Origin of the sequence: Klenkia terrae (assembly GCF_037083865.1) — a bacterium.
In the GTDB taxonomy this organism is placed as follows: domain Bacteria; phylum Actinomycetota; class Actinomycetes; order Mycobacteriales; family Geodermatophilaceae; genus Klenkia; species Klenkia terrae.
The window spans coordinates 112,390-170,060 of the sequence record NZ_JBAPLV010000004.1 but is presented as its reverse complement, the minus strand read 5'-3'; the positions used below and the strand labels follow the sequence as shown (position 1 = coordinate 170,060).

Below are 57,671 nucleotides of genomic sequence, written 5' to 3'. Positions count from 1 at the left end.
AGTCCGAGCTGGAGGTGGCCTCCCTGGCCGACACCACACTGGTGCTGGTCGCCCCCGGCATGGGCGACGGCATCCAGGCGGCCAAGGCCGGCATCCTCGAGGTGGCCGACGTGTTCGTGGTCAACAAGGCCGACCGGGACGGCGCCGACCGGACCGTCCGCGAGCTGACGGCGATGCTCAGCATGGCCGTGGACCCCGGCTGGCAGCCGCCGGTGGTGCGCACCGTCGCCTCCCGCGGCGAGGGCGTGGACGACGTGCTGGCCCGGGTGCAGGAGCACCGGGAGTGGCTGGCCGCCTCGGGCGAGGGGGACCGGCGCCGCCGGGTCCGCGCGGCGCGGGAGATCGAGGCCATCGCGGTCGGCGAGCTGCGCCGCCGGATGGGCGACGTGGGCGGTGCGGCCGCGATCGACGCGCTGGCCGACCGGGTGGTGGCGGGGGAGTGCGACCCGTGGACGGCGGCCGACGAGCTCGTCGGGCGGCTGTGACCCCCATCGGGGGAGACTGGGGCCCATGAGCTCGAAGCCGGATGCCGTCGTCGTCGGAGCCGGACCGAACGGGCTCGCCGCCGCGCTGCGCCTGTCGGCCGCCGGGCTGCAGGTGCAGGTCGTCGAGCGGGCGGACCGGGCCGGCGGCGGGATGCGGACCGAGGAGGTCACCCTCCCCGGGTTCGCCCACGACATCTGCTCCGCGGTGCACCCGATGGGCGTGGCCTCGCCGTTCTTCCGCGAGTTCGACTGGGCCTCGCGCGGGGTGCGCATGCTGCACCCGGAGGTGGCCTACGCCCACCCGCTGGACGGCGGGGACGCCGCGGTGGCCTACCGCTCGCTGGACCGCACCGCGGCGGGGCTCGGTGCCGACGGCGCGGCGTACCACCGGCTGTTCGCCCAGCTGGTCGAGCACGGGGACGACGTCATCGACTTCTTCCTGTCCTCGGCCTTCCGCCGGCTGCCGACCAGCAGCATCCCGGCGATCACCCGGTTCGCGCTCAACGCGCTGCCCAACGTGCGGTGGCTGGCGCACAAGGCCTTCGAGGGTGAGCACGCCCGCGCGCTGATCGGCGGGGCGGCCGCGCACGGCATGCTCGACCTGACCCGCCCGCTCACCGCGGGGCTGGGCCTGGTGCTGTCGATGCTGGCCCACCACCGGGGCTGGCCGCTGCCCGAGGGCGGCACCCAGCGGATGGCCGACGCGATGGTCACCGCGATCGAGCAGCAGGGCGGCACGGTCGAGCTGGGCCACGAGGTCACCGACCTGCGCGAGTTCGACGGCGTCCCGGCGGTGCTGCTGGACACCACGCCCGAGGCGTTCGTGTCCATGGCCGGGGACCGGTTGCCCGGCGGCTACGGGCGCTGGGTGCGGCGCTACCACCACGGCCCCGGCGTCTTCAAGATCGACTGGGCGCTGTCGGACCCGGTGCCCTGGACCAACCCCGACGTCCGCCGGGCCGGGACGGTGCACATCGCCGGCACGCTGGCCGAGACCATCGCCGGCGAGGCCGCGCCGGCTGCCGGGCGGCTGACCGACAAGCCCTACGTGCTCGCCGTCCAGCCCACCGTGGTCGACCCGACCCGGGCGCCCGAGGGCAAGCACGTGTTCTGGGCCTATGTGCACGTGCCGCACGCCTCGACGGTCGACATGACGACCGAGATCGAGGCGCAGGTGGAGCGGTTCGCCCCCGGCTTCCGGGACACGATCCTGGCCCGGGCGACCAAGACCGCACCGCAGATGCAGGACTGGAACCCGAACAACCTCGGCGGGGACATCTCCAACGGCGAGGCGTCGTTGCGGCAGATGCTGCTGCGCCCGGTCCCCCGGTGGAACACCTACTCCACGCCGCTGGACAACGTCTTCCTGGCCTCGGCGGCCACCCCGCCGGGCCCCGCCGTCCACGGCATGTGCGGGGACAACGCGGCCCAGACGGCGCTGCGCAAGGTCTTCGGCGTCCGCGACCTCCCGCCCCTGCGCCCCGCCCCGCCCACCTGACCCTCGGGCTCCCCAGCATCGATCAGGGGGGTGCGCGGAACTCCGTCCTCCCTCACCAGCGCTGGTGGGGGAGGACGGAGTTCGATCAGGTCCCCTGGTCGACGCTGCGGAGGGCGAGGTCCCTAGGCGACGCGGGAGGCGCCGGCGTAGCCGGGCATGTCGACGCTGCTCACGATGACGCCGGTGCTCGAGTTGAGCGCGTTCACGATCTGGCCGTTGCCGATGTAGATGCCCACGTGGCTCACCGGGGAGTAGTAGAAGACCAGGTCACCCGGGAGCAGGGCGGCGCGGTCGACCGGGGTGCCGACGGTGGCCTGGTCAGCGCTGCGGCGGGGCAGCTCGACACCGGCGGCGGCGAAGGACTGCGTGGTCAGGCCGGAGCAGTCGTAGGCGTCCGGGCCGTTGCCGCCGTAGGCGTAGCCCTTGCCGACCTGGGCCATCGCGTGGTCGACGGCGACCTGGGTGGCCGGCGTGGGCGCGACGACGCCCGACGCGGGCGCGGCGGGGGCGGTGACGGCGGCCGGGGCGGCGGACGCCGTCCCCACCGCGCCGGGGGCGAACCCGACGGCGAGGGTCGCGGCGACACCGGTGAGGAACACCTGGCCGGTGCGGCGCAGGCGGGCGGAGCGGGTGGTGGTGAGGGCCATGGAGGAGCAGGCCGTCCTCTCGTGGATCGCCCGCCGGGGGCAGGACCCGGCCGACGCCGCGCGCGGCGGTGGTCGGCCCGGGGGGTCGTGGGGCAGCTGCGCTCCGGCGCATCCTGGATCCCGCGTGCCGCGTGCGGCCGACGGGGAACTGCCCGCTGCGGACCTCGGTGGTGTCCCGGCGGATCCCGGTGGGTCGCTCGACCCGACCGGGGACAGCCACCGTAGGCAGCGTCCCCGGGGGTCCGGCAACCGGTCGTGAGGATGCTCACCCTGCGCAGGACGGCTCACCAGGAGGTCGGCGCCCGGCGGTGGGATCATGGGGGCCATGCAGCCGAACCGCCCCGCTCGACCCGGTCCCACCGACCCCCGCGCCGCCGCGCAGCAGGCCCAGCTGGCCGCCTCGCTGGCCGGCGCGGTCGACCTGGCCGCGGTCAAGGCCCGGTCCGACGCCGCGGCCCGCGCCGCCGCCGCCCCGCCGCCGGCACCGGGTGCACCGGCCGGGGCGCCCGGCGGCACCGTGGTCGACGTCGACGAGGCCACCTTCCAGACCGAGGTCATCGACCGGTCCTTCCAGGTGCCCGTCGTCCTGGACCTGTGGGCCGAGTGGTGCGGGCCCTGCAAGCAGCTGTCCCCGGTGCTGGAGAAGCTCGCCGCCGAGGGCGGCGGAGCGTGGGTGCTGGCCAAGGTCGACGTCGACGCCAACCCCAACCTCGCCCAGGGTCTGCGGGTGCAGGGCATCCCGGCGGTGAAGGCCGTCTGGCAGGGCCAGCTGGTCGCCGAGTTCAGCGGCGCCATCCCGGAGGAGCAGGCCCGGCAGTTCGTCACCGAGCTCGTCGGCGCCACCACCGGTGGCGGGCTGCCCGGGGGTGAGCCGGCCGAGGCCGAGGAGCCCGAGGACCCGCGGCTGGACGCCGCCGAGGCCGCGCTGGACGCCGGTGACCTGGCCGGCGCCGAGGCCGCCTACCAGCAGATCCTGGACGTCGAGCCGGCCCACCCGGTCGCCTCGGTGGCCATCAAGCAGGTGCAGCTGTTCCGCCGCGCCGAGGCCGCCGGACCCAACGCCCTGGTCGAGGCCGACGCCGCGCCCGACGACGTCGCCGCCCAGACCCGGGCGGCGGACTTCCTGCTCGGCACCGGCGACATCGACGGCGCCTTCGGCCGGCTGCTCGACGTCGTCCGCCGCACCGCCGGCGAGGACCGGGACGCCGCCCGCATCCACCTGGTCGAGCTGTTCGGCGTGGTCGGCGACGAGGACCCCCGGGTCGGCGCCGCCCGCCGTCAGCTGTCGGCCGCCCTCTTCTGACACCCGCCGATCCCGGGGACCGCGGTCCCCGGGATCAGCGGATCAGGCCTGCAGGCCGCAGGCGGTGAGGCCGTACAGGAAGCCCTGCCGGAAGACGTCGACCAGCTGGAAGCCGGAGATGCCGAGGTCCGGGAACACCGTCGGGTCCTTGCCGTAGGCCAGCAGGAACTGCACGGCCTCGTCGAAGTCGCCGGGTGACAGCGTGATGCCCACCGGCTGACCGTCCACCTCCGTCGCAACCTCTCCGTACAGCGCAGCGCCGGAGAAGGCCCCGGCCTGGCAGGTGGCCGAGCGGATGGCGTCCTCGTCGTCGGTGGACAGGCCGAGTTGGTCCCGGGCCGCGATGCCGTAGGGGATGGCCACCGCGGTCACCACGGCGTAGTCGCCGATCTCCTCGTAGGCCGGTGCCGCCAGGTCGGTCTGGTCGTAGTAGACGATGTCCTCGTCCGGGCAGAAGCCGGCGTTGGTGTCGGTGTTCATCCCCGCGCACGAGGGCGCCGTGCCGTCGAAGGGCTCGATGGTCGGGGCGACGAAGTCCGTGCCGAGGTCGTCGGGGAACGAGTCGTCGTAGTAGATCGGCAGGGACTGGTCGATGAGGCCGGGGACCTCGTCGAGCGGCAGGTTCCCGTTGTTCTCGTACTCCTGCTCGTCGGTGAACTCGGCCTGGGTGAACACCCGGTCGGACTCGTAGTTGTCCCGGCAGGCCGCGGCCCCGCCGTCGAAGCCGTCCTGGATGGCCGAGACCCGGTCGAAGTACGAGCCGTGCGCCTGGCTGTCCTCGGTGCCGGTGCCCGGGGGGTCGCGCACGATGAAGTACCCGGCCAGCAGGCCGTCGAGTTCGGGGGCCCGGATGGTCTCGTGCATCGCGTTGCCGTCGGCCACCCACTTGGTCCAGGCGCCGGCGAAGCAATCGGCCTGGGTCTCCACGTTGATCGACGTGTCGCCCGCGGGGTAGCCGACCCGGCCCTGCACGGCGTGGCCGAACTCGTGGGCCATGATCAGCGCGGGCAGGAAGCGGCCGTACTGGTCGGCGAGCTCCTGCAGGAAGGCGCGGTCGTAGCTGATCGAGTCCTCGTTGGAGGCGCCGACGTCGGGCGGGCAGTAGAACGCGTTCTGCTCCACCTCCTCGGGCGCGGAGCTGCAGCCGATCTCCCCGCCGGGGTAGAGCGACTCGTCGACGTCACCGGGGTCGACGGAGAAGTAGCCACCGGTCAGCGCCGGGAAGTCCTCGCCGTAGACGTCCGGGAACTGCTGCGCCCAGAAGTCGTTGAGGTCGGCCAGCGCGTTGCGCGCGGTGACGTCGGCCTCGGTCTCGGCCGCCCCGGTGATCGGGAAGTCGGCGGGTGCGACATCGGTGATCGGCGGCTCGGCCGAGGAGGCCTGGCCGGACACCAGCGTGGTGCCGCAGCCGGCCAGCGTCAGCGCCAGGGACAGGATGCCGGCGGTGAGCGCCACCGAGCGGGTCGTGGAGGACATGGACTCCCGTTCTCCTCGGTCCGGCGGTCTCCGAACGGAGTGCACATCATGGCCGACGCTGCGCCCGCGCGCGACGACACCGCGTCCCGCCACCCCGACGGGGGCACGTCCGGTCGGACGTGCCCCCGGGGAGGGGTCAGCCCTCGTGCAGGAACCAGGTGGTCGCCAGCGGCGGTGCGCTGACCGTGGCCGAGAACGGCTGGCCGTGCCAGGGCTCGGGGACGGCGTCCACCCCGCCCAGGTTGCCCACGCCGGAACCGCCGTAGGCCTCGGCGTCGGTGTTGAGCACCTCGCGCCAGCGACCGCCCCGCGGCAGCCCGATCCGGTAGCCCGTGTGCGGGGTGCCGGCGAAGTTGGCCACGCAGGCCAGCGCCTGCCCGCCCTTGCCGTAGCGCAGGAAGCTCAGCACGTTGCCCGCGGAGTCGTTGGCGTCGATCCACTGGAACCCGGCCGGGTCGACGTCCTGGCTCCACAGCGCCTCGTTCTCCTTGTACCGACCGTTGAGGTCGGCCACCAGGGAGAGCACGCCACGGTGCGCCGGGTCGTCCAGGTGCCACCAGTCCAGCGAGCGGGAGTCGGCCCACTCGCCGTCCTGGGCGAACTCCTGGCCCATGAACAGCAGCTGCTTGCCGGGGTGGGCCCACATGTAGGCCAGGTAGGCGCGCACGTTGGCCAGCTGCTGCCACCGGTCACCGGGCATCTTGCGCAGCAGCGAGCCCTTGCCGTAGACGACCTCGTCGTGGCTGATCGGCAGCACGTAGTTCTCGCTGTAGGCGTAGACCAGGGAGAACGTCAGCTGGTTGTGGTGGTAGACGCGGTGCACCGGCTGCTTCTCGACGTAGCCGAGCGAGTCGTGCATCCAGCCCATGTTCCACTTGAAGCCGAAGCCCAGGCCGCCCAGGTAGGTGGGCCGGGTGACGCCGGGCCACGCGGTCGACTCCTCGGCGATGGTCATCACGCCGGGGACCTCGCGGTAGACCGTCGCGTTCATCTCCTGCAGGAAGGCCACGGCCTCCAGGTTCTCCCGGCCGCCGTGGACGTTGGGCGTCCACTCGCCCTCCTTGCGGGAGTAGTCCAGGTAGAGCATCGAGGCCACCGCGTCGACGCGCAGGCCGTCGACGTGGAACTCCTTGCACCAGAACAGCGCGTTGGCGACCAGGAAGTTGCGGACCTCGGAGCGGCCGAAGTCGAAGACGAACGTGCCCCAGTCCATCTGCTCGCCGCGCTGGGGGTCGCCGTGCTCGTAGAGCGCGGTGCCGTCGAAGCGGCCCAGCGACCAGGCGTCCTTGGGGAAGTGCGCCGGCACCCAGTCGATGAGGACGCCGAGGCCGGCCTGGTGGGCCTTGTCCACCAGGTAGCGGAAGTCGTCGGGCACGCCGAACCGCGCCGAGGGCGCGAAGTAGCCGCTGACCTGGTAGCCCCACGACCCGCCGAAGGGGTGCTCGGCGACCGGCATGAACTCCAGGTGGGTGAACCCGGCGTAGACGGCGTACTCGACCAGCTCGTCGGCCAGCTGCCGGTAGGACAGGCCCTGCTTCCAGGACCCGACGTGCACCTCGTAGGCGCTGACCGGGCGCTCGTGCCAGTTGCCCTGCGCACGGTCGGCCAGCCAGTCGTCGTCGCCCCACTCGTAGGTGGACGTCGTGATCACGCTGGCGTTCAGCGGGGGCACCTCGGTGGCGAAGGCCATCGGGTCGCTCTTCTCCCGCCACTCCCCGTCGGCGCCGAGCACGTGGAAGCGGTAGCGCTGGCCCACCTCGGCGCCGGGCACGAACAGCTCCCAGACCCCCGAGGAGCCCAGCGAGCGCATCGGCAGCGCGCGGGCCTGCCACCAGTCGAAGTCACCGGTCACCTTCACGCCGCGGGCGTTGGGCGCCCAGACGGCGAAGGAGACGCCGGAGACGGTGCCGCCGGGGGTGTCGTAGCTGCGCACGTGCGCGCCGAGCACCTCCCACAGCCGCTCGTGCCGACCCTCGCGGATCAGGTGCTGGTCGACCTCGCCCAGGGTGGGCAGCCAGCGGTACGGGTCGTCGGCCAGCACGGTGTTCGTGCCGCCCTGCCCGTCGCCGTAGACGACCTCGACCCGGTAGTCGCCGGGCTGCTGGGGCAGGGTCGCCTCGTAGACCCCGCCGCCGTGCAGCTGGGTGGCGTCGTACCGGCTGCCGTCCTGGTCCACCACGGTCACCGAGACGGCGTCCGGACGCAGCGTGCGCACCGCCCAGCCCTCGCCGACCTGGTGGGTGCCCAGCACGCCGTGCGGGTCGTGAGACCAGCCCTCGACGACGGCCCGGACGGCCTCGCCGTCGACCGGCTCGCCGGCCACCAGGGTCGGCTCCACCGGTGCCGACGACGACGCCGAGCGGGTGCGGCGCGGGGAGGCCACCCCGGCCGGGACGACGGCGGCGTGGTCGTCGGCGGGTGCCGGGTCCTCGCCGGGCGCCGGGTCGGGGGCGGGCTCCTGGGCGGGCTCAGGCTCGGGCGCAGGCGCGGCGTCCGGCGCACCGGCGGGGGCGTCGGCCGGGGCGTCGTCGGCGTCCGGGCTGGTGGACGCCGGGCTCAGGTCCGCCGTCCGGGCCGGGGTGTCCCCGCCGGTGCCGGCGTGGGTGCCGTCCTCGCGGGGCTCGGGGTGGGAGACCTCGGCCGGGTCGTCGTCCGGGGGCTCGGGCTGGGGCGCCGAGGGGGCCGACGGGTTGCCGGGCTCGGCGATCGGGGCCGGGGCGACCACGGGCGTGGCGGTGACGCCGGTCCCGGTCACGCTCGGGCTGTCCCGCTCGGCCTGCTCGAGCTCGGCCTGGAACGCCTCGGTCTTCTCGGTCACCACGCGCTGCAGGTCGTCGGGGTCGAGCGGGTCGTGCGGCTGGTCCTGGGTCGTCATGGGAGCTCCGTCCTGCCTGCGTGCCCGGGGGCACGGATGAATGGGTCGGTCAGCTGCTGGCGAGCCGGGCCAGGGAGGTCAACGGGATCATCAGCCAGTGCGGGCGGTTGCGCGCCTCGTAGACGCACTCGTAGACGGCCTTGTCGGCCTCGAACGCCCGCAGCAGCGGTGACCCGGCGGGGTCGGTGCCGCTGGCCGCGGCGTAGCCGGCGCAGAACGAGCTGCGGTTGCGCTCGGCCCACTCCTGCGCCCGGTAGGCCCGCTGCGGGTCCCCGGGCTGCTCGACCAGCATGTGCCGGGCGGCGTAGTCGAAGGACCGCAGCATCCCGGCGACGTCGCGCAGCGGGGAGTCCAGCTCGCGGCGGGCGGCCAGCGAGCGGGCCGGCTCGCCCTCGAAGTCCAGCACGATCCACCCGGTCGTGGTGCGCAGCACCTGGCCCAGGTGCAGGTCGCCGTGCACCCGCTGGGCGGTGACCGGGGCGGTGAGGTCGGCGACCGCGGCGTACAGCGTGCGCAGGCCCTCGGCGTGCTCGGCCAGCTCCGGGACGATCGCGGTCGCGGCGTCCAACCGGGCGGTGAGCTGGGTGGCCAGCTCGCCGTACCAGTCGGTGCCGACGTCGGCGGTCGGCAGCACCCGGGCCAGGTCGCGGTGCACCGCGGCGGTGGCCTCGCCCAGCCGCTCGGCCTCGCCGGCGAAGTCCCCGCCCACCTCGTCGGCGTGCAGGTCGGCCTCGGCGTAGAGGTCGCGCACGCTGGAGGTGGCCAGCCGCCAGCCGTCGCTGGCGTTGGGCACGAACGCCTGCAGGAAGGCCACCGTGGCCGGCTCCTCGCCCTCGGTCGCGCCCTCGATCTGCACGTGGCCCAGCAGCGGGGCGATGTGCGGGTTCTCCGTCGTCCGGAGGGCGTCGTGCACCTCGACGTCGGGGTTGAGCCCGGGCTCCAGGCGGCGGAACAGCTTCATGATCGCCGTCTCGCCGTAGATCAGCGACGTGTTGGACTGCTCGCCGGAGATGAGGTCGCCGGGGACGCCCTCGGGGATGTACGCCACCCCGGCCGGGTGGAAGTGCAGCGGCCCGACGGTCGAGGCGGCCACCAGGTGGGTCAGCCACGGCACGGTGGCCTCTCGGTCCCGCATGCCGTCGTAGGCGTGGTTGTCCCCGACCGCGCCGACGTAGGCGTGCGCCAGGTCGTCGTCCTGGCTGCTGCGCCAGGACAGCGGGACCAGGTAGGTCTCGGAGACGTCGTCGGTGTAGGTCACGTGCACCCGGTGCACCGACAGGGCGGGGGTGCCCTGGTCCAGGAAGAACCCGTCCTCGGTGACCGAGGCCCAGGTGCGGCCCTTGCCGGCGAACCAGCGCTGGCCGGGCATCCAGTCGGCGAGCAGGTCGGTCAGCGCGCTCATCGGTTGCCCCCCTCGACGCCGAGGCCACCGGTGCCGCCCGGTGGGTCCTCGGTGGACCCGACGACCCCGGCGTCCAGCAGGGACTGGGCGACGCTGGAGCTGGTCGCGGTCTCCCAGGCGTCGTCGTCCTCCTCGGTGGCCGGGGCCGCGGGCTTGGACAGCTCGAACCAGTAGAAGCCGTGGCCGGAGAGCGTGAGCATGTAGGGCAGCACGCCGATCTGCGGGAACTCCACCCGCCCGGTCAGCTCGACCGGGGTGTAGCCCTCGAAGCGGCGCAGGTCCAGCTCGACCGGCTGCGGGAACCGCGACAGGTTGTTGACGCAGAGCACGACGTCGTCGCCGAACTCGCGGACGAACGTGAGCACCGTGGGGTTGCGCGACCCGATCTCGGCGAAGCTGCCGACGCCGAACGTCGGGTGCTCCTTGCGCACCGAGATCAGCGTGCGGGTCCAGTGCAGCAGCGAGTTGGAGTTGCGCAGCTGGCCCTCGACGTTGGTGACCTGGTAGCCGTAGACCGGGTCGGCGACCAGCGGCAGGTGCATCCGCTGCGGGTCGGCGGTGGAGAAGCCGCCGTTGCGGTCCGGGCTCCACTGCATCGGGGTACGGACGCCGTCGCGGTCACCGAGCCAGATGTTGTCGCCCATGCCGATCTCGTCGCCGTAGTACATGACCGGCGACCCGGGCAGGGACAGCAGCAGGGCGGTGAAGAGCTCCAGGGTGTCCAGGTCGTTGTCCAGCAGCGGGGCGAGCCGGCGCCGGATGCCGATGTTGGCCTTCATCCGGGGGTCCTGGGCGTACTCGCCCCACATGTAGTCGCGCTCCTCGTCGGTGACCATCTCCAGGGTCAGCTCGTCGTGGTTGCGCAGGAAGATGCCCCACTGGCAGTTGTCCGGGATCGCCGGCGTCTGGGCCATGATCTCCGAGATCGGGAAGCGCTGCTCCCGCCGGACGGCCATGAACAGCCGCGGCATCACCGGGAAGTGGAAGGCCATCTGGCACTCGTCGCCGTCCTCGCCGAAGTACTCGACGACGTCGGCGGGCCACTGGTTGGCCTCGCACAGCATCACGCGGTCCGGGTACTCCGCGTCGACGACCGAGCGGACCTCCTTGAGGAAGGCGTGGGTCTTGGGCAGGTTCTCGCAGTTGGTGCCCTCCTCCTCGAAGAGGTAGGGCACGGCGTCGAGCCGGAAGCCGTCGATGCCCAGGTCCAGCCAGAACCGCAGGGCGTCGATGATCGCCTCCTGCACCTTCGGGTTCTCGAAGTTCAGGTCGGGCTGGTGGCTGAAGAACCGGTGCCAGAAGTACTGCTTGCGGACCGGGTCGAAGGTCCAGTTCGACACCTCGGTGTCGACGAAGATGATCCGGGCGTCGGCGTACTCGGTGTCGTCGTCGCTCCACACGTAGAAGTCGCCGTAGGGACCCTCGGGGTCGTTGCGGCTGGCCTGGAACCAGGGGTGCTGGTCCGAGGTGTGGTTCATGACGAAGTCGATGATCACGCGCATGCCGCGGCTGTGCGCCTCGGCGACGAGCTCGGTGAAGTCCTCGATGTCGCCGAACTCCGGCAGCACCGCGGTGTAGTCGGCGACGTCGTAGCCGCCGTCGCGCAGCGGGGAGGCGAAGAAGGGGGGCAGCCAGATGCAGTCGACGCCCAGCCACTGCAGGTAGTCGAGCTTGCCGATCATGCCCCGGAGGTCGCCGATGCCGTCGCCGTTGCTGTCGGCGAAGCCGCGGACGAGCACCTCGTAGAAGACGGCGCGCTTATACCACTCCGGGTCGGCGCCGGGGGCGGGGAGACCCGGTCGGGCGGCGTTGGGGACGGGCACGGTCATGGGGAGGTCGGTCCTCGACTCTCGGGGTGTGTGGGGTGGCGGAGGAGGGGGGCGGGCGTCAGCCCAGCGGGGCGTGCCGGGTCACGGTGAAGACGTGCGCGGGCTCGCGGTAGGGGTCCAGCTCGACGTAGTTGAACTGGCCCCACTCGTACTCGGCGCCGGTGATCTGGTCGGTCACGGTGAACCGGTCGGACCACTCCAGGCCCAGGGCGCCCATGTCCAGCGCCGTCGTCCCGATCTGGGTGTGCTGGCTGGACAACGTGACCACGACCAGGACGGCGTCGTCCGAGCCCGGGTCGGTCTTGGAGAACACCAGCAGGTTCTCGTTGTCGATCGGGTGGAACGTCAGCGTGCGCAGCTGCTGCAGCGCGGGGTGCTGGCGGCGGACCTGGTTGAGCCGGGTCAGGTAGGGCGCCAGCGACCGGCCGGCGGCGACGGCACCCTCGTAGTCACGGGGACGGAGCTGGAACTTCTCGGTGTCCAGGTACTCCTCGCTGCCCGGCTTGAGCGCGACGTGCTCGTAGAGCTCGAAGCCGGAGTAGACGCCCCAGGTCGGGCTCATCATCGACGCCAGGACGGCGCGGATCTTGAACATCGGCGGGCCGCCGAACTGCAGCGACGCATGCAGGATGTCCGGGGTGTTCACGAAGAAGTTGGGCCGCATGTAGTGCGCGGTGCCGGCCAGCTCGCGGCCGTACTGCTCGATCTCCCACTTCTCCGTGCGCCAGGTGAAGTAGGTGTAGCTCTGGGTGAACCCGACCCGGGCCAGCTGGTGCATCATCGCCGGCTTGGTGAAGGCCTCGGCCAGGAAGAGGACGTCGGGGTGGCTCTTCTTGACGTCCCAGATGATCCAGTGCCAGAAGTTGATCGCCTTGGTGTGCGGGTTGTCGACGCGGAAGACCTTGACCCCGGCGTCGATCCAGACCTGCAGCACCCGGCGGGCCTCGGCGTAGATGCCGGCCGGGTCGTTGTCGAAGTTGATCGGGTAGATGTCCTGGTACTTCTTCGGCGGGTTCTCCGCGTAGGCGATCGTGCCGTCGGGCTTGGTGGTGAAGAACTCCGGGTGCGAGGTCACCCACGGGTGGTCGGGGGCGGCCTGCAGCGCGAAGTCCAGCGCCACCTCCATCCCCAGCTCCCGGGTGCGGGCGACGAAGGCCTCGAAGTCGGCCATGGTGCCCAGCTCCGGGTGCACCGCGTCGTGCCCGCCGTCGGCGCTGCCGATGGCCCAGGGCGAGCCGACGTCGCCGTCCTCGGTGGTGAGGGTGTTGTTCTTGCCCTTGCGGTTGACCGTGCCGATCGGGTGGATCGGCGGCAGGTAGACGACGTCGAACTCCATCGCCGCGATCGCCGGCAGCCGCTTCGCCGCGTCGGCGAAGGTGCCGTGGGTGGGCCGGCCGTCGACGACGGGGCCCTCCGAGCGGGGGAAGAACTCGTACCAGGAGCCGAACAGCGCGGTGACCCGGTCGACCCACACCTCGTAGCGGGGGGACCGGGTGACCATGCGGCGCACCGGGTACGTGTCGAGCAGGTCGGTCATGGCCGGGGCCAGCGCGGGTGCCAGCCGGGCCGACAGCTCCAGGCCCTCGTCGCGCAGCGCCACCGCGGCCGCGGCGACCGCGCTGCGGTGCTCGCGGGGGACGGTCTTGCCGACCTCGTCGAGCAGCCGTGCGCCTTCTTCCAGGTCGTTGGCCAGGTCCGTCGGGCCCTGGCCGGCCTCGACCTTGACCTCGACGGCGTGGTGCCAGGTGCCGATCGGGTCGTCCCAGGCCTCGACCTGGTAGGTCCACAGGCCCTCGCGGTCGGGGACGACGGTGGCGATCCAGCGGTCGGGCTGGTCGGAGTAGGCGCGCATCCGGCGCAGCGGGGCCTTCGGTGCCCGCTTGCCCGGGGTCGCCGGGGGGCTCCAGACCACGTTGGCGGCCACCGCGTCGTGGCCCTCGCGGAACACGGTGGCGGTGATCGGTACGTGCTCGCCGACGACGGCGCGGGAGGAGAAGCTCCCGCACGCCACGACGGGTTCGATGTCGGTGATGCCCAGACGGAGGTCAGCGCGGCCAGTCACCCCTGTCACGCTATCGGCGCGGGACCCGAAGGGCACATCGACCTGATCACCCCTCCCGGGCCCGTCCACAGGGCCTCCGCGGAGCCCTCGGACCGTCGCCCGGGGCCGCTAGGGTCGGCGCGTGCGAGCTCTCCGACGACTCACCGTCCGCGCAGCGCTCCCCGAGGCGCTGCTCCCTCTGGCCCCGCTGGTCATGAACCTGCGCTGGTCCTGGCACCCCGAGACGCGCGACCTGTTCGAGGCGGTCGACCCCGACCTGTGGGTCACCTGCGGCAACGACCCGGTGCGGGTCCTGGGCGAGGTGTCCGCCGAGCGGCTGGCCGCGCTGGCCAAGGACCGCAAGTTCCTCCGCCGGCTGTCCGACGTGACCGACGACCTGCAGGAGTACCTGGACGCCCCGCACTGGTACCAGTCCCTGGGCGACGCGGCGCCGGCGAGCATCGCCTACTTCTCCGCCGAGTTCGGCATCACCGAGGTGCTGCCGCAGTACTCGGGCGGTCTGGGCATCCTGGCCGGTGACCACCTCAAGGCAGCCTCCGACCTCGGCGTCCCCCTGATCGGCGTGGGCCTGCTCTACCGGGCCGGCTACTTCTCCCAGGGCCTGTCGGCCGACGGCTGGCAGCTCGAGCACTACCCCGCGCTGGACCCGCACGGCCTGCCGGTGAAGCTGCTGCGCGACGCCGACGGCGCCGCGGTGGTCATCGCCGTGCCGCTGCCCGAGGGCCGCACGCTGCACGCCCACGTCTGGCGGGCCCAGGTCGGCCGGGTGTCCCTGCTGCTGCTCGACAGCGACATCGAGGAGAACACCCCCGCCGAGCGCGGTGTCACCGACCGGCTCTACGGCGGCGGCGAGGACCACCGGCTGCGCCAGGAGATGCTGCTGGGCATCGGCGGCGTCCGCGCCGTCCGGGCGTACTGCGCGCTCACCGGCACCCCGCAGCCCGAGGTGTTCCACGCCAACGAGGGCCACGCCGGGTTCCAGGGCATCGAGCGGATCCGCGAGCTCACCGAGTCCCACGGGCTGTCCTTCGCCGAGGCGCTGCAGGCGGTCCGCGGCGGCACCGTCTTCACCACCCACACGCCCGTCCCGGCCGGCATCGACCGCTTCCCGCGGGCCCTGGTCGAGCGGTACTTCGCCGGCTTCGGCGTCGGGGTGCACGACCTGCTCCCGCTGGGCGCCGAGGAGGACCCGACCAAGTTCAACATGGCCCACCTGGGGCTGCGGCTGGGCCAGCGGGCCAACGGCGTGAGCGAGCTGCACGGGCACGTCAGCCGGGACATGTTCGGCTACCTGTGGTCGGGCTTCGACCCCGACGACGTCCCGATCTCCTCGATCACCAACGGCGTGCACGCCGCCACCTGGACCGCCCGCGAGCTCGTCGAGCTGGGCACCCAGACCTCCAGCCAGGGCGACCCGGTGGACGTCGAGGGCCCCGTCCGCTTCGACCAGGTGGACCGGATCGACAGCGGCGAGCTGTGGAGCACCCGCCGCCTGCTGCGCGGCCGGCTGGTCGAGGAGGTCCGCCGCCGGGTCCGCGAGAGCGCGCTGTCCCGCGGCGCGGCCGAGGCCGAGGTCGGCTGGACCGACTCGGTCTTCGACCCCGACGTGCTCACCATCGGCTTCGCCCGCCGGGTGCCCTCCTACAAGCGGCTGACGCTGATGCTGCGCGACCCCGCCCGGCTCAAGGCGCTGCTGCTGGACCCCGAGCGCCCGATCCAGCTGGTCATCGCCGGCAAGAGCCACCCGGCCGACGACGGCGGCAAGCAGCTGATCCAGCAGATGGTGAAGTTCGCCGACGACCCGGAGATCCGGCACCGGATCGCCTTCCTGCCCGGCTACGACATCGGGATGGCCCGCTACCTGTACTGGGGCTGCGACGTCTGGCTGAACAACCCGCTGCGGCCGCTGGAGGCCTGCGGCACCTCGGGCATGAAGTCCGCGCTCAACGGCGGGCTGAACCTGTCCATCAAGGACGGTTGGTGGGACGAGTGGTTCGACGGCCAGAACGGCTGGGCGATCCCGACCGCCGACGGCGTCGAGGACCCCGAGCGGCGCGACGACGTCGAGGCCACCGCGATCTACGACCTGCTGGACAAGCAGGTGCTGCCGCGGTTCTACGAGACCGACCGGGACGGCGTGCCGACCCGCTGGGTCGAGATGGTCAAGCACACCCTCACCGAGCTCGGCCCCAAGGTGCTGGCCAGCCGGATGGTCGCCGACTACGTGGGCAAGCTGTACGTGCCGGCTGCCGGGTCCGCCCGGTCGCTGGCCGAGGGCGGCTACGAGGTCGCCCGGCAGCAGGCGGCCTGGCGGGCGCACGTGGTGAGCAACTGGGGCAGCGTCCGGGTGGCCCACGTGGAGGCCACCGGGGTGGGGGACACCCCGGAGATCGGGTCCACCATCGACCTGCGGGCCGAGGTCGAGCTGCCGGGGCTGGTCCCGGACGACGTGCAGGTGCAGGCCGCCTACGGCCGGGTCGACGACACCGACGGGCTGCACGAGGTCACCGCGGTGGACATGGCGCACGAGACCACCGAGGGCTCCCGGCACTGGTTCACCGCCACCATCCCGCTGGAGCGGACCGGCGCCTTCGGCTACACGGTGCGGGTGCTGCCGTCGTCGCCGGCGCTGGCCACCCCGGCCGAGCTGGGCGTGGTCACCAACGCCTGATGGTCATCCCGGGGCCGGTTCGTCCACCGCCGTCCAGCGGCGGATGGACGGATCGGCCCCGTGGCGACCACCGGGTGAGACTGCCGTGACTGGCGGTGACGAAGGGACCATGTCGATGGTCACGCTCCGGCGTGGCTGACCCGCGTGGCGGCGTCGGACGCGCCGCGCTCATTAGTGTGGCCGGCATGCCCGACCGCTGTGAGGTTCTCCCCGGAGACAACGTCGTCGCCCGCCGTGCCGGTGGCCTGCTGTGGGTGGACGCCCCCGGCTCGCCGGCCCTCGTCGCGACGCTGCACGCCTGCCTCGGGGTCTCCGGCCCCGGCGCCGACCGGGTGCTGACCGCGGTCGCCGGGCAGGTGTCCGCGCTCGCCTCCGGCGGCGCCTCGTTCGCCCTGGTGCTGACCGACTCGGCCGACGGCTCCGGCGCCGGCGTGGCGCTGTGGGCCGGCAAGGGCCAGCCCGCCGTGGACGGCGTCCCGGTCTCCGGTCGCCCGACCGACGGCGGCTGCACCCTGGCCAGCGGCTTCGACCTGGGCTCCAGCCTGTACGTCGGCCCGGGCTCCTCCCCGTCGCCGGTGCCGCCGGGTGTCGCCTTCGACCTGGTCGAGGGCACCGTCCCCGGCAGCGGGGCCACCCTGCAGCTCACCGCGGCCACGCCGGTGTCGGTCGCCGTCCCCGCGCCGCAGGCCGCGCCGGCCGCCGAGCGCTTCACCGCGAGCTCGGACGCGGGCTTCAGCGCCCCGGCCGCCGCCCCGGTCTCCGAGCCGCAGCCGGTCGCCCAGGCCGGTGCGGCCACCGCCTTCTGGGCGCCGGACCCGCCGGCCGCCCCGGTGCTGCGCTTCGACGACGGCATGGTCGTCGACGTCGACAGCGACCTGGTGCTCGGCCGCCGTCCCGACGGCCACGAGCTGGTGACCTCCGGGACCGCCAAGCCGGTGCCGATCGCCGACACCCAGAACGTGCTGTCCTCCGCCCACGCCGCGATCCAGCGGGCCGGCCGCGAGGTCTCCCTGGTCGACCTGGGATCGCTCAACGGCACCCACGTCGCCGGCCCCGAGGCCACCGAGTGGACCCAGCTCGAGCCCGGCGTCGCGCACGCCCTGTCCGACGGCGACCGCCTGCTGCTGGGCTGGACCGTCATCACCTTCGAGCAGCCCGCGGAATGATCTGACGCAACCCCGGTGACCGCGAGGAGGGGGCCCGGAGGGTCCCCGATCGAGGGGCGGAGGGGCTCCGCCCGTCTGGGGCACGGCCGCTGGTGGCGGTGCGATCCGGAGGATCGCAGTGTCACGGCCGGCGGACCACCCGCAGCGCCCACACGCTCCGGCTTGGCATCGTGATCGGGCCCGGCGCCACCACCGCGGGGCGCGGCGGGGCGCCGGTGGGGTACTCGGTGGAGACGACGAACTCGTAGGCGTCGGCCCACGGCGGGCCGGGCAGGTGGACGGTGACCTCGGCCGGCCCGGCGTGCAGGTAGACCAGCCACGAGTCGTCGACGACCGGCCGGCCGCGCTCGTCCCGGGCCCGGATGCCGCGTCCGTCGAGGTACATGCCGATGGTCTGCAGGCCGGTGTCGTACCAGTCCTCCGTGCTGAGCTGGCCGCCGCCGGGGGCGAACCAGGCCAGGTCGCGGGTGCCGCCGGAGCCGGGCACCTCGTGGCCGTCGAAGAAGGCCTCCTGGCGCAGCACCGGGGACTGCCGGCGCAGCGCGATCAGCCGCGAGGCGAAGGTCCAGAGGTCGGCGTCGATGGCGCCCCAGTCCAGCCAGGACAGCTCGTTGTCCTGGCAGTAGGCGTTGTTGTTGCCCTCCTGGGTGCGGCCCAGCTCGTCCCCGGCGGTGAGCATCGGGACACCGGTGGACAGCAGCAGCGTGGTCAGCACGTTGCGCACCTGCCGGGCCCGGACCTCGATCACCGCGGGGTCGTCGCTGGGCCCCTCGACGCCGGCGTTCCAGCCGCGGTTGTGGCTCTCGCCGTCCCGGCCCTCCTCGCCGTTGGCGTCGTTGCGCTTGCGCTCGTAGGTGTAGAGGTCGCGCAGGGTGAAGCCGTCGTGGGCGGTGACGAAGTTGACCGAGGCGAAGGGACGGCGGCCGTCGGAGCGGTACAGGTCGCTGGACCCGGTCAGCCGGTAGGCGAGGTCGCGGACGCCGACGTGCGCCCCGGACCACACGTCGCGCACGGTGTCGCGGTACTTGCCGTTCCACTCGGTCCACAGCGGCGGGAAGTTGCCGACCTGGTAGCCGCCCTCGCCGACGTCCCACGGCTCGGCGATCAGCTTCACCTGGGAGACCACCGGGTCCTGGTGGATCACGTCGAAGAACGCCGACAGGCGGTCCACGTCGTGGAAGGAGCGGGCCAGCGCCGAGGCGAGGTCGAAGCGGAAGCCGTCGACGTGCATCTCGGTGACCCAGTAGCGCAGCGAGTCCATCAGCAGCGCGAGGACCTGCGGACGGCGGACGTCCAGGGTGTTCCCGCAGCCGGTGTAGTCGGTGTAGCGGGCCGGCTCCCCGCCGGCCAGGCGGTAGTAGCCGCTGTTGTCGATGCCCTTGAACGACAGCGTCGGGCCGGTGTGGTCGCCCTCGGCGGTGTGGTTGTAGACCACGTCGAGGATGACCTCGATGCCCGCGGCGTGCAGCGCCTTGACCATGGCCTTGAACTCGGTCACCTGCGCCCCGCCGGTCCCGGCGGAGGAGTAGGCGGCGTGCGGGGCGAAGTAGCCCAGCGTGTTGTAGCCCCAGTAGTTGGTCAGCCCGCGGCGCAGCAGGTGCGGCTCGGAGACGAAGTGGTGCACCGGCAGCAGCTCGACGGCCGTCACGCCCAGGGACACCAGGTGCTCGACGAAGGCCGGGTGGGCCAGCCCCGCGTAGGTGCCGCGCAGGGCGGGGGGGACGTCGGGGTGGCGCATCGTCGCGCCCTTGACGTGCACCTCGTAGATCACGGTGTCCGACCAGGCGGTGCGCGGCGGGGCGTCGCCGGCCCACGGGAACGAGTCGTGGATGACCACCCCGCGCGGCACGAAGGGGGCGGAGTCCAGCGGGTCGGGGGACCCGGCGTCCGGGTGGCCGCCGGCGTAGCCGAACAGCGCCGGGTCCAGGGTCAGCTCGCCGTCCACCGCGCGGGCGTAGGGGTCCAGGAGCAGCTTGGCCGGGTTGTACCGGGCGCCCGAGGAGGGGTCGTAGCCGCCGTGCACCCGGTAGCCGTAGCGCTGGCCGGGCCCGACGCCGGGCAGCCGCCCGTGCCAGACCTGGTGGGTGGTCTCCTGCAGGCGCTGCCGGTGCTCGGTGCCGTCGGGGTCGAACAGGCACAGGTCGACCGCCGAGGCCCCCGCCGTCCACAGCGCGACGTTGGTCCCGGTGCCGTCCCAGTGCGCCCCCAGCGGCGCCGGGCTGCCCGGCCACACCTCGGACGACGGACCAGCTGCTCGATCTGCCATCCCCGCATCGTGCCCGACACCCGGGTGCGCGCCGCGGAGGCGGGCGCCGGGGTTGGTTGGATGGGGGTGTGACGAGCCCTCCGGTGGTCCAGCTCTCCGACGTCGACGTCGTGCGGGGGACGACCCACCTCCTGCGCGGGGTCGACTGGACGGTGCGGGAGGACGAGCGCTGGGTCCTGCTGGGCCCCAACGGCGCCGGCAAGACCACGCTGATGCAGCTGGCCTCGGCGCAGATGCACCCGACCCGGGGCACGGTGGAGCTGCTGGGGGAGACCCTCGGCGCCGTCGACGTCTTCGAGCTGCGCCCCCGCATCGGGCTGACCAGCGCCTCCCTCGCCCAGCGGATCGCCCCGGCCGAGCGGGTTGGCGACGTGGTCGTGTCCGCCGGCTACGCCGTGGTGGGGCGCTGGCGCGAGCGCTACGACATCCACGACCTGACCCGCGCCGGGATGCTCATGGAGCAGTGGGGCGTCGCGCCCTACGCCAACCGGCCCTTCGGCACGCTCAGCGAGGGCGAGCGCAAGCGCACCCAGATCGCCCGGGCGCTGATGACCGACCCCGAGCTGCTGCTGCTCGACGAGCCCGGCGCCGGGCTGGACCTGGGCGGCCGCGAGGACCTGGTCTCCCGGCTGACCGACCTGGCCCGCGACCCGCACGCCCCCGCGCAGGTGCTGGTCACCCACCACGTGGAGGAGATCCCGCCGGGCTACACCCACGCGATGCTGCTGCGCGGCGGCGAGGTGGTGGCGGCCGGCCCGGTGGACGACGTCGTCACCGCCCCGCTGCTCAGCGACACCTTCGGCCTGCCGCTGGCGCTGGGCCGGGTCCGCGGCCGCTACAGCGCCCGCCGCGCCACCGAGAGTTGACGCTGCATACGGTGGGCGGTGACGACGCCGTCCCACCGGAGGAGCACCGCATGGCCGAGCCCGAGTTCGTGACGCTGCAGGTCGAGGACGGCGTGGGCACCATCCGCCTGGACCGCCCGAAGATGAACGCGATCGACGAGCAGCTGCACCGGGAGGTCCGGGCCGCGGCGCTGGAGGCCGGCAGCCGGGCCGACGTCCGGTCGGTGGTGCTCTACGGCGGCGAGCGGGTGTTCGCCGCCGGCGCCGACATCAAGGCGATGTCCCAGCTGACCGGGTCGTCGATGGTCGCCTGGGGCCGTGAGCTGACCAGCTCCTTCCGCGAGGTCGCCCGCATCCCGAAGCCGGTCGTCGCCGCGATCACCGGCTACGCCCTGGGCGGTGGCTACGAGCTCGCCCTGTGCGCGGACTTCCGGGTGCTGGGGGAGTCGGCCAAGATCGGCCAGCCCGAGATCCTGCTGGGCGTCATCCCCGGCGCCGGCGGCACGCAGCGGCTGGCCCGGCTGGTCGGCCCGGCGAAGGCCAAGGACCTGGTGTTCACCGGCCGGCACGTGGGTGCCGAGGAGGCGCTGGACCTGGGGCTGGCCGACGCCGTCGTCCCCGACGACCAGGTCTACGCCGCCGCGGTCGCCATGGCCCGCAAGTTCGCCGCCGGCCCGCCGCTGGCGCTGGCCGCGGCCAAGCGGGCCATCGACGAGGGCCTGGACGGCACGCTGGACCACGGGCTGGCCCTGGAGTCCGAGCTGTTCGCCGGGCTGTTCGACACCGAGGACCAGAAGAACGGCATGGCCTCGTTCCTCGCCGACGGTCCCGGCAAGGCCACGTTCACCGGCCGATGAGCGACCGGCCCGCCCACCTGGACCGCTGCGACGACGTCGGGCGGGCCTGGCTGGAGCGGTCGGTCGCGCTGGTGGAGGCCGACGCCCGGCGCAGCGCCGACACCCACCTGCTGGTCTACCCCCTGCCGCCGGAGTGGGGTGTGCAGCTCTACCTCAAGGACGAGTCGACCCACCCGACCGGCAGCCTCAAGCACCGGCTGGCCCGCTCGCTGTTCCTGCACGCGCTGTGCTCGGGCTGGATCCGCGAGGGCGGCACCGTGGTCGAGGCCTCCAGCGGCTCGACGGCGGTCAGCGAGGCCTACTTCGCCCGGATGCTGGGGCTGCCCTTCGTCGCGGTCATGCCGGCCTCGACCAGCCCGGAGAAGATCGCGCTGATCGAGTTCCACGGCGGCCGCTGCCACCTGGTCGCCGACCCCGGCACCGTCTACGACGAGGCCCGCCGGATCGCCGCCGAGACCGGCGGGCACTACCTGGACCAGTTCACCCACGCCGAGCGGGCCACCGACTGGCGCGGCAACAACAACATCGCCGAGTCGGTGTTCGAGCAGCTGTCCGCCGAGCAGAACCCGGTGCCGGAGTGGGTCGTGGTCGGCGCGGGGACCGGCGGCACCAGCGCGACCATCGGCCGCTACCTGCGCTACCGGCGGCTGCCCACCCGGCTGGCCGTCGTGGACCCCGAGGGGTCGGCGTTCTTCCCCGGCTGGCGGGACGGCGACCCCGCCGCGGTGGGCCGCCCGTCCCGCATCGAGGGCATCGGCCGACCCCGGGTCGAGCCCTCGTTCGTGCCGACGATCGTCGACCGGATGTTCTGCGTGCCCGACGCCGCCTCGCTGGCCGCGATGCGCCACCTGGAGAAGGTGACCGGCCGGCGGGCCGGCGGGTCCACCGGCACGAACCTGTGGGGGGCCTTCCAGCTGGTCGCCGAGCTGGTCGCCGCGGGGTGCTCCGGCAGCGTGGTCACGCTGCTCTGCGACGGCGGCGAGCGGTACGCCCGGACCTACTACTCCGACGACTGGGTCGCGGCCCAGGGCATGGACCTGGCACCGCACACCGAGGTGCTGGAGCACTTCGCCGCGACCGGCCGCTGGGCCGTGAGCGGGGTCACCGGCACCTGAGCTGCCCCCGCCACGTTACCGGCGGGTAACGTCCATCATCGGAGCCAGAGCGGGCACCCGTGTGCCCGCGCCACCCCGAACGCCCCCGCGGAGGTGCGATGAACATCGTCGTTCTTGTGAAGCAGGTCCCCGACTCCGGCAGCGAGCGCTCGCTGGACAGCTCGGACAACACCGTCGCCCGCGCGAGCGCGGACAACGTGATCAACGAGATGGACGAGTACGCCATCGAGGAAGCGCTCACGGTCAAGGAGTCCCAGGGCGGCGAGGTCACCGTGCTGACCGTCGGCCCGGCCGGTGCGACCGACGCGATCCGCAAGGCGCTGTCGATGGGTGCCGACAAGGCGGTGCACGTCACCGACGACGCCATCCACGGCTCGTGCGCCATCCAGACCTCGGCGGTCATCGCCGCGGCGCTGTCCCAGCTGGAGTACGACCTGGTGATCTGCGGTGCGGAGTCCACCGACGGCCAGGTCTCGGTCATGCCCGCGCTGCTGAGCGAGCGGCTGGGCATCCCGCACCTGTCCGGTGCCCGCAAGCTCACCGTGGACGGCTCGACGCTGAAGGTCGAGCGGCAGACCGACGGCGGGTTCTGGGCCCTGGAGGCGCAGACCCCGGCGATCGTGAGCACCTGGGACACCATCAACGAGCCCCGCTACCCCTCGTTCAAGGGGATCATGGCGGCGAAGAAGAAGCCCGTGTCGACGGTCTCGCTGGCCGACATCGGCGTGGACGCCTCCGCCGTGGGCCTCGCGTCCGCGACCAGCCAGGTGCTGGACTTCGCCGGCCGCCCGCCCAAGGGCGAGGGCGTGAAGGTGACCGACGAGGGCGACGGCGCCGACAAGCTCGTGGGCTACCTGGCCGCCCAGAAGATCGTCTGACCCGGTAGCTCGAGGAAGAGAGACAGTCATGGCTGAAGTTCTGGTTCTGGTCGAGGTCGCCCCCGACGGCTCCGGTGTCCGCAAGACCACGCTCGAGGCGCTCACCGCCGCCCGCGCGCTCGGTGAGCCCTCGGCCGTCGTGCTGGGTGCCCCGGGCACCGCGGCGTCGGTGAAGGGCGCCCTCGCCGAGTACGGCGCCGCCAAGGTGTACGTCGGGGAGTCCGAGGACATCGACGCCTACCTGGTGGCCCCCAAGGCCGAGGTGCTCGCGCAGCTCGTCGCCGAGAAGTCCCCGGCCGCCGTGGTCATCCCCTCCACCCCGGAGGGCAAGGAGATCGCCGGCCGCCTGGCGATCAAGACGGGGTCGGGGTTCCTGACCGACGTCACCGACATCGCCGCCGACGGCACCGCCACCCAGGTGGCCTTCGCCGGCGGCACGATCGTGCACTCCAAGGTCACCACCGGCACCCCGATCTACACCCTGCGCGGCAACTCGGTCACCCCCGAGCCCGCCCCGGGCGCGGCTGCCGAGGAGCAGGTCGCGGTGTCGATCTCGGATGCGGCCAAGCAGACCCGGGTGACCGACCGGGTGGTGGAGCAGAAGTCCGACCGGCCCGAGCTCACCGAGGCCGCGATCATCGTCTCCGGTGGCCGCGGCGTGGCCTCGGCGGAGAACTTCTCCGTCATCGAGGGCCTCGCCGACTCCCTCGGGGCGGCCGTGGGTGCCTCGCGCGCCGCGGTGGACTCCGGCTTCTACCCGCACTCCTTCCAGGTCGGGCAGACCGGCAAGACGGTGTCCCCGCAGCTGTACATCGCCGTGGGCATCTCCGGGGCGATCCAGCACCGGGCCGGCATGCAGACCTCGAAGACCATCGTCGCGGTCAACAAGGACCCCGAGGCGCCGATCTTCGAGCTCGCCGACTTCGGCGTCGTGGGCGACCTGAACACCGTCGTCCCCGCGGCGACGCAGCAGATCACCGCCCGCAAGTAGCACCGCACCGCCCCGACGAGCGCCGGTCCCCACGGGGGTCGGCGCTCGTCGCGCGTGCGGGTACGGGGCGGGCACGTGAGGATGGGTCGTGCTCCTCGCCGACGTCGTGACCACCTCCGCCGCCGTCGGCGCCACCCGCGCCCGGACGGCGAAGAGCGCGGCGGTCGCCGAGCTGCTGCGCACGGCAGGCCCCGACGAGGTCGGACCGGTCACCGCCTGGCTGTCCGGCAGTACCCGGCAGGGCAAGCTCGGTGCCGGCTGGCGAACCCTGTCCGGCGTCGATGCCTCACCGGCCGCCGAGCCCTCGCTGGCGGTGGCGGAGGTCGAGGCGGCCCTCGACGAGCTCGCCGGGGTCGGCGGCACCGGGTCCACCGCCCGCCGGGCGCAGCTGCTCGGCGACCTGTTCGGCCGGGCCACCGCCGACGAGCAGTCCTTCCTGCTCCGGCTGCTGGGCGGCGAGCTGCGGCACGGGGCCCTGGAGGGCGTCGTCCTGGATGCCGTCGCCGCGGCCGCCGACGCACCGGCCGCTGTCGTCCGGCGGGCCTTCTTCCTGTCCGGCGAGCTGCCGGCCGTGGCCGAGCTGGCGATGACCGCGGGCGTGCCGGCCCTGGAGGCCGTCCGGCTGCAGGTCGGTCGCCCGCTGCGCCCGATGCTGGCCTCCCCGGCCGACGACCTGGCCGCCGCCCTCGGCGACGGCGACGTGGTGGTCGAGCAGAAGATGGACGGCGCCCGGATCCAGGTGCACCGGGACGGCGACGACGTGCGGGTGTGGACCCGCACGCTCAAGGAGATCACCGCCCGGGTGCCCGAGCTGGTCGAGGTGGTGCGCGGGTTGTCGGCGACCACCCTGTTGCTGGACGGCGAGACGCTCGCGCTGACCGACGACGGCCGGCCGCGGCCGTTCCAGGAGACCGCCGCCCGCTTCGGGGCCGACGCCGGCGAGCTGCTGCTGCAGCCCTTCTTCTTCGACTGCCTGCACGTCGACGGCACCGACCTGGTCGACGAACCGCTGTCGGTGCGGCACGAGGCGCTGGCCCGGGTCGCACCGGGCCACCGCATGCCCGGGGTGGTCCGGCCCAGCGCCGAGCAGGCCGCCGAGTTCTCCGCCGCGGCGCTCGCGGCCGGGCACGAGGGCGTCGTGGTCAAGGCGCTGAGCAGCACGTACGCGGCCGGACGGCGGGGGAGCGCCTGGCGCAAGGTCAAGCCGGTGCACACCCTGGACCTGGTGGTCATCGGCGCCGAGTGGGGCTACGGCCGGCGCACCGGGTCGCTGTCCAACATCCACCTGGGCGCCCGGGACCCCGACGGCGGGGAGCCGGTCATGGTCGGCAAGACCTTCAAGGGCATGACCGACGAGCTGCTCGCCTGGCAGACCGCGACCTTCCCCGACCTCGTGCGCGAGGAGCGGGGCGGCACCGTGCTGCTGCGGCCCGAGCTGGTGGTGGAGATCGAGCTCGACGGCGTGCAGCGCAGTCCCCGCTACCCGGGCGGGGTGGCCCTGCGGTTCGCCCGGGTGCTGCGCTACCGCCCGGACAAGGAGCCGGGGGACGCCGACACCCTGGACGCGGTCCGTGCCCTGCTGGCGGGGAGCTCGGTGCCGGGAAGCTCCGAGCCCGTGCCCGGGTTGCCCCCGGGGTGAGCGACATCGGCGTCTTCGACCGCGCGCACCGGTCGACCACCGTCGGGTTGCTGGTGCTGGTCTCCTTCGTGGCGTTCGAGGCGATGGCCGTGGCGACCGCGATGCCCACCGCCGTGGCCGAGCTCGACGGGCTGGCCTGGTACGGGTGGCCGTTCACCGCGTTCCTGGTCGCCCAGGTGGTCGGCATGGTGCTCGGCGGCGAGGTCGGCGACCGCCGCGGCGCCCGGGTGGCCCTGCTGTGGGGCGTAGGCATCTTCGCCGCCGGGTTGGTGGCGTCGGGGTCGGCGGTCGACATGGGGCTCTTCGTCGCCGGCCGCGCCGTCCAGGGGTTGGGCGGCGGGCTGATCGCCGTATCGCTCTACGTCGTCGCCGGGGCCGCCTACGCCCCCCAGCTGCGTGCGGCGTTGTTCGGCGCGCTGTCGGCGGCCTGGGTGGTCCCCGCGCTGGTCGGGCCGCTGGTGTCCGGCCTGGTCACGTCGCTGGCGTCCTGGCGGCTGGTGTTCCTCGGCATCCTCCCGCTGGTCGCCGCCGGGCTGGTGCTGGTGCTGCCGGCGCTGCGCGGGCTGGCCGTCCCCGAGGGCGGGGCGCCCGCCGTGGCCTCCCGGCGGTGGTGGGCGGTGCTGGCCGGGGCCGGGGTGGGCGCGCTGCAGTACGCCGGCCAGCGGATGGACCTCCCCGCCGTCCCGGTCGCCGTCCTGGGGCTGGTCGCCCTGGTGCTCGGGCTGCGCCGGCTGCTGCCGACCGGCACCGGCCGTGCCGCCCGTGGGCTGCCGTCGGTGGTGGCCTCCCGCGGGCTGCTGGCCGGGGCGTTCTTCGGCGTCGAGGCGCTGATCCCGTTCTCGCTGACGACGCTGCACGACTACCCGGCGACCACCGCCGGCATCCCGCTGACCGCCGGTGCACTCGGGTGGTCGCTGGCCTCGGCGCTGCAGGGCCGCCGTCCGGACATGTCCCGGGTACGGCTGCTGCAGACCGGGTTCGTGCTGGTCACGACCGGGGTGGCCGGGACGGCGCTGATCGCCGTGGCCGATCTGCACGGCTGGGCCACCTACGTGACCTGGGCCGTGGCCGGCCTGGGCATGGGCCTGGGCATGAGCAGTCTGGGCGTGCTGCTGCTCGAGCAGTCGCCGGAGCACCGCCGGGGCGCGGACTCCGCCGCGCTGCAGATCGCCGACGTCACCGGCAGCGCGCTGTGCATCGGCGGCGTGGGGGTGGTGCTGGCGGCCGCGTCGGCCGGTGCGGTGCCGCTGACCGCGGCCGTGCTGGCCGGGGTGGCCGGGTGCACGGCGGTGGCCGCGGTCGGCTGCGTGGTCGCCGGTCGCTCCCGCCCGGTGGACGACCGGGCGGCCGTGCCGTCGGCCGCGACTACCCTGGCGACGTCATGACCTACCTCGACCACGCGGCCACCACGCCGATGACGACCGAGGCCGTCGCGGCGATGACCGAGCAGCTGGCCCGGGTGGGCAACGCCTCGTCGCTGCACGCCAGCGGCCGGGAGGCCCGGCGCACCGCCGAGCAGTCCCGCGAGCGGCTGGCCGAGGCCCTGGGCGCCCGCCCGTCCGAGGTGCTGTTCACCGGCGGCGGCACCGAGAGCGACAACCTGGCGGTCAAGGGCCTGTTCTGGGCCCGCCGCGACGCCGACCCGCGCCGGACCCGCGTGGTGGTCAGCCCCGCGGAGCACCACGCCGTGCTGGACAGCGTCGAGTGGCTGGTGGAGCACGACGGGGCCGAGGTCACCTGGCTCGACGTCTCGACCACCGGCGAGGTCACCGCCGACGCGCTGGCCGCTGCCCTCCGCGACGGCACGGACGTCGCCGTGGCCAGCGTGATGTGGGCCAACAACGAGATCGGCGCGGTCAGCGACCTCACCACCCTGGCCGCGGTCGCCCACGCCGTCGGCGTCCCGCTGCACACCGACGCCGTGCAGGCCGTCGGCCAGGTGCCGGTGGACTTCACCGCCAGCGGGGTGGACGCGCTGACCATGACCGGGCACAAGCTCGGCGGGCCGATGGGGGCCGGGCTGCTCGTGCTGCGCCGGGACGCCGAGTGCACGCCGCTGCTGCACGGCGGCGGCCAGGAGCGCGACGTCCGGTCGGGCACGCTGGACGTCGCCGCGATCGTCGGCCTCGCCGTCGCCACGACGACCGCGGTCGCCGACCGGCTCGAGCGGACCGCCCGGGTGGCCGCGCTGCGCGACCGGCTGGTCGCCGGGGTGGTGCAGCGGGTGCCCGACGTCCAGCTGAACGGACCCGCGCTGGACGCCGTCGTCGCCGGCGGTCCCGGGCGGCTGCCGGGCAACGCGCACCTGTCCTTCCCCGGCGCCGAGGGCGATGCCCTGCTCATGCTGCTGGACGCCAACGGCATCGAGTGCTCCACCGGCTCGGCCTGCTCGGCCGGGGTCGCCCGGCCCAGCCACGTGCTGCTGGCCACCGGCGCCGACCCGGACCGGGCCCGCAGCTCACTGCGCTTCAGCCTGGGCCACACCTCCACCGACGCCGACGTGGACGCCGTCCTGGCCGTCATCGGTCCGGTCGTCGAGCGCGCGCGCCGGGCGGGGCTGGGCCGGCGGCCGGCATGAGGGTCGTCGCCGCGATGAGCGGGGGCGTGGACTCCGCCGTCGCCGCCGCGCTCGCCGTGGAGGCCGGGCACGAGGTGACCGGCGTGCACCTGGCGCTGTCGCAGCACCGGCAGCAGATGCGCAGCGGGTCGCGCGGGTGCTGCAGCGTCGAGGACGCCGACGACGCCCGCCGGGTCGCCGGCGAGCTCGGCATCCCGTTCTACGTGTGGGACATGGCCGACCGGTTCGCCGAGGACGTCGTCGACGACTTCGTCGCCGAGTACGCCGCCGGCCGCACGCCGAACCCCTGCCTGCGTTGCAACGAGAAGATCAAGTTCACCGCCGTGCTGGACCGTGCGCTGGCGCTGGGCTTCGACGCCGTCGTCACCGGCCACCACGCGCGGCTGGCCGACGGCGAGCTGCGCCGGTCGGTCGACGCGGCCAAGGACCAGAGCTACGTGCTGGGCGTGCTCACCGAGCGGCAGCTGGCCGGCACGGTGCTGCCGCTGGGGTCGATGACCAAGGAGCGGGTCCGCGAGATCGCCGCGCAGCGGGGCTACGCGGTGGCCACCAAGCCCGACAGCCACGACATCTGCTTCATCCCCGACGGCGACACCCGGGGCTTCCTGGACCGCCGGCTCGGTGCCGCGCCCGGTCCGGTCGTCGACGCCGCGACGGGGGCGACGGTGGGGGAGCACCAGGGCACCCACGGGTTCACCATCGGGCAGCGGAAGGGCCTGGGCATCGCCGTCGGCGACCAGCGCCCGCGCTACGTGCTGGGCATCGAGCCGGTCACCCGCACGGTCACCGTCGGCACCGCCGAGCAGACCGGGGTGGACGAGGTCGTCACCGGCCGGCCCTCCTGGACCGGTCCGGCGCCGGTGCTGCCCCTGGAGGCCGTGGTGCAGCTGCGCGCCCACGGCACGCCCGTGCCCTGCACGGTCTCCGCGGGGGAGGACGGGCTGGTGATGGCGCTGCACGCGACCGAGCGCGGGGTGGCCCCGGGGCAGTCGGCGGTGCTCTACGAGCCGGACGCCGAGCGCGGCGACCGGGTGCTGGGCCAGGCCGCCGTGCACCGCACGAGGGTGCGCCAGCCCGCCTGAGGCTGCTCATCCCGGCCTGAGCGCGCGCCCGCCCCGGTACTGAGCCCCCACGCCGGCGGGTGGATTTCCGGACGGTGAACGCTGGGGGTCGGTTCACAGCCGGCCCTTGGTTTCGTCAGAGCTGCGGGCTACGTTTCGCGGGGCGAGATGGTTCGCCGCGCTACTTAGTCATGCTCTGTGACCGATCCGTCACCCACGGTTCGGGCCCGTCCCAGGAGGACCCTTGCGCCGAACGCGCCTCACCCTCGCCGCGACCATGGTGGCCTCGGCCGCCGTCGTCGGGTTCCCGACCGTCGCCTCTGCGGCCCCGGCGGCCCCGGCCGCCGACATCCCCGTGCAGCTCATGGGGATCAACGATTTCCACGGCCGGATCTCGGAGACGACCGGCACGGACAGTCAGCTGCTGACCGACCCCGGTCCGGACGGCGCCTACGGGACCGCCGACGACGTGACCACCGTGGTGGGCGGTTCGGCCAGCGTTGCGACCACGGTGCAGGCCACCCGAGCGGCGTTCCTGGCCCAGGGCGGCACCGAGGCGGCATCGTTGTTCGTGGGCGCCGGTGACCTGATCAGCGCGTCGCCGTTCGACTCCAGCGTCTTCGGCGACGAGCCGACCGTCGAGGTCCTCAACGCCATGGGCCTGGACGTCTCCTCCGTGGGCAACCACGAGTTCGACCGCGGGACCGAGGAGCTGCGACGCATCTCCGCCGCCACCGACGATGAGTACTCCGACGACGTCGAGGCCTGCCCGGCCACCCTGGGCGGTCAGCCCTTCGCAGCGGGGGTCGACGGGTGCTTCCCGGACAGCACGGGGGAGGACTTCCACGGCACCGACTACCCCTACCTCGCTGCCAACGTCATCGACACCGCCACCGGTGAGCCGATGCTGCCTCCCTACGAGGTCTTCGACGTGGGTGGCGGCAAGCAGATGGCCCTTATCGGCGTGGTCACCAAGACCACCCCGACGATCGTCTCCCCGGCGGGCATCGCCGACGTCGAGTTCATCGACGAGGCCGAGGCCGTCAACCGCTGGGTGCCGGTGTTGCAGGCCCAGGGGATCGAGGCCATCGGAGTACTCATCCACGAAGGTGGTGAGAACGAGGGCGGCGACTCCCTGGACGTGAACGGCTGCGACCAGCTCACCGGCCCGATCGTCGACATCAACGCCGATGTCAGCCCCGCCGTCGACCTCATCGTCAGCGGGCACAGCCACCAGGCCTACAACTGCATGGTTCCCGACCCCGCCGGCAACCCCCGGCTGCTCACCCAGGCCGGCTTCTACGGCCGGCTGATCTCCGACATCCGCCTGGTGATCGACGGCACCACGGGCGACGTCGACCGACTGTGCGGGGTCTACCAGGCCACCAACGTGCCGGTGAACCGCGACGCCCCTGACCCGGACGTCGCCGAGATCGTCGGGTACTGGCAGGACGCGTCGGCAGATGCCGGCGATGAGATCGTCGGCAGCGCGACCGCAGACATCCTCAGGGCCCAGGGGGTCGACGCCAACGGCAACCCGGCCGCCGTCCGCGACGGAGAGTCCGCCCTGGGCAACCTGGTGGCGGAGGCGCAGCTGGCCGCGATGGACGACCCGGCCTACGGAGACCCTGTCATCGCTTTCATGAACCCCGGCGGCCTGCGCACCGACATCCTCGCGGGCGACGTCACCTACGGAGAGCTCTTCGCCGTCCAGCCCTTCGGCAACACCGTCAACGCCATCACCCTGACCGGGGCCGACATCCGCGGCGTCCTGGAGCAGCAGTTCCAGAACCCCGGCGGTCCGCGGGCCAGCAACCTGCGGTTGGGTACCTCGGAGGGTTTCGCCTACTCCTTCGACGTGACGAAGCCCTACGGGCAGCGCGTCGACCCGGCCACCATCACTCTGAACGGCACCGCCATCGACCCGGCTGCCGAGTACCGCGTCGTGGCGAACTCCTTCCTGGTGGGCGGCGGGGATAGCTTCAGCTCCTTCACCAACGGCACCGATCCGGCCACCGGTCCGGTCGACGTCGACACAGCCGTCGAGTACTTCGAGGCCGAGTCGCCCGTGTCGCCGCCGGCGGCGAACCATGGGACTGCCACCACCTTCGCCACGGCGCCCGCACCGGCGGCCGGGCTGGGCGGCACCACGACGGAGCCGACCCCGGTGGGAACGGTCGACGCCACCAGCGGCGCCCTGGGGGTGGCCGGTGCCGGGTTCACCTGCCCGGCTGCCCCGGGCGCCGGCGGCGGCACGACCACCCCGGGCACCCCCGGCACCCAGCCGGTCGCCAACCCCGGCAACGGCATCGCGGCGGGCAACCTGGCCAACACCGGCGCCGCCACCGGCCAGCTGACCGCGCTCGGCGCGGGCCTGCTGCTGGCCGGCGTCGCCGCCACCGCTGCGGGCTACCGTCGCGGGCGTGGCGTCACCGAGTAGTCCCGAGCACGACAGCACCAGCAGCACCGACGACCGGAGGCCGGCTCCCGCCACAGCGTGGGGGCCGGCCTCTGGCGTCGGGTCACTGCCCGGCACCGACCCGGCCGAGGCCGTCCGGCTCGTGGTGGGGGAGCTGCCCGACCTCGCCCACCTGCCCGAACTGCCCGCCCGTGGCCCCGGCGCGGACATGCTCGGACGGAGCGCGGCCCTGCTCGTCGACGTCTACGTCGACCTGACCCCGGCGGGCTGGCGCCTGGTGCCGAGGCCGGGCCGGGACCTGCAGCGGGCCGTCGAGTTCCTCGCCCGCGACCTGGACGCCCTGCACGACGTCGCCGCCGACTGGACCGGGCCGTTCAAGGTGCAGGCCACCGGGCCGTGGACGCTGGCCGCAGGCCTGGAGCGCACCCGGGGCGACCGGGCCGTCACCGACGCGGGCGCCCGCCGGGACATCGCGCAGTCCCTGGCCGAGGGGCTCCGCGCCCACGTGGCCGAGGTCGCCGCCCGGCTGCCCGGCGCCGAGGTCGTCGTGCAGCTCGACGAGCCGTCCCTGCCGGCGGTGCTCATGGGCGGGCTGCCCACCCAGAGCGGCTTCGGCAAGCTGGCCGCCGTCGAGGCCCAGGTCGTGCAGGAGGAGCTCGCCGGGTTCCTCGCCGCGCTCGGCTCCCGCACGGTCGTGCACTGCTGCGCACCGCGCGCGCCGTTGGGTCTGCTGCGGGCGTCCGGCGCCGACGCGGTCTCCTTCGACCACGGCCTGGTGCAGGACCTCGACGTCGTCGGCACCGCCGTCGACGCCGGCACCCACCTGTTCCTGGGCGTCGTCCCCGGCACCGGCACGGGCCTGCCGGCACCCAAGGCTACGGCCACCCGCCTGCAGGCCTGGTGGAACGAGCTGGGCTTCCCGGCCGAGGACCTGCACCGCTCGGTCACCCTCACCCCGGCGTGCGGCCTGGCCGGCGCCACACCGGCCTACGCGCGGGGAGCTCTGGCGCACGTCCGCGAGGCGGCGAAGTACCTGCTCCCGGACTGAGGATGTCGGGGGTGCCGACTAGCGTCCTGGACGTGAGCAGTGAGGACGACGTCGCCACCCCCGAGGTCGGTGCAGCCCAGGAGCGCGCCGACGTCACCGAGGTCTCCGAGGGCGCCCGCCACCGGCACACCGAGCTGTCCGAGGAGCTCGACCGGCTGGCCTTCGCGTACTACGTCAAGGACGCCCCGCAGGTCAGCGACGGCCAGTACGACGAGCTGATGGGCGAGCTCAAGGCCCTAGAGGCCGACCACCCGGCCCTGGTCACCCCGGAGTCGCCCAGCCAGAAGGTCAACGGCGGCTTCGGCGCGACGTTCTCCCCGGCCACCCACCTCGAGCGCATGCAGAGCCTGGACAACGCCTTCGACTCCGACGAGCTGTCGGCGTGGGCAGCGCGCGCCGACCGGGACGGCGCGGCCGGTGCCGGCTACCTCTGCGAGCTCAAGATCGACGGCCTGGCCATCGACCTGGTCTACGAGCGCGGCCGGCTGGTGCGCGCGGCCACCCGCGGCGACGGCGTCACCGGCGAGGACGTCACCGCCAACGTGGCCACCATGGCCGACGTGCCGCAGCAGCTCACCGGCGACGTCCCCGAGCTCGTCGAGGTGCGCGGCGAGGTCTACTTCCCGGTGGCAGCCTTCGCCGAGGTCAACGCCGCGCAGGTCGAGGCCGGCAAGGCGCCGTTCGCCAACCCGCGCAACGCCGCGGCGGGGTCGCTGCGGCAGAAGGACCCCCGCGTCACCGCCACCCGTCCGCTGCGCCTGCTGGTGCACGGCATCGGCGCCCGCACCGGCTTCGAGGTGGAGCGCCAGTCCGAGGCCTACGAGCGGCTCAAGTCCTTCGGACTGCCCACCAGCGAGCGATACGAGGTCGTGCCCGACCTCGAGGCGGTCTGGGCCTACATCGAGCGCTACCGCGAGCAGCGGCACGCCGTCGAGCACGAGATCGACGGCGTGGTCGTCAAGATCGACCAGGTCGCGCTGCAGCGTCGGCTCGGGTCCACCAGCCGGGCGCCCCGGTGGGCGATCGCGTTCAAGTACCCGCCGGAGGAGGCCACCACGAAGCTCCTGGACATCCGGGTCAACGTGGGGCGGACCGGCCGGGTCACGCCCTTCGGCTACATGGAACCGGTCAAGGTCGCCGGCTCCACCGTGCAGCTGGCCACCCTGCACAACGCCAGCGAGGTCGAGCGCAAGGGCGTCTGGATCGGCGACACCGTGGTCATCCGCAAGGCCGGGGACGTCATCCCGGAGATCCTCGGCCCGGTCGTCGACGTCCGGCCCGCTGACGCGCACCCGTTCGTCATGCCCACCCACTGCCCCGAGTGCGGCACCGAGCTGCGGCACGAGAAGGAGGGCGACGCCGACATCCGCTGCCCCAACTCCCGCTCGTGCCCGGCCCAGCTGCGGGAGCGGGTGTTCCACGTCGCCGGGCGCGGCGCCTTCGACATCGAGGTGCTCGGCTACGAGGCCGCCACCTCGCTGCTGGAGAGCGGGCTGCTGGCCGACGAGGGAGACGTCTTCGCCCTCACCGCCGAGCAGCTGCAGACCGCGCCGTTCTTCACCAAGAAGGACGGCACGCTCTCGGCCAACGGTCAGCGGCTGCTGACCAACCTGCAGACCCGCAAGGACGTCCCGCTCTGGCGGGTGCTGGTCGGTCTGTCGATCCGGCACGTCGGGCCCACCGCCGCGCAGGCGCTGGCCCGGGAGTTCCGCTCGATGGACCGGCTGATGGCCGCCTCCGAGGAGGAGCTGGCCGCCGCCGACGGCGTCGGCCCGACCATCGCCACCGCCGTCCGCGACTGGTTCGCCGTCGACTGGCACCTCGGCGTGGTCGAGAAGTGGCGCCGCGACGGCGTCCGGATGGAGGACGAGGCCTCCGACGACGGTCCCGGCCCGCTCACCGGCGTCACCGTGGTGGTCACCGGGTCGCTGCGCGACCACAGCCGGGACGAGGCGATCGCGGCCATCCAGGGCCAGGGCGGCAAGGTCACCGGCTCGGTGTCGAAGAAGACCGGCTTCGTCGTGGTCGGTGCCGACCCGGGCAGCAAGTACGACAAGGCCGTCCAGGTGAAGGCGCCGGTGCTCGACGACGACGGCTTCGCCGTGCTGCTCGAGCAGGGCCCGGACGCCGCCCGTGCGGTGGCCACCATCGGCGACGGCAGCGAGCCCGAGCCCGCACCCGAGCCGGACGGCGAGCAGGCCGCCCCGAAGAAGCGGGCCCCCCGGAAGAAGAAGACCCCCGTCGAGGAGACCGGGACGGCCGACGAGGTGCCCGAGGACCCGACCCCGTCCTGAGGTCCCGCCGGGGCGGGGCCCCGCTCAGGCGGGCGGCAGCTGGGCGACGGTGGCGGCGATGCCGGTCAGGTGGGCCAGCCGCAACAGCTCCGAGCGGCGGAAGGCCGGCCCGCCCGAGCGGCCGAGCAGCACCGCGGCACCGCCGTCGAAGGGTGCGGCCATCATCTCCACGGCCATGTCCTGCCACATGGCCGGCACCCAGTCGGCCTCGCTGGGCAGCAGCACCGGCGTCCGCAGCGGCAGCCAGGGCAGCACCAGGTCGGCCAGCCCGGGGGCGGCCTCGGAGGCCGCCAGCACGGTGACGTCGTCCGGGGTGCCGGTGAGCACGACCGCCCAGCCGCCGTGCAGCACCCGGGGCAGCTCGTCGGCGAGCAGGGTCGCCGTCCCGCCGCCGGCCCGGCCCAGGGACTCCAGCAGCTCCAGCTCGCGGTGGGTGTCCAGCTGCCCGGAGAACGGGCGCAGCGACTCCACCTGCACGCCGGGCACGGTCATCACCGCGGTGATCAGGCCGTCGGCGACCCGGTCCTCGGGCAGCTCGACCACGATGTCGTCGACGGCCACCCCACCGCCGCGCTCGAGCACGTCGACCGAGACGATGTCGATGCCGGCCAGGCCCAGCGCGGTGGCCACCGCGCCCAGGATGCCGGGGCGGTCGGGGACGACGAGACGGAGCAGGTAGGACACGGGCACCTCCGCAGGACCGCCGGGTGTCGATCTCCGTCGATCGCGGGCAGCGGTCAGCCTGCCCCATCGGCCCCCGCCAGGGCCAACCGGGCTCGCGGACCGGGGCCCGTGGGCCCGCCCACGTAGACTCCCAGGGTCGGGAGCCCGGTGCTCCCGACGTCCACCGACACCCAGCCGACCGACTTGGGGCCCGCCACCGCATGAGCACGGACAGCAGCAGCCTCTCCCGGGACGACGTCGCGCACCTCGCGCAGCTGTCCCGGCTCGCCGTCACCGACGAGGAGCTGGACCTCTTCGCCGACCAGCTCGGGGTCGTCCTCGGCGCCGTCGCCCGGGTGCAGGACGCCCCCACGGCCGACGTCGCGCCGACCACGCACGCGGTGCCGCTGACCAACGTGTACCGCCCCGACGTCGTCACCCCGAGCCTGTCCCGCGACCAGGCGCTCTCCGGCGCGCCCGCCGCCGAGGACGACCGCTTCCGGGTGCCGCGCATCCTGCAGGAAGAAGCATGAGCACCGACCTGACCCGCCTCGACGTCACCGCGCTCCGGGCCGCCCTGGCCGACGGCAGCACCAGCGCCGTCGAGATCACCCAGGCCCACCTGGACGCCATCGCGGCCACCGACGGCACGCTGAACTCCTACCTGCACGTCGACGGCGAGACCGCGCTGGCCACCGCCGGCGAGGTGGACCGCCGCCGCGCCGCCGGTGACGAGCTCGGCCCGCTGGCCGGCATCCCGGTGGCGCTCAAGGACGTCGTCGTCACCGAGGGCGTGCCCACCACCAGCGGCTCGAAGATCCTCGAGGGCTGGACGCCGCCCTACGACGCCACCGTCGCCGCCCGCCTCAAGGCCGCCGGCACCGTGCTGCTGGGCAAGACCAACATGGACGAGTTCGCGATGGGCTCCTCCACCGAGAACTCCGCCTACGGCCCGACCCGCAACCCGTGGGACCACGACCGGATCCCCGGCGGGTCCTCCGGCGGGTCCTCGGCTGCGGTCGCCGGCCACCTGGCGCCGTGGGCGATCGGCACCGACACCGGCGGCTCCATCCGCCAGCCCGCCGCCGTCACCGGCCTGGTCGGTCACAAGCCGACCTACGGCTCGGTGTCCCGCTACGGGTTGATCGCCTTCTCCTCGAGCCTGGACCAGGCCGGTCCGATGGCCCGCACCGTCGCCGACGCCGCCCTCATGCACGAGGTCATCGGCGGGCACGACCCGCGCGACTCCACCAGCATCGACGCCCCGGCCGCCCCGTTCGTCGAGGCAGCCCGGCAGGGGGCGACCGGCGACCTGTCCGGCGTCACCGTCGGCGTCGTCCGCGAGCTCGGCGGCGAGGGCCACACCGACGGCTACGAGGCCGGCGTGCTGGCCGCGTTCCAGGCGGGTGTGGACCAGCTGCGGGCCCTGGGCGCCGAGGTCCGCGAGATCTCCTGCCCCAGCTTCGACCTGGCGCTGGCCGCCTACTACCTGATCGCGCCGTCCGAGGCCTCGTCCAACCTGTCGCGGTTCGACGGCGTCCGGTACGGCCTGCGGGTCGGGGACGACGGCAGCCGCGACCTCGACGAGGTCATGGCGCTCACCCGGGCGAAGGGCTTCGGCCCCGAGGTCAAGCGCCGGATCATCCTGGGCACCTACGCCCTGTCCTCGGGCTACTACGAGGCCTACTACGGCCAGGCGCAGAAGGTCCGCACGCTGATCGGCCGGGACTTCGTCTCGGCGTTCGCCGCCGACGGCGGGGCCGTGGACGTGCTGGTCAGCCCGACGTCGCCGATCGTGGCCTTCCCGATCGGCCAGCGGGTCGACGACCCGCTGTCGATGTACGCCGCCGACCTGTGCACGCTGCCGGCGAGCCTGGCCGGCACCCCGGCCATCTCGGTCCCGTGCGGGCTCTCCGAGGGTCTGCCGGTCGGCCTGCAGGTCATGGCGCCGGCGCTGGCCGACGACCGCTGCTACCGGGTCGCCGCAGCGCTGGAGGCAGCGCAGGACGCCGCCCGCGGGGGCACGTTCCTGAGCCAGCTGGGGGCCTCGGCGTGAGCAACGCCCTCAAGGCCGCGTGGGGTCTGACCGCCTTCGTCGTCCTCGCCGGCGTCGTGCTGTGGGCGACCACCGGCCGCGCCGTGTTCGCCGTGTTCATCGTCCTCGGGGTGCTCACCGCCGTCGGTGCCGTGGTCACCGGCCGCGCCGAGACCCGAGAAGCAGCCAAGAAGCAGGGGGAGAAGTGAGCACCGACCGTCTGCTCGAGTTCGACGACGTCGTCGCCCGGTACGAGCCGGTCTTCGGCCTGGAGACCCACGTCGAGCTGGGCACCGCCTCGAAGATGTTCTGCGGGTGCGCCACGACCTTCGGCGCCGAGCCCAACACGCACACCTGCCCGGTCTGCCTGGCCCTGCCCGGCGCGCTGCCGGTGGCCAACGCCGCCGCCATCGAGGCCACCATCCGGATCGGCCTCGCGCTGGGCTGCCGGATCGCCACCTGGTGCCGGTTCGCGCGGAAGAACTACTTCTACCCCGACATCCCCAAGGGCTTCCAGACCAGCCAGTACGACGAGCCGCTGTGCACGGCCGGGCACTTGGACGTCGAGGTCGACGGCGAGACCTACCGCGTGGAGATCGAGCGGGTGCACCTGGAGGAGGACACCGGCAAGAACCTGCACGTCGGTGGCGCCACCGGCCGCATCCACGGCGCCGACCACTCGCTGGTCGACTTCAACCGGGCGGGCATCCCGCTGGTCGAGATCGTCACCCGGCCGGTCCCCGGCGTCGGCGCCAAGGCCCCCGAGGTCGCCCGCGCCTACGTCGCCGAGCTGCGCGAGATCCTGCTGGCCCTGGGCGTCTCCGAGGTCCGCATGGAGCAGGGCAACCTGCGCTGCGACGTGAACACCTCGCTGGCCCCGACCGGGTCGCTGGAGTGGGGCACCCGCACCGAGACCAAGAACGTCAACTCGCTGCGCTCGGTCGAGCGGTCGGTGCGCTACGAGATGCGCCGCCAGGCCGCCCTGCTGGACGACGGCGTGCGGATCCTGCAGGAGACCCGGCACTTCCACGAGGACACCGGGTCCACCTCGGCCGGCCGCAGCAAGGAGGAGGCCACCGACTACCGGTACTTCCCCGAGCCCGACCTGGTGCCGATGGCCCCCGACGCCGACTGGGTCGCCCAGCTGCAGGCCGACCTCCCCGAGCTGCCGGCCGCCCGCCGGGCACGCCTGCGCGAGGAATGGGGCATCTCCGACACCGAGATGGCCTGGCTGGTCAACGCCGGTGCGCTGGGCCTGGTGACCGACACCGTCGCCGCCGGCGCCGACCCGGCCGATGCCCGCAAGTGGTGGCTGGGCGAGCTGTCCCGCCGCGCCAAGGACGACGGCGTGGAGCTCGCCGACCTGGCGGTCACCCCCGCGCAGGTGGCCGAGCTGACCGCCTTGGTCGCGGCCGGCACGGTCAACGACCAGCTGGCCCGCCAGGTGCTCGACGGCGTGCTCGCCGGCGAGGGCTCGCCGCAGCAGGTCGTGGACTCCCGCGGCCTGGCCGTGATGGGGGAGTCCGACGAGCTCGGGGCCGCCGTCGACGCCGCGATCGCCGGTGCACCCGACGTGGTCGAGAAGGTGCGCGGCGGCAAGACCGCGGCGCTGGGTGCCCTGGTGGGCGCCGTCATGAAGGAGACCCGCGGCAAGGCCGATGCAGCCACCGTCCGGCGGATGCTGGAGGAGCGGGTGCTCGGCGGGTGATCTCGTTGCAGCCACTGCAGCGAGCGGACCTCGGTCTGCTCGCTGCGTGGCTGGCCGAGCCGCTGGTGGCTCGCTGGTGGGCCGTGGACCCGGGTGAGGTCGAGGCCCGCTACGGCCCGTCCATCGACGGCACGGATCCGACCGCCCTCTACCTCGGGCTGACCGACGGCGAGCCGTTCGGCTTCGTCCAGGTCTACCGGTTCGCCGACGAGCCGTCCTACGTCGCCGAGCTGGCGCCGGTGCACCCGGTGCCGGCCGGTGCGCTGAGCATCGACTACCTCGTCGGGACGGCGGGCCACCGCGGTCGTGGCCTGGGCGCCGGGCTCGTCCGCGCCGCGGTGCAGCGGGGCTTCGCCGACCACCCGGATGCCCAGGACGTCGTCGTCCCGGTGCACGCGGAGAACCGGGCATCCTGGCGCGCCCTGGAGGCGGCCGGCTTCACCCGTGTCGCCGAGGGCGAGCTGGAGCCGGACAACCCCGCCGACACCCGCGCCCACGTCGTCTACCGCCGGCACAGGCCACAGCCCTCCGGCTGACGAGGTGGCCCGGAGGGTCGCCGAGGGTGGCGGTGCAGTGCACGACCACGCCAGACCCCGACCGCCCGACGCACGCACCGCGATCGGCTGACGAGGTGGCCCGCAGGGTCGCCGAGGATGGCGAGGACGCGCTCCACACCAGCCGGGTACGGCACCTGACCGCGGTCGGAGCCCGCAGGGCGACAGTGATTACAGCGGGCTGGTCTGCTCCGAGGCGGGCGGCTGGATGCGCAGCACCTTGTCGTCGTCCTCGGCCGGGGTGCCGAGCCCGTCGGTGTTCGAGGTGGTGATCCACAGCGCGCCGTCGGGGGCGAGCACCACGGTCCGGAGCCGGCCGTACTCGTCGGGGAGGAACGGCTCGGGGTCGGCGACCGGGGCGCCGTCGGGCCCGAGGGTGGCCAGCACGACCTGCCGGCCGTCCAGCGCGCCGAGGAAGACGAAGCTGCCCGACACCGCGCACCCGGCCAGCCCGCCGGTCTCGGCGGGGACGGTGAGGACCGCCGGGTTCGCGCCCGGGATGGCGACCGGGGAGCCGTAGTCGCCGCCGGGGACGAGCGCGTCGAACTCGTCGGGCCCGGTGGCGGCGTCGTCGGTGGCGTAGACGGCACCCTCGGCGTCCAGGCACAGCCCCTGCACGTTGGACAGCCCCGAGCTGTACACCGGGCTGGCGCCCACCGGCTGTCCGAACACGTCGTAGGCGAGCACCTTGCCGGCCAGGGACGCCGGGTCCTGGGCCAGCGGGGCGTCGCCGGTGTCGCCGGTGCCCACGTACAGCGTGCCGTCGACGCCGAACACCAGGCCACCGCCGTTGCGGGTCTCGCCCCGCGGGATGCCGGTGACGACCGGGTTCGGGGCACCGCCCATCGGGAAGCGGACCACCCGGTTGTCCGTCGCCGTGGACAGGTAGGCGTAGAACAGCCCGTCCTCGGCGAAGGTGGGCGACAGCGCCAGGCCCAGCAGGCCGCCGTCGCCGGTGGCGTCCACCCCGGCCACGACCATCAGCTCGCGGGCGGGGGAGCGGTCGGGGAACACCTGCAGCAGGCGACCGGTCTCGCGCTCGGCGACGATCCCGGTGCCGTCGGGCAGCAGCACCAGACCGGTCGGGACGGCGAGGTCGGTGGCCAGCACGTTCGGGTCGCCGGCCTCCTCCTGCTCCGAGCCGGGGGTCGACGGGTCGCCGGGGGCCGGCGCGGGCGTGGTGTCCGACGGCGGGCCGACCTGCGGACCCGGCGCCTCCTGCACCTCGCGGAACGGACCGGCGGGGGTGTAGCCGCCGCCGCAGCCGGCCAGCAGCAGGCAGGCGCCCGCGGCCAGCAGCGCGCGAGCTCCCCGGGTCACCCCGCCCAGGGTACGCACCGGCGGTGTCCCGGATCGCCGTCCGCGGGCGGTCCCCCTAACGTCTGGTCCCGTGCCCGACAGCCTGATCATCGACCTGCCCGACGACGCGGAGCTGCACGTCCTGGTGCCCTCCCGCGGCCTGGCCGAGCACCTCGAGCAGCTCGACCCCCGGGTCCGGGCGCACCGGGTCGACCCCACCGAGGGCGCCCCGACCGGGGACGCCGCCCGCGCCCAGGTCTGGGTGCCGGCCGGCGGGTCCGGCATCCCCGACGGGTTCCTGGACGGCCTGCCCGACCTCCAGCTGGTGCAGCTGATGAGCGCCGGGGCCGAGAAGTTCGCCGGCCGGCTGCCCCAGCGCGTCGTGCTCTGCAACGCCCGCGGCGCGCACACCCCGGCGACGGCCGAGTGGGCCGTGGCCGCCGCGCTCGCCGCCCAGCGCGGCATCCCGCACTTCACCCGCGAGCAGGACGCCGGCCGGTGGTCGTTCGGAACCGAGCACTCCATGGTCGGGGCGAAGGTCCTGGTCGTCGGGGCCGGGGACATCGGGCAGCTGATCGGCCGCATGCTCGCCGGCTTCGACGTCGACCTCACCTACGTCGCCCGCACCGCCCGGGACGGCGTCCGCGCCACCGCCGACCTGCCCGAGCTGCTGCCCGCGGCCGACGTCGTCGTCCTCATCGTGCCGGTCACCGACGAGACCGTCGGCATGGTGGACGCCGATTTCCTGGCCGCGATGAAGGACGGCGCGCTGCTGGTCAACGCCGCCCGCGGGGTCGTGGTCGACACCGATGCGCTGCTGGCCGAGCTCACCTCCGGGCGCCTCCGGGCTGCCCTGGACGTCACCGAGCCCGAGCCGCTCCCCGAGGGCCACCCGCTGTGGTCGGCGCCCGGGCTGCTGCTCACCCCGCACGTCGCCGGTGCCGTGCCCGACACCAACGCCCGCGCCGCGGCCGCCGTCGCCGACCAGCTGCAGCGCGTCCTCGCCGGTCAGCCGCTGGTGAACGTCGTCGACGCCTACTGAGGCCCTGGCAGAGGAACCTCTGCACCCCCTCACCGGCCGTTCAGGGGGTGCAGAGGTTCCTTTGCCGAAGCCGACGAAGCCGGAGCGCGGTCAGCCGACGTCGGGGATGCGGCCGTCGGAGACGGCGGCCAGGCGGGGCAGGTCCCGCGCCCGGACGACGGGCAGCCGGACCTCGGTGCCGGTGCGGCGCACCAGCCACAGCTCCTGGTCCTCGCCCACCCGGAGTCCGGCGACGTCGTCCCAGGGCACCGTCGCGCCGGGCAGCAGCGTGCGCGGAGTGATCCCGGCCGGGCCGATGTCGACCCCGACCCGGAGCACCCAGACGGCGACCAGCAGCGGCACCAGCAGGAGCGGGGCGCCCCACCAGGCCGCGGTCGCCACCGGCAGCGTGCAGACCGCCAGCACCAGCACCGGCACCAGGGCCACCCGGCTCATCCTCATCCGCGCGACAGCCACGGCCCGATCGTCCCAGACGGGCCGGGCATACCATCCACGGTCGTGACGACCGTCGAGAACCCGCCCGCCAGCACCTCCTCGATGAAGCCCCGGTCCTTCGAGGTGACCGACGGCGACTCCCGCGCCCCCGCCCGCGCCATGCTGCGCGCCGTCGGCATGGGCGACGACGACTGGGTGAAGCCGCAGATCGGCGTGGCCTCGTCCTGGAACGAGATCACCCCCTGCAACCTCTCGCTGGACCGGCTGGCCAAGGCCGTGAAGACCGGCGTGCACGAGGGCGGCGGCTTCCCGCTGGAGTTCGGCACCATCTCCGTGTCCGACGGCATCTCCATGGGCCACGAGGGCATGCGCGCCTCGCTGGTCTCCCGCGAGGTCATCGCCGACTCGGTCGAGACCGTCGTGTTCGCCGAGCGGCTGGACGGCTCGGTGCTGCTCGCCGGCTGCGACAAGTCCCTGCCCGGCATGCTCATGGCCGCCGCCCGCCTGGACCTGGCCGCGGTGTTCCTCTACGCCGGCGCCACGATGCCCGGCAAGCTCGGTGACCGGGACCTGACGATCATCGACGTCTTCGAGGGCGTCGGCGCCTGCGCCGCGGGCAAGATCACCCGCGACGAGCTGACCGAGATCGAGAAGGCGACCTGCCCCGGCGAGGGCGCCTGCGGCGGCATGTACACCGCCAACACCATGGCCAGCGCCGCCGAGGCCCTGGGCATGAGCCTGCCCGGCAGCGCCGCCCCGCCGGCCCCGGACCGCCGCCGCGACGGCTACGCCGTGGAGTCGGGCAAGGCCGTCGTCGAGTTGCTCCGCCAGGGCATCACCGCCCGCGACATCATGACCAAGGAGGCGTTCGAGAACGCCATCACCGTGGTCATGGCCCTCGGCGGCTCGACCAACGCCGTGCTGCACCTGCTGGCCATCGCGCACGAGGCCGACGTCGACCTCACCCTCGACGACTTCAACCGGATCGGGGACAAGACCCCGCACCTGGCCGACGTGAAGCCCTTCGGCCGGTTCGTCATGACCGACATCGACCGCATCGGCGGCGTCCCGGTCGTGATGAAGGCGCTGCTGGACGCCGGCCTGCTGCACGGCGACTGCCTCACCGTCACGGGCAAGACGATGGCCGAGAACCTGGCGCACATCGCCCCGCAGGACCCCGACGGCGCGATCATCCACGCGATGGACAACCCGATCCACAAGACCGGCGGGCTCACCATCCTGCGCGGTTCGCTGTCGCCCGAGGGCGCCGTGGTGAAGAGCGCCGGCTTCGACGCCGAGGTCTTCGACGGCACCGCCCGGGTGTTCGACGGCGAGGCCGGCGCGATGCAGGCCGTCACCGAGGGCACGCTGAAGTCCGGCGACGTCGTCGTCATCCGCTACGAGGGCCCGCGCGGCGGTCCGGGCATGCGCGAGATGCTGGCCGTCACCGGTGCGATCAAGGGCGCCGGGCTGGGCAAGGACGTGCTGCTGCTGACCGACGGCCGGTTCTCCGGCGGGACGACCGGTCTGTGCGTGGGCCACATCGCCCCCGAGGCCATGGACGGCGGACCCATCGCGTTCGTCCGGGACGGCGACCGCATCGTGCTCGACCTCGCGGCCCGCACGCTGGACCTGCACGTCGACGCCGAGGAGCTGGCCCGTCGCCGCGAGGGCTGGGCCCCGCCGGCGCCGCGCTACACCCGCGGGGTGCTGGCCAAGTACGCGAAGCTCGTCGGGTCGGCGGCGCAGGGCGCGATCTGCGGCTGACGCGGGGGAGGGCCCGCAGCCCAAAGGGGTGAGAACACCCCGGCAGGGCTGCGGGCCGGGTCCGCCGCTGCCGACATCCGGGATGTGGACCGCATCCGGCGCTGGGCACCCCTGGTGGGTCTGGCGCTCCTGACCCTGCTCGGCGGCGCCCTCCTGCTCCCGCCGGGGGCGCGCCGGCCGGTCTCCGACGCCGTGGTGGTCACCGCCGCCGTCCTCGCCGCCGTCGTGCTGGCCCGGGTCGGTCGGCGCACCTGCGCCCGGGCGCGCGGCTGGCGCCTGGTGGCGGCCGCGCTGCTCACCGGGGTCGTCGTCTCGGCGTCCACCGAGCTGCTGGACCCCGCCCCCGGGTCGGTGGACCCGGCCCGCACGGCGGCCTCGGTCCTCCCGCACCTGCTCGGGGCGGTCGCCGTCCTCACCCTGCTCGGCCGCGGCCGGCTGCGTGCCGGCGGTGCGCGGCTGCTGGTCGAGAACGCCCTGTTCTGCACCGCCGCCTTCGTCCTGGCCCAGCTGCTCGTGGTCGGCCCGCTCGTCCGCGAGCTCTCACCCGGCGGCCCGGCCCGGCTGGCGCTGGAGGCCAGCTGCCTGGCCGCCACCCTGCTGCTGGGCACCGGCCTCACCTTCGTCACCGCGGCCGGTCCGGCGCGGCGCACCACCGCCGGGGTGACCCTGGCCGGGCTGGCTGCGCTCACCGTCGCCGACTGCCTGGCCGTCGTGGTCTCCACCGGCTCCTTCGGCCTGCTCGGCACCGCGAGCCGGGCGGTCCTCCTGCTCGGGCTGGTCCTGCTGGTCCTGGCCGCGACGACCGACCCGGGCGACGCCCCGGGGACCGCCGGGGGACCGGCCCCCGGCGTCGGCGGGGCCCGCAAGCTCACCCAGGGCATCACCCTGGCCGGCCAGCTGCTGCCGCACGGCGTCATGGTGGTCGCCGCCGTCCTGCTGCTGGCCTCGGCCCTGTTCGTCGCCACCCCCACGCCGGCCGCCCTGGTCGCGGTCGCGGTGGGGCTGCTGCTCACCGGCGTGCACCGGGTCGTCGTGGTCGGCGACGAGGTGCGCTGGGCCGGTCGGCTGGGCCGCAGCGAGGCCTACTTCCGCAAGGTGGTCCGGGCCAGCAGCGACGCCGTCCTCGTGCTCGACGAGCAGCGCGTCACCACCTGGGCCGCGCCGGCCCTGGCCGACCCCGCGCAGGCCGCCGGCCGACCGCTGGTGGGGGCCCTGCTCGTCGACCGGGTCCACCCGCAGGACGTCGAGACCGTCCGCGCCTGGCTCAGCGACCCCGACGGCCCCGCCGCCGCGCTCGGCGGGCTGTGCAGCTTCCGGCTGCCCGCCGCCGACGGCAGCTGGCGCGTGTGGGAGGCCGGGGTCACCGACCTGCGGGCCGACGCCGCGGTGGGCGACCTGGTGCTGCACTGCCGCGACGTCACCGTCCGGCTGCACGCCGAGGACGAGCTCCGCTCGCTGGCCTTCACCGACCCGGTCACCGGGCTGCCCAACCGGGCGGCGCACGTCATCGCGCTGGCCGAGGAGCTGGCCGCCGCGGGCGAGGTGTCGCAGGTGTCCCTGCTGCTGTTCGAGGTCGAGGGGCTTACCGCCGCCCGGGAGAACGTCGGCCGCGACGTGGTCGACCTGTCGCTGGTCGAGATCGGCCGTCGGCTGCGCGCCACCGTCCGCGGCGACGACCTGGTGGCCCGGGTCGGGGCCGAGGTGTTCGCGGTGCTCGCCCACGGCGAGGGCACCGAGCCCGACCGGGTGGCCTCCCGCTGCCTGTCGGTGGTGGAGCAGCCCGTCGTCACCCCGCTGGGCCTGGTGGACCTCAGCGCGGCCGTCGGCCTGGTGCCGCTGGTCGCCGGGCTGGGCTCGGAGACCGTGCTGGACCGCGCCGAGCTCGCCGTGCGCAGCGCCCGGCAGGCCGGGCCCGGTTCCGTGCGGCGCTACGACCCGCTGCTCGGCGAGGCCCGGGACCGCCGCGAGCGGCTGCGGGCGGACCTGGTGGGTGCCCGGGCGCGCGGCGAGCTGGGCCTGGTCTGGCAGCCGATCGTCTCGCTCACCGAGCAGCAGGTCACCGGCGTCGAGGCACTGGTCCGCTGGGACCACCCGGTGTTCGGCGAGCTCGAGCCCGAGGAGTTCATCCCGGTCGCCGAGCGCGCAGGGTTGGTCGGGGACCTGCAGCGCTGGGTGCTGCACGAGGCCACCCTGGCCGCGGCGGCCCTGCCCGAGCACGGCGCCCCGCTGCGGCTGGGCATCAACATCTCCCCGGTCCACCTGGCCAGCGGCACAGTGGTCGGCGACGTCTCCACCGCCCTGCGCGCCACCGGCTTCCCCGCCGAGCGGCTGGTGGTCGAGGTGACCGGCAGCACCGCGCTGCTGGAGGACCCGGCCATCTCCGCGGACTTCGCCGCCCTGCGGCTGATGGGCGTGCACCTGGCCCTGGACGACTTCGGCGCGGAGTCCTCCACGCTGGCGCACCTGACCCGGTTGCCGATCGACGTCGTCAAGCTCGACCGCTCCTTCCTGGCCCGGGTGGACAAGGAGGTGCAGACCCGTGCGCTGTGCGCCTCGGTCATCGGCATCGGCGGTGACCTGGGCATCGACGTGGTCGCCGAGGGCGTCGAGACGCCCAGCCAGCTGACCGTGCTGCGCACGATGGGCTGCGGCTTCGCCCAGGGGTTCCTGCTGTCCCGGCCGCTGACCCTGCCCGCGCTCGTCGCCTGCCTGGACGCCGGCCGGGGCCACCTGTGGCCCGGCCAGGTCGGGCGGGTCGACGCCGGGTGACCCCGGGTCCCGCAGCCCGTCCCACGGAGCGGATGCCCCCGTCCCGGTGAGTGGGACGCGGTGGTTGACGCGGGGGGTTGCCCGGGCGCACAGTACGGGCGTGCTGCGTCCCGTCCTCCTCGTAGTCATCGACTAGCGCGTCGGTCCACCGACCGACGCGCTCACCCCTCCGTGCCTCCTGGCACGAGGGGTTTTTTGTTGGCCGAGCCCGACCGCACACCCACCCCCGCGCCCAGGGAGACCCGCCCCGCATGAGCACCACCACCAGCCCACCGACGTCCCTCGCGCCCGATCCCGCGGCGGTCGACGCCCCCACCCAGGCTGCCGCCGAGGCGACCGTCGGGGTCGAGACCACCGACGGGTCGGTGCTCGACCCGACGCGGCCGAGCACCGGCATCACCGGTGCGCAGAGCCTCGTGCGCTCCCTCGAGGCCGTCGGCGTCGACCTGGTGTTCGGGCTGCCGGGCGGGGCCATCCTGCCGCTGTACGACCCGCTGTTCGACTCCTCGGTGCGCCACGTCCTGGTCCGCCACGAGCAGGGCGCCGGGCACGCCGCCACCGGGTACGCGCAGGCCACCGGCCGGGTCGGCGTCTGCATCGCCACCTCGGGCCCCGGCGCCACCAACCTGGTGACCCCGCTGGCCGACGCCTACATGGACTCGGTGCCGATGGTCGCGATCACCGGGCAGGTGGCCAGCGGCTTCATCGGGACCGACGCCTTCCAGGAGGCCGACATCCGCGGCATCACGATGCCGATCACCAAGCACAACTTCCTGGTCGCCAGCGCCGACGAGATCCCGCAGCGGATCGCCGAGGCCTTCCACCTGGCCTCCACCGGCCGGCCCGGCCCGGTGCTGGTCGACGTCCCCAAGGACGTCCTGCAGGCCACCACCGACTTCGTCTGGCCGCCGCGGATCGACCTGCCCGGCTACAAGCCGACCACCCGCCCGCACGGCAAGCAGGTCCGCGAGGCCGCCGCGGTCATCCAGGCCGCGAGGCAGCCGGTGCTCTACGTCGGCGGTGGCGTGCTCAAGGCCGAGGCCAGCGAGGTGCTCGCCGAGCTCGCCGAGCTGACCGGCGCCCCCGTCGTCACCACCCTCATGGCCCGCGGCGCGTTCCCCGACAGCCACGCCCAGCACCTGGGCATGCCCGGCATGCACGGCACCGTCACCGCGGTCGCCGCGCTGCAGAAGGCCGACGTGCTCATCGCGCTGGGCGCCCGCTTCGACGACCGGGTCACCGGCAAGCTCGAGAGCTTCGCCCCGGATGCCCTGGTGGTGCACGCCGACATCGACCCGGCCGAGATCGGCAAGAACCGCAAGGCCGACGTCCCGATCGTGGGCGACGCCAAGGAGACGATCACCGAGCTGGTCGCCGCGCTTACCACGCTGCAGGAGCAGCAGGGCCGGCCCGACCTGTCCGCCTGGTGGGCCCAGCTCGACCGCTGGCGCGAGACCTACCCGCTGGGCTACGACCTGCCCGAGGACGGCGCGCTGTCCCCGCAGTACGTCATCGAGCGGCTCAGCGCCATCGCCGGCCCGGACGCGGTCTACTGCGCCGGTGTGGGCCAGCACCAGATGTGGGCCGCCCAGTTCGTGAAGTACGAGAAGCCCCGCACCTGGCTCAACAGCGGCGGCCTGGGCACGATGGGCTACGCCGTCCCCGCCGCCATGGGTGCCAAGGCCGGTCGCCCCGAGGCCACCGTGTGGGCCATCGACGGCGACGGCTGCTTCCAGATGACCAACCAGGAGCTGGCCACCTGCGCGATCGAGGGCATCCCGATCAAGGTGGCCGTGATCAACAACGGCAACCTGGGCATGGTCCGGCAGTGGCAGACCCTGTTCTACGGCGGTCGCTACTCCAACACCCGGCTGCACAACCGCGGCTCCGGCGGCGGCGACATCGAGCCGATCCGGATCCCGGACTTCGTGAAGCTGGGGGAGGCGCTGGGCTGCGTCGGGCTGCGCTGCGAGCGGCCGGAGGACGTCGACGCCACCATCGCCGCGGCCATGGAGATCGACGACCGCCCGGTCGTGATCGACTTCGTGGTCGGCTCCGACGCCCAGGTCTGGCCGATGGTCGCCGCCGGCGCCAGCAACGACGACATCCTCGCCGCGCGCGACGTCCGCCCGGTCTACACGGAAGGCCCGGTCTGATGCCCCGCCACACCCTGTCGGTCCTGGTCGAGAACAAGTCCGGTGTGCTGGCCCGCGTCTCGGCGCTGTTCAGCCGCCGCGGCTACAACATCGAGTCCCTGGCCGTCGGCCCGACGGAGAACCCCGACCTCTCCCGGATGACCATCGTGGTCGACGTGGAGAGCCAGCCGCTGGAGCAGATCACCAAGCAGCTGAACAAGCTGATCGAGGTGATCAAGATCGTCGAGCTGGACGGCGCCTCGGTGCAGCGCGAGCTGCTCATGGTCAAGGTCCGCGCACCGCTGGCCGACCGGGCCCAGGTGCTGCAGACCGTCGAGCTGTTCCGGGCCAAGGTCATCGACGTCAACACCGACACGGTGACCGTCGAGTCCACCGGCACCCCGGAGAAGCTGCAGGCGCTGCTCGCCGTCCTGGCACCGCTCGGGATCAAGGAGATGGCCCAGTCCGGGACCGTCGCCCTGGCCCGCGGTCCGCGCTCGATGAGCGGCGCCGGTACGTTGCGCTCCGCCTCCTGAACCTGCTCGAACCCCCACCTAGACAAGGAGCCCCACCGCATGGCCGCCGAGATCTTCTACGACGACGACGCCGACCTCTCGATCATCCAGGGGCGCACCGTCGCCGTCATCGGCTACGGCAGCCAGGGCCACGCCCACTCGCTGTCGCTGCGCGACTCCGGCGTCGACGTGCGCGTCGGCCTGCCCGAGGGCAGCAAGTCCCGCGCCAAGGCCGAGGCCGAGGGCCTGCGGGTCGTCACCCCCGCCGAGGCGGCCGCCGAGGCCGACCTGATCATGATCCTGGCGCCGGACCACGTGCAGCGGAAGCTGTACACCGAGTCGATCGAGCCCAACCTGCAGGACGGCGACGCGCTGTTCTTCGGCCACGGCTTCAACATCCGCTTCGGCTACATCAAGCCCCCGGCCGGCGTCGACGTCGCCATGGTCGCCCCCAAGGGCCCGGGCCACCTGGTGCGCCGCGAGTTCACCGACGGCAAGGGCGTGCCCTGCCTGATCGCGGTGGAGCAGGACGCCTCCGGCTCGGCCCAGGCGCTGGCGCTGTCCTACGCCAAGGCCATCGGCGGTGCCCGCGCCGGTGTCATCAAGACGACCTTCGCCGAGGAGACCGAGACCGACCTCTTCGGTGAGCAGGCCGTCCTCTGCGGTGGCATGTCCGCGCTGGTGCAGGCCGGGTTCGAGACCCTGACCGAGGCCGGCTACCAGCCCGAGATCGCCTACTTCGAGTGCCTGCACGAGCTCAAGCTGATCGTCGACCTCATGTACGAGGGCGGCATCGCCAAGCAGCGCTGGTCGGTCTCCGACACCGCCGAGTACGGCGACTACACCTCCGGCCCCCGGGTGGTGGACGCGCGCGTCAAGGAGACGATGGGCCAGGTCCTCAAGGACATCCAGGACGGCACCTGGGCCGCGGCCTTCATCGCCGACCAGGACGCCGGTGCCCCGGACTTCACGGCCAAGCGGGCCGCCGCCGAGGCGCACCCGATCGAGGAGACCGGCCGTCAGCTGCGCGGGCTGATGAGCTGGGTCTCCGCCTCGGACGACTACACCGGCACCGCCCAGCGCTGACCCGGTCACGACGGCCCCGCACCCAGGGTGCGGGGCCGTCGTGCGTTCACGCGGCGAAGGCGCGGACCTCGGGACGGCGGGTGGTCACGACCACCCCGACGGCCAGCACGAGCAGCAGGACCGACAGCACGTCGACGGTGCCGACCAGGACGACGGCCAGCACCAGGTTGACCAGCCACACCGCGACCAGCACCAGACCGACCACCTGCAGCAGCCGGGCGTCGCGGCCGCGGAACAGCTGCACCGAGCCGTAGACCGTCGCCGCGGACAGGAGGAGGTACAGCCCGCCCACGACGAAGGCCCCGATGCTGCCGGCCAGGCCGTAGGACAACCCGCTCAGCCCCGGCAGCAGTAGAAGGACCTGCCTTCCACCCACCACTCGCAAGCTCGCGGCGGGCCCCTGAAGGCAGGCCGAACTACGGGGCGGGTGCGGTCACCTCAGCGACCGCGGCGGGCGCGGTGGGCGGCGAAGAACTGGGCCGAGGGCGCCAGGCAGAGCAGCACGACGATGGCCACGGCCACCGCGAAGAACACCAGGCTGAGGACGACGTCCCCGCCGCTGGTGCTGCCGAAGTCGTCGCCGAGGTTGGCCAGGTTGCCGACCAGGCCGATGCCGGTGACCACGATCGAGATCGACGCTCCGACGATCAGCATGACCCGGCTGCGGCCCGACAACGCCCAGACCGAGCCCCAGATCATGACGACGGTCCAGGCGAGGGCGAGCAGCGCGGCGACCACGAAGAGGCCGATGGCCGCCCCGACGATGCTGCTGAGCCCCGGGACCAGGTCGAACTCGTCGCTGGAACCCGCGCCGGCACCGATGGCGACGGCCGACCCGATCAGGGCCAGGCCCGAGACGAGCACGCCGAGCGCCCCGAAGATGAACCCGAACACCGCAGCGGTGACGACCGAGCCCGGCTTGGCCGGTGTGGCCGGGCCGTAGCCGTAGGGCTGCTGGCCGTACCCGGCGGGCTGGTAGCCCTGCTGCTGGTAGCCCTGGGCCTGGTAGCCCTGCGGCTGGTACCCCTGGGGCTGGTAGGCCGTCGACTGGTCGTAGCCGGCGTAGGGCTGCGACTGGCCGTAGGGCTGGGGCTGCGCGTAGGGATCGGGCTGCTGCCCGTAGCTGCTCTGCCCGTACCCGCCCTGCTGCTGAGCACTCTGGCCGTCCTGCCCCCGGCCACCGTCGCCGAACGGGGTCGTCTCCGACCGGCCCTGGTCTCCCTGGTGCTCGCTCACTGCTCTCCTCCGTGCGGGACCGGTCACGCTGCGGGGCGACCGGTGGTGAGCAGTCAGGATGGCGGGCGCCGGAGGGAGGGGCAAGCACGCCCCCCACCTGCGGGTCCTAGGCTGTCCACCCGTGACCACCCCTGCGCCCGTCGTCCTGATCGCCGAGGAGCTCGCCCCCAGCGCGCTGGAGGTGCTGGGCTCCGAGTTCGACATCCGGCACGTCGACGGCGCCGACCGTGCGGCGCTGCTGCCCGCCCTCGCCGACGCCGCCGCCGTGATGGTGCGCAGCGCGACCACCATCGACGCCGAGGCGCTCGCCGCGGCGCCCCACCTGAAGGTGGTCGCCCGGGCCGGCATCGGCCTGGACAACGTCGACGTCCCGGCCGCCACCGCCCGCGGGGTCATGGTCGTCAACGCGCCGACCTCCAACATCGTCAGCGCCGCCGAGCACGCCATCGCGCTCCTGCTGGCCGCCGCGCGGCACATCCCGGCCGCCGACGCCTCGCTGCGCGAGGGCACCTGGAAGCGGTCGAAGTTCAGCGGCGTCGAGGTCACCGAGAAGACCGTCGGCGTGGTCGGCCTGGGCCGCATCGGCGTCCTGGTCGCCCAGCGGCTGGCCGCCTTCGGCGTCACCCTCATCGCCTACGACCCCTACATCCAGCCCGGCCGCGCGGCCCAGCTCGGCGTCCGGCTGGTGTCCCTGGAGGAGCTGCTCCGGGAGTCGGACTTCATCACCATCCACCTGCCCAAGACCCCCGAGACCCTCGGGATGATCGGGGCCGAGCAGCTGGCGATGACCAAGAAGGGCGTGATCATCGTCAACGCCGCCCGCGGCGGGCTGGTCGAGGAGGCGGCGCTGGCCGACGCGCTGCGCTCGGGCCAGGTCGGTGCGGCCGGCATCGACGTCTACGCCAAGGAGCCGTGCACCGACAGCCCGCTGTTCGCGCTGCCCAACGTCGTGGTCACCCCGCACCTGGGCGCCTCGACCACCGAGGCCCAGGACAAGGCCGGGACGGCGGTCGCGCGCAGCGTGCGGCTGGCCCTGCAGGGCGACTTCGTCCCGGACGCGGTCAACGTGCAGGCCGGCGGGATCGTGGCGCAGGACGTGCGTCCGGGCCTGCCGCTGGCGGAGAAGCTCGGCCGGGTCTTCACCGCCGTGGCCGGTGGCCTGGCCCAGTCGGTGTCGGTCGAGGTGCTGGGCAAGATCGCCGAGTTCGACGTGTCCGTCGTCCAGCTGGCGGTGCTGCGCGGGGTGTTCAGCGACGTCGTCGAGGAGCAGGTCAGCTATGTCAACGCCCCGTTGCTGGCCGAGGCCCGCGGTCTGGACGTCACCCTGACCCAGGACGTGGAGAGCCCGCACTACCGCAACCTGATCACCGTGCGCGGCGCGATGGCCGACGGCACCGCCGTCACCGTCTCGGGCACGCTGTACGGGAAGAACCAGGTGCCCAAGCTGACCGAGGTCGGCGGCTTCGAGGTGGACCTGGAGGCCAAGGGCTACCTGTTGTTCTTCACCTACGCCGACCGGCCCGGCGTGGTCGGCACGGTCGGTGCCGCCCTCGGCGCGGCGGGCATCAACATCGCCGGCGCGCAGGTCAGCCGGACCACGCAGGGCGGGGACGCGCTCATGGCGGTCACCGTCGACAGCGAGGTCAGCGGTGACCTGCTGGCCGACATCGCCGCCCAGATCGGTGCACGCGAGGCCCGCGCGGCCGACCTGAACCCGCTCTGACCCCACCCGCACCGCACCGCACCGACGGCGCCGACCCCCCACGGGGGTCGGCGCCGTCCGTCGTCCCGGGCCAGGGGATGGCCAGACGGGGGACAGGTAGCTGACAGCCGATGGTCGTTGAACGCTGCGTCACTCGGCACACGGCGCAACTGTGGTGGGCCGGATGACGCTCGGCGCGCGGCGGGCCGGTGCCGCCTGCCGTGGCCCGGCGTCGCGGTGACGGCACTGGGCCATCTGCCGAATTACACGCACCGGCGGTGGGCCGAACGGGCCATGGTCCGAAGCCTTGCTCACGACCACCGTGGACGCACACCGGTGCCGCAGCGGCGGGGAGCAGGCACCGGCACCGCCAGACCCACCTTCAACGCCGACAGGGGTGCACGTGGTTCCCAGGACAACCACCACCGGGGACGGACGCCACCGCGTCCTCGCCCGGAGCGGGATCGTCGCGATCGCGGCGGCCCTCACCATGACGGGGGGCGCGGGCATCGCCTCGGCCTCCCCGGACGACATCGCGGCCCGGGCCGGGCAGGAGCGGCTCTCGCTCACCCCGGACCAGCTGCAGCAGGTCCAGGACTCCCTCTCCGCCCGCCTCGACGGCGGCCGACCGGCGGGCCTGCCCGCCAGCGGTCCGGCCTCCTTCTTCGTCCAGACGAGCACCCCCTCCACCTCGGAGGTCTTCACCGACGTCCTGCCCGGCTCCGGCGAGGCGGCCGCGGGAGCCGCAGCCGCGGCCGCCCAGCCGGCCGCCGAGGCCGCGGCCGCCCAGGTGGCCGCGGACGTGCCGGCGGCCGTGCCGGACGCCCAGGTGCTCTACACCACCTCGACGGTGCTCTCCGGCGTGGCCGTCCGTGCCGACGCCGCCGACTACGAGGCCCTGGCCGCGCTGCCCGACGTCGTCGCGGTCCACCCGATCACGCCCAAGCAGGTCAGCAACACCGGCGCCGCGTCGGTCGTGCAGGCCGTGCAGGCCTGGCAGGACCTCGGCAACACCGGCGAGGGGGTGTCGATCGGCATCATCGACACCGGCATCGACTACACCCACACCGACTTCGGCGGCAGCGGCAGCGTCGACCAGTACGACACCCTGCAGTCCTACGAGGCCCAGCCCGCCCCGGCCGGGATCTTCCCGAACGCCAAGGTGGTCGGCGGCTACGACTTCGTCGGCGACAGCTACAACGCCGACCCGAGCAGCCCGGCCTACCAGCCGGTCGCCATGCCCGACCCCAACCCGCTGGACTGCAACGGCCACGGCACCCACGTCGCCGGCACCTCGGCCGGGTACGGCGTGAACGCCGACGGCAGCACCTACACCGCGGGCTACGACGGCGGCGTCCCCGCCGACCTGCGGATCGGGCCGGGCATGGCGCCCGGCGCCGACCTCTACGCCCTGAAGGTCTTCGGCTGCGACGGCTCCACCGACGTGACGATGCAGGCCATCGAGTGGGCGCTGGACCCCAACCAGGACGGTGACCCCAGCGACCACCTGGACGTCGTCAACCTGTCGCTGGGCTCGGACTACGGCCTGGCCGACGACGCCGACTCCATGGCCATCGACCAGGCCATGCAGCTGGGCATGCTCGCCGTCCTGGCCGCCGGCAACGCCGGTGACAGCTACGACATCGGCGGCTCGCCCGGCAACGCCCCCCGGGGCATCGGCGTGGCCGCCAGCAACGACGGCTACGGCGTCTTCGACGGCTGGCAGGTCACCGCACCCGACGGCGTCGTGGACGGCGTCCGGCCCGGGCTGCGCTCGCAGGCCTACAGCGACACCGACGACGCCGGGGCCACGAAGCCCGACGTCACCGGTGACCTCGTCTACGCCCCGGCGGGCAACGAGTCGGCCTGCGCACCGCTGCCGGCCGGCTACGCGGCGGGGGAGATCCTGCTGATCGAGGCCGACGGCTTCGCCTGCGGATCGGTGGCCAAGGGCACCAACGCGGTGAACGCCGGCGCCGCCGGATTCATGATCATCGGCGACGACGACCTGCTGGAGACCGGCATCACCGGGGTCGCCCAGATCCCGGGCATCCTGGTGCCGGCCACCGACGGGGCCGCGCTGCGCGACGCCGTCGGCGGTGGTCAGACCGTCACCGTGACCTTCGGGCCGAGCCTGCGCGACGCCGCGACCGCCACGAGCCCCGAGCAGGTCGACCTGCTCGCCTCGTTCAGCTCCCGCGGGGTGCGCCAGGAGGACGGCGCCAAGCCCGACGTCACCGCACCGGGCGTGACGCTCTACTCGGCCGGCGTCGGCGAGGGCAGCGGCGGGGAGAGCCTGTCGGGCACCTCGATGGCCACCCCGGTCACCGCCGGGGTCACCGCGCTCATCCGCGCGGCGCACCCGGAGTGGACCACCGAGGAGGTCAAGGCCGACCTGATGAACACCGCCGGCCACGACCTCTACACCGGACCGGACCAGACCGGCGACGTGTACGGGCCCAACCGGGTCGGCGCCGGCCGGATCGACGCCGAGGCCGCGCTGAACAACACGGTGCTGGCCTACGCCGAGGCCGGGTCCGGCGTCGTCACCGCCTCCTTCGGCGTCGTCGAGGTCGACCAGGAGCAGGTGTCGGCGACCAAGACGATCACCGTGGCCAACAAGGGCACCCGGGCGGCCGTCTACCGGGTCAGCTACGACGCGCTCGTCGAGCAGCCCGGCGTCCGCTACGCGCTGTCCGCCCAGCGGCTCACCGTGCCCCCGGGCCAGAGCCGCACGGTGACGATCACCATGACCGCCACCCAGGACGACCTGCTCAAGGTCGCCGACCCGACGGTCGTCACCGACGACGGCCGCCAGTTCCTCGGCGAGGCCAGCGGCCGCGTCGTCCTCACCCCGAACAACAACCGGGGCGAGACGCTGCGGGTGCCGGTGCACGCCAACCCGAAGCCGGCTTCCACGCTGACCGCGTCGGCCGACGAGGACGGCTCCACCATCACCCTCGCCGGCGAGGGCGTGGCCAACGGCGAGCCGCTGGACCCGAACAGCTACACCTCCCTGGTGAGCGGGTTCGAGCAGCTCGGCACCAGCCCGGAGATGGCGCAGTGCACCACGACGGTCTCCAGCAGCTGCTACAAGACCGAGCTCGAGCGCTCGGTCGACCTGGCCGCGGTCGGGGTCGCCTCGGACGTGCAGCAGTTCGGCGACGACGCCGGCCTGTACTTCGCGGTCTCCGCGCACGGCCGGTTCACCTCGGCGGAGACGGCCGTGAACTACGGCGTCTACCTCGACGCGACCGGTGACGGGCTCTGGGACTACCAGGTCACCACGACCCGGATCGCGGACTACGACATCCCGCTGG

The 57,671-nt window shown here is 73.8% G+C and carries 42 protein-coding genes (2 of these 42 only partly in view); 30 read left to right on the top strand and 12 right to left on the bottom strand.

The window, feature by feature from the left end; all coding sequences use genetic code 11:
• Together meaB and UXQ13_RS06290 are read left to right on the top strand one after the other, a co-directional pair.
• Positions 1-485: the 3' portion of a methylmalonyl Co-A mutase-associated GTPase MeaB gene (gene meaB, locus UXQ13_RS06295; RefSeq protein WP_225234842.1), read on the top strand. It extends 466 nt beyond the left edge of the window; the window shows 485 of its 951 coding nt (coding positions 467-951); its start codon lies beyond the left edge, outside the window; it ends in the stop codon at positions 483-485.
• 25 nt (positions 486-510) lie between these two features.
• The gene (locus UXQ13_RS06290; protein WP_336391962.1) at positions 511-1,983 is read left to right on the top strand and encodes a phytoene desaturase family protein; all 1,473 of its coding nucleotides are present in this window, start codon (positions 511-513) and stop codon (positions 1,981-1,983) included.
• A 122-nt stretch (positions 1,984-2,105) separates the two neighbouring features.
• Here UXQ13_RS06290 and UXQ13_RS06285 read toward each other — a convergent pair whose 3' ends face one another.
• Positions 2,106-2,630, bottom strand: coding sequence for a C40 family peptidase (locus tag UXQ13_RS06285; protein WP_225234844.1), 525 nt, complete (start codon positions 2,628-2,630; stop codon positions 2,106-2,108).
• 325 nt (positions 2,631-2,955) lie between these two features.
• On the opposite strand from UXQ13_RS06285, the gene UXQ13_RS06280 reads away from it, so the two are divergent.
• Positions 2,956-3,933, top strand: coding sequence for a tetratricopeptide repeat protein (locus UXQ13_RS06280; protein WP_225234845.1), 978 nt, complete (start codon positions 2,956-2,958; stop codon positions 3,931-3,933).
• A gap of 42 nt (positions 3,934-3,975) precedes the next feature.
• Here the strand turns inward: UXQ13_RS06280 and UXQ13_RS06275 are convergent, their stop codons facing one another.
• The 5 genes from UXQ13_RS06275 to UXQ13_RS06255 form a co-directional block, all read right to left on the bottom strand.
• Positions 3,976-5,409, bottom strand: a complete 1,434-nt coding sequence (locus tag UXQ13_RS06275; protein ID WP_225234846.1) for a neutral zinc metallopeptidase — start codon at positions 5,407-5,409, stop codon at positions 3,976-3,978.
• Between the two features lie 136 nt (positions 5,410-5,545).
• Positions 5,546-8,284, bottom strand: coding sequence for a 1,4-alpha-glucan branching protein GlgB (gene glgB, locus UXQ13_RS06270; RefSeq protein ID WP_336391961.1), 2,739 nt, complete (start codon positions 8,282-8,284; stop codon positions 5,546-5,548).
• 49 nt (positions 8,285-8,333) lie between these two features.
• The gene (locus UXQ13_RS06265) at positions 8,334-9,686 is read right to left on the bottom strand and encodes a maltokinase N-terminal cap-like domain-containing protein (protein WP_336391960.1); all 1,353 of its coding nucleotides are present in this window, start codon (positions 9,684-9,686) and stop codon (positions 8,334-8,336) included.
• Positions 9,683-11,515 carry a maltose alpha-D-glucosyltransferase gene (gene treS / locus UXQ13_RS06260; RefSeq protein WP_336391959.1) on the bottom strand — a complete coding sequence of 611 codons (1,833 nt, stop codon included), beginning with the start codon at positions 11,513-11,515 and terminating at the stop codon, positions 9,683-9,685. The genes UXQ13_RS06265 and treS overlap by 4 nt, the downstream gene beginning before the upstream one ends.
• A gap of 58 nt (positions 11,516-11,573) precedes the next feature.
• On the bottom strand, positions 11,574-13,577 hold the full coding sequence (locus tag UXQ13_RS06255; protein WP_336391958.1) for an alpha-1,4-glucan--maltose-1-phosphate maltosyltransferase: 2,004 nt from the start codon (positions 13,575-13,577) through the stop codon (positions 11,574-11,576).
• Positions 13,578-13,698: 121 nt separating this feature from the next.
• On the opposite strand from UXQ13_RS06255, the gene glgP reads away from it, so the two are divergent.
• Positions 13,699-16,248 (top strand): alpha-glucan family phosphorylase, encoded by a 2,550-nt coding sequence (glgP, locus tag UXQ13_RS06250; protein ID WP_336391957.1) that lies wholly within the window; start codon positions 13,699-13,701, stop codon positions 16,246-16,248.
• Between the two features lie 185 nt (positions 16,249-16,433).
• Positions 16,434-17,414 carry an FHA domain-containing protein gene (locus UXQ13_RS06245; RefSeq protein ID WP_336391956.1) on the top strand — a complete coding sequence of 327 codons (981 nt, stop codon included), beginning with the start codon at positions 16,434-16,436 and terminating at the stop codon, positions 17,412-17,414.
• Between the two features lie 121 nt (positions 17,415-17,535).
• Here UXQ13_RS06245 and glgX read toward each other — a convergent pair whose 3' ends face one another.
• Positions 17,536-19,680, bottom strand: a complete 2,145-nt coding sequence (gene glgX, locus UXQ13_RS06240) for a glycogen debranching protein GlgX (protein WP_225234853.1) — start codon at positions 19,678-19,680, stop codon at positions 17,536-17,538.
• Positions 19,681-19,748: 68 nt separating this feature from the next.
• Here glgX and UXQ13_RS06235 point away from each other — a divergent pair, with 68 nt between their 5' ends.
• From UXQ13_RS06235 to ligA, 12 genes are all read left to right on the top strand, one after another.
• Positions 19,749-20,546, top strand: coding sequence for an ABC transporter ATP-binding protein (locus UXQ13_RS06235; RefSeq protein ID WP_336391955.1), 798 nt, complete (start codon positions 19,749-19,751; stop codon positions 20,544-20,546).
• 50 nt (positions 20,547-20,596) lie between these two features.
• Positions 20,597-21,382 carry an enoyl-CoA hydratase/isomerase family protein gene (locus UXQ13_RS06230; protein ID WP_225234855.1) on the top strand — a complete coding sequence of 262 codons (786 nt, stop codon included), beginning with the start codon at positions 20,597-20,599 and terminating at the stop codon, positions 21,380-21,382.
• Positions 21,379-22,497: an L-cysteine desulfhydrase Cds1 gene (gene cds1, locus UXQ13_RS06225; protein ID WP_336391954.1), complete on the top strand. Its 1,119-nt coding sequence runs from the start codon at positions 21,379-21,381 to the stop codon at positions 22,495-22,497. Before UXQ13_RS06230 ends, cds1 begins: the two co-directional genes overlap by 4 nt.
• A 116-nt stretch (positions 22,498-22,613) precedes the next feature.
• On the top strand, positions 22,614-23,375 hold the full coding sequence (locus UXQ13_RS06220) for an electron transfer flavoprotein subunit beta/FixA family protein (RefSeq protein WP_225234857.1): 762 nt from the start codon (positions 22,614-22,616) through the stop codon (positions 23,373-23,375).
• A gap of 28 nt (positions 23,376-23,403) precedes the next feature.
• Positions 23,404-24,366 (top strand): electron transfer flavoprotein subunit alpha/FixB family protein, encoded by a 963-nt coding sequence (locus UXQ13_RS06215; protein ID WP_225234858.1) that lies wholly within the window; start codon positions 23,404-23,406, stop codon positions 24,364-24,366.
• A gap of 88 nt (positions 24,367-24,454) precedes the next feature.
• The gene (locus UXQ13_RS06210) at positions 24,455-26,005 is read left to right on the top strand and encodes an ATP-dependent DNA ligase (protein WP_336391953.1); all 1,551 of its coding nucleotides are present in this window, start codon (positions 24,455-24,457) and stop codon (positions 26,003-26,005) included.
• The gene (locus UXQ13_RS06205; protein WP_336391952.1) at positions 26,002-27,390 is read left to right on the top strand and encodes an MFS transporter; all 1,389 of its coding nucleotides are present in this window, start codon (positions 26,002-26,004) and stop codon (positions 27,388-27,390) included. Before UXQ13_RS06210 ends, UXQ13_RS06205 begins: the two co-directional genes overlap by 4 nt.
• Complete coding sequence (locus tag UXQ13_RS06200) at positions 27,387-28,583, top strand: cysteine desulfurase family protein (protein WP_336391951.1); 1,197 nt, start codon at positions 27,387-27,389, stop codon at positions 28,581-28,583. Before UXQ13_RS06205 ends, UXQ13_RS06200 begins: the two co-directional genes overlap by 4 nt.
• Positions 28,580-29,665, top strand: coding sequence for a tRNA 2-thiouridine(34) synthase MnmA (mnmA, locus tag UXQ13_RS06195; protein WP_336391950.1), 1,086 nt, complete (start codon positions 28,580-28,582; stop codon positions 29,663-29,665). Before UXQ13_RS06200 ends, mnmA begins: the two co-directional genes overlap by 4 nt.
• Before the next feature lie 223 nt (positions 29,666-29,888).
• Positions 29,889-32,084 carry a bifunctional metallophosphatase/5'-nucleotidase gene (locus tag UXQ13_RS06190; RefSeq protein WP_336391949.1) on the top strand — a complete coding sequence of 732 codons (2,196 nt, stop codon included), beginning with the start codon at positions 29,889-29,891 and terminating at the stop codon, positions 32,082-32,084.
• On the top strand, positions 32,068-33,111 hold the full coding sequence (locus tag UXQ13_RS06185; RefSeq protein WP_336391948.1) for a methionine synthase: 1,044 nt from the start codon (positions 32,068-32,070) through the stop codon (positions 33,109-33,111). Before UXQ13_RS06190 ends, UXQ13_RS06185 begins: the two co-directional genes overlap by 17 nt.
• Before the next feature lie 32 nt (positions 33,112-33,143).
• Positions 33,144-35,405: an NAD-dependent DNA ligase LigA gene (gene ligA, locus UXQ13_RS06180; protein WP_336391947.1), complete on the top strand. Its 2,262-nt coding sequence runs from the start codon at positions 33,144-33,146 to the stop codon at positions 35,403-35,405.
• Between the two features lie 24 nt (positions 35,406-35,429).
• Here ligA and UXQ13_RS06175 read toward each other — a convergent pair whose 3' ends face one another.
• Positions 35,430-36,089, bottom strand: coding sequence for an ACT domain-containing protein (locus UXQ13_RS06175; protein WP_225234866.1), 660 nt, complete (start codon positions 36,087-36,089; stop codon positions 35,430-35,432).
• A gap of 200 nt (positions 36,090-36,289) precedes the next feature.
• Between UXQ13_RS06175 and gatC the strand changes: the two genes are divergently transcribed.
• From gatC to UXQ13_RS06150, 5 genes are read left to right on the top strand one after another with little or no spacing between them, the layout of a single operon-like run.
• Positions 36,290-36,601, top strand: a complete 312-nt coding sequence (gatC, locus tag UXQ13_RS06170) for an Asp-tRNA(Asn)/Glu-tRNA(Gln) amidotransferase subunit GatC (RefSeq protein WP_336391946.1) — start codon at positions 36,290-36,292, stop codon at positions 36,599-36,601.
• Positions 36,598-38,124 (top strand): Asp-tRNA(Asn)/Glu-tRNA(Gln) amidotransferase subunit GatA, encoded by a 1,527-nt coding sequence (gatA, locus tag UXQ13_RS06165; protein ID WP_336391945.1) that lies wholly within the window; start codon positions 36,598-36,600, stop codon positions 38,122-38,124. The genes gatC and gatA overlap by 4 nt, the downstream gene beginning before the upstream one ends.
• On the top strand, positions 38,121-38,312 hold the full coding sequence (locus UXQ13_RS06160; protein ID WP_336391944.1) for a hypothetical protein: 192 nt from the start codon (positions 38,121-38,123) through the stop codon (positions 38,310-38,312). The genes gatA and UXQ13_RS06160 overlap by 4 nt, the downstream gene beginning before the upstream one ends.
• Positions 38,309-39,811, top strand: coding sequence for an Asp-tRNA(Asn)/Glu-tRNA(Gln) amidotransferase subunit GatB (gene gatB, locus UXQ13_RS06155; RefSeq protein ID WP_336391943.1), 1,503 nt, complete (start codon positions 38,309-38,311; stop codon positions 39,809-39,811). Before UXQ13_RS06160 ends, gatB begins: the two co-directional genes overlap by 4 nt.
• Positions 39,808-40,347, top strand: a complete 540-nt coding sequence (locus UXQ13_RS06150; protein ID WP_336391942.1) for a GNAT family N-acetyltransferase — start codon at positions 39,808-39,810, stop codon at positions 40,345-40,347. Before gatB ends, UXQ13_RS06150 begins: the two co-directional genes overlap by 4 nt.
• 189 nt (positions 40,348-40,536) lie before the next feature.
• On the opposite strand, the gene UXQ13_RS06145 is transcribed toward UXQ13_RS06150, so the two are convergent.
• Positions 40,537-41,685 carry a PQQ-dependent sugar dehydrogenase gene (locus UXQ13_RS06145; protein ID WP_336391941.1) on the bottom strand — a complete coding sequence of 383 codons (1,149 nt, stop codon included), beginning with the start codon at positions 41,683-41,685 and terminating at the stop codon, positions 40,537-40,539.
• A 70-nt stretch (positions 41,686-41,755) separates the two neighbouring features.
• Between UXQ13_RS06145 and UXQ13_RS06140 the strand changes: the two genes are divergently transcribed.
• Positions 41,756-42,706 carry a 2-hydroxyacid dehydrogenase gene (locus UXQ13_RS06140; RefSeq protein WP_225234873.1) on the top strand — a complete coding sequence of 317 codons (951 nt, stop codon included), beginning with the start codon at positions 41,756-41,758 and terminating at the stop codon, positions 42,704-42,706.
• A gap of 90 nt (positions 42,707-42,796) precedes the next feature.
• Here the strand turns inward: UXQ13_RS06140 and UXQ13_RS06135 are convergent, their stop codons facing one another.
• Complete coding sequence (locus tag UXQ13_RS06135; RefSeq protein ID WP_225234874.1) at positions 42,797-43,162, bottom strand: PH domain-containing protein; 366 nt, start codon at positions 43,160-43,162, stop codon at positions 42,797-42,799.
• Between the two features lie 42 nt (positions 43,163-43,204).
• Here UXQ13_RS06135 and ilvD point away from each other — a divergent pair, with 42 nt between their 5' ends.
• From ilvD to ilvC, 5 genes are all read left to right on the top strand, one after another.
• Positions 43,205-44,908, top strand: a complete 1,704-nt coding sequence (gene ilvD / locus UXQ13_RS06130; protein WP_225234875.1) for a dihydroxy-acid dehydratase — start codon at positions 43,205-43,207, stop codon at positions 44,906-44,908.
• A gap of 114 nt (positions 44,909-45,022) precedes the next feature.
• Positions 45,023-47,677: a putative bifunctional diguanylate cyclase/phosphodiesterase gene (locus UXQ13_RS06125; RefSeq protein WP_336391940.1), complete on the top strand. Its 2,655-nt coding sequence runs from the start codon at positions 45,023-45,025 to the stop codon at positions 47,675-47,677.
• Between the two features lie 251 nt (positions 47,678-47,928).
• A complete protein-coding gene (locus UXQ13_RS06120; protein ID WP_336391939.1) occupies positions 47,929-49,833 on the top strand; it encodes an acetolactate synthase large subunit in 1,905 nt (634 codons plus the stop codon).
• Positions 49,833-50,348 carry an acetolactate synthase small subunit gene (gene ilvN / locus UXQ13_RS06115; RefSeq protein ID WP_225234878.1) on the top strand — a complete coding sequence of 172 codons (516 nt, stop codon included), beginning with the start codon at positions 49,833-49,835 and terminating at the stop codon, positions 50,346-50,348. The genes UXQ13_RS06120 and ilvN overlap by 1 nt, the downstream gene beginning before the upstream one ends.
• A gap of 39 nt (positions 50,349-50,387) precedes the next feature.
• A complete protein-coding gene (gene ilvC, locus UXQ13_RS06110) occupies positions 50,388-51,413 on the top strand; it encodes a ketol-acid reductoisomerase (RefSeq protein ID WP_225234879.1) in 1,026 nt (341 codons plus the stop codon).
• Between the two features lie 46 nt (positions 51,414-51,459).
• Here ilvC and UXQ13_RS06105 read toward each other — a convergent pair whose 3' ends face one another.
• Together UXQ13_RS06105 and UXQ13_RS06100 are read right to left on the bottom strand one after the other, a co-directional pair.
• Complete coding sequence (locus UXQ13_RS06105) at positions 51,460-51,789, bottom strand: hypothetical protein (RefSeq protein WP_225234880.1); 330 nt, start codon at positions 51,787-51,789, stop codon at positions 51,460-51,462.
• A 62-nt stretch (positions 51,790-51,851) separates the two neighbouring features.
• Positions 51,852-52,649 (bottom strand): hypothetical protein, encoded by a 798-nt coding sequence (locus UXQ13_RS06100; RefSeq protein ID WP_225234881.1) that lies wholly within the window; start codon positions 52,647-52,649, stop codon positions 51,852-51,854.
• A gap of 121 nt (positions 52,650-52,770) precedes the next feature.
• On the opposite strand from UXQ13_RS06100, the gene serA reads away from it, so the two are divergent.
• Together serA and UXQ13_RS06090 are read left to right on the top strand one after the other, a co-directional pair.
• Positions 52,771-54,372 carry a phosphoglycerate dehydrogenase gene (serA, locus tag UXQ13_RS06095; protein ID WP_225234882.1) on the top strand — a complete coding sequence of 534 codons (1,602 nt, stop codon included), beginning with the start codon at positions 52,771-52,773 and terminating at the stop codon, positions 54,370-54,372.
• A 469-nt stretch (positions 54,373-54,841) separates the two neighbouring features.
• Positions 54,842-57,671, top strand: the 5' portion of a protein-coding gene (locus UXQ13_RS06090; protein ID WP_225234883.1) for a S8 family serine peptidase. 638 nt of this gene lie beyond the right edge of the window; 2,830 of the gene's 3,468 nt are visible here — the first part of the coding sequence; the start codon lies at positions 54,842-54,844; its stop codon lies off the right edge, out of view.

Bases quoted from the DNA above. Each gene is read 5' to 3' on its own strand.
- UXQ13_RS06290 (WP_336391962.1), top strand. From the start codon at position 511: ATGAGCTCGAAGCCGGATGCCGTCGTCGTCGGAGCCGGACCGAACGGG.
- UXQ13_RS06285 (WP_225234844.1), bottom strand. From the start codon at position 2,630: ATGGCCCTCACCACCACCCGCTCCGCCCGCCTGCGCCGCACCGGCCAG.
- UXQ13_RS06280 (WP_225234845.1), top strand. From the start codon at position 2,956: ATGCAGCCGAACCGCCCCGCTCGACCCGGTCCCACCGACCCCCGCGCC.
- UXQ13_RS06275 (WP_225234846.1), bottom strand. From the start codon at position 5,409: ATGTCCTCCACGACCCGCTCGGTGGCGCTCACCGCCGGCATCCTGTCC.
- glgB (WP_336391961.1), bottom strand. From the start codon at position 8,284: ATGACGACCCAGGACCAGCCGCACGACCCGCTCGACCCCGACGACCTG.
- UXQ13_RS06265 (WP_336391960.1), bottom strand. From the start codon at position 9,686: ATGAGCGCGCTGACCGACCTGCTCGCCGACTGGATGCCCGGCCAGCGC.
- treS (WP_336391959.1), bottom strand. From the start codon at position 11,515: ATGACCGTGCCCGTCCCCAACGCCGCCCGACCGGGTCTCCCCGCCCCC.
- UXQ13_RS06245 (WP_336391956.1), top strand. From the start codon at position 16,434: ATGCCCGACCGCTGTGAGGTTCTCCCCGGAGACAACGTCGTCGCCCGC.
- glgX (WP_225234853.1), bottom strand. From the start codon at position 19,680: ATGGCAGATCGAGCAGCTGGTCCGTCGTCCGAGGTGTGGCCGGGCAGC.
- UXQ13_RS06230 (WP_225234855.1), top strand. From the start codon at position 20,597: ATGGCCGAGCCCGAGTTCGTGACGCTGCAGGTCGAGGACGGCGTGGGC.
- cds1 (WP_336391954.1), top strand. From the start codon at position 21,379: ATGAGCGACCGGCCCGCCCACCTGGACCGCTGCGACGACGTCGGGCGG.
- UXQ13_RS06215 (WP_225234858.1), top strand. From the start codon at position 23,404: ATGGCTGAAGTTCTGGTTCTGGTCGAGGTCGCCCCCGACGGCTCCGGT.
- UXQ13_RS06200 (WP_336391951.1), top strand. From the start codon at position 27,387: ATGACCTACCTCGACCACGCGGCCACCACGCCGATGACGACCGAGGCC.
- mnmA (WP_336391950.1), top strand. From the start codon at position 28,580: ATGAGGGTCGTCGCCGCGATGAGCGGGGGCGTGGACTCCGCCGTCGCC.
- gatC (WP_336391946.1), top strand. From the start codon at position 36,290: ATGAGCACGGACAGCAGCAGCCTCTCCCGGGACGACGTCGCGCACCTC.
- gatA (WP_336391945.1), top strand. From the start codon at position 36,598: ATGAGCACCGACCTGACCCGCCTCGACGTCACCGCGCTCCGGGCCGCC.
- UXQ13_RS06120 (WP_336391939.1), top strand. From the start codon at position 47,929: ATGAGCACCACCACCAGCCCACCGACGTCCCTCGCGCCCGATCCCGCG.
- ilvN (WP_225234878.1), top strand. From the start codon at position 49,833: ATGCCCCGCCACACCCTGTCGGTCCTGGTCGAGAACAAGTCCGGTGTG.
- ilvC (WP_225234879.1), top strand. From the start codon at position 50,388: ATGGCCGCCGAGATCTTCTACGACGACGACGCCGACCTCTCGATCATC.